Origin of the sequence: Granulicella mallensis, assembly GCF_014203225.1 — a bacterium.
In the GTDB taxonomy this organism is placed as follows: domain Bacteria; phylum Acidobacteriota; class Terriglobia; order Terriglobales; family Acidobacteriaceae; genus Granulicella; species Granulicella mallensis_A.
Window position 1 is genome coordinate 1 of sequence record NZ_JACHIO010000006.1, and the last position, 57,671, is coordinate 57,671.

At 60.5% G+C, this 57,671-nt stretch carries 47 protein-coding genes and 1 other RNA gene (1 of these 48 running past the window's edge); 22 read left to right on the forward strand and 26 right to left on the reverse strand.

Going from position 1 to position 57,671, the window contains the following annotated elements:
- Positions 1-267 (forward strand): hypothetical protein (locus HDF15_RS07910; protein ID WP_184254416.1); only part of this gene is annotated, 267 nt, incomplete at its 5' end.
- A gap of 195 nt (positions 268-462) precedes the next feature.
- Here HDF15_RS07910 and HDF15_RS07915 read toward each other — a convergent pair.
- Positions 463-1,476 (reverse strand): thioredoxin domain-containing protein, encoded by a 1,014-nt coding sequence (locus HDF15_RS07915; protein ID WP_184254418.1) that lies wholly within the window; start codon positions 1,474-1,476, stop codon positions 463-465.
- Between the two features lie 180 nt (positions 1,477-1,656).
- The gene (locus HDF15_RS07920; RefSeq protein WP_184254420.1) at positions 1,657-4,329 is read right to left on the reverse strand and encodes an LPS-assembly protein LptD; all 2,673 of its coding nucleotides are present in this window, start codon (positions 4,327-4,329) and stop codon (positions 1,657-1,659) included.
- Positions 4,330-4,617: 288 nt separating this feature from the next.
- Here HDF15_RS07920 and HDF15_RS07925 point away from each other — a divergent pair, with 288 nt between their 5' ends.
- Positions 4,618-5,967, forward strand: coding sequence for an RDD family protein (locus HDF15_RS07925; RefSeq protein WP_260330956.1), 1,350 nt, complete (start codon positions 4,618-4,620; stop codon positions 5,965-5,967).
- Positions 5,968-6,355: 388 nt separating this feature from the next.
- On the opposite strand, the gene HDF15_RS07930 is transcribed toward HDF15_RS07925, so the two are convergent.
- Both HDF15_RS07930 and HDF15_RS07935 read right to left on the reverse strand, forming a co-directional pair.
- A complete protein-coding gene (locus HDF15_RS07930; RefSeq protein ID WP_184254424.1) occupies positions 6,356-6,790 on the reverse strand; it encodes a c-type cytochrome domain-containing protein in 435 nt (144 codons plus the stop codon).
- A 309-nt stretch (positions 6,791-7,099) separates the two neighbouring features.
- Complete coding sequence (locus HDF15_RS07935; RefSeq protein WP_184254426.1) at positions 7,100-7,288, reverse strand: hypothetical protein; 189 nt, start codon at positions 7,286-7,288, stop codon at positions 7,100-7,102.
- A 67-nt stretch (positions 7,289-7,355) separates the two neighbouring features.
- Here HDF15_RS07935 and HDF15_RS07940 point away from each other — a divergent pair, with 67 nt between their 5' ends.
- On the forward strand, positions 7,356-8,456 hold the full coding sequence (locus tag HDF15_RS07940) for a DUF5715 family protein (protein WP_184254428.1): 1,101 nt from the start codon (positions 7,356-7,358) through the stop codon (positions 8,454-8,456).
- Between the two features lie 113 nt (positions 8,457-8,569).
- Here the strand turns inward: HDF15_RS07940 and HDF15_RS07945 are convergent, their stop codons facing one another.
- The 3 genes from HDF15_RS07945 to gatB form a co-directional block, all read right to left on the reverse strand.
- Complete coding sequence (locus HDF15_RS07945; protein ID WP_184254430.1) at positions 8,570-8,887, reverse strand: DUF6496 domain-containing protein; 318 nt, start codon at positions 8,885-8,887, stop codon at positions 8,570-8,572.
- 302 nt (positions 8,888-9,189) lie between these two features.
- The gene (locus HDF15_RS07950) at positions 9,190-10,692 is read right to left on the reverse strand and encodes a hypothetical protein (protein ID WP_184254432.1); all 1,503 of its coding nucleotides are present in this window, start codon (positions 10,690-10,692) and stop codon (positions 9,190-9,192) included.
- A 234-nt stretch (positions 10,693-10,926) separates the two neighbouring features.
- Positions 10,927-12,423, reverse strand: coding sequence for an Asp-tRNA(Asn)/Glu-tRNA(Gln) amidotransferase subunit GatB (gene gatB, locus HDF15_RS07955; protein WP_184254434.1), 1,497 nt, complete (start codon positions 12,421-12,423; stop codon positions 10,927-10,929).
- A 601-nt stretch (positions 12,424-13,024) separates the two neighbouring features.
- Between gatB and mfd the strand changes: the two genes are divergently transcribed.
- The 12 genes from mfd to lipA all read left to right on the forward strand — a co-directional run bounded on the left by mfd (position 13,025) and on the right by lipA (position 29,684).
- Positions 13,025-16,930 carry a transcription-repair coupling factor gene (gene mfd, locus HDF15_RS07960; RefSeq protein WP_184254436.1) on the forward strand — a complete coding sequence of 1,302 codons (3,906 nt, stop codon included), beginning with the start codon at positions 13,025-13,027 and terminating at the stop codon, positions 16,928-16,930.
- A 489-nt stretch (positions 16,931-17,419) separates the two neighbouring features.
- Positions 17,420-18,682, forward strand: coding sequence for a condensation domain-containing protein (locus tag HDF15_RS07965; RefSeq protein WP_184254438.1), 1,263 nt, complete (start codon positions 17,420-17,422; stop codon positions 18,680-18,682).
- Positions 18,683-18,982: 300 nt separating this feature from the next.
- Positions 18,983-20,755, forward strand: coding sequence for a DUF885 domain-containing protein (locus HDF15_RS07970; protein ID WP_184254440.1), 1,773 nt, complete (start codon positions 18,983-18,985; stop codon positions 20,753-20,755).
- A gap of 319 nt (positions 20,756-21,074) precedes the next feature.
- Entirely contained in the window at positions 21,075-21,953 is an 879-nt protein-coding gene (gene galU / locus HDF15_RS07975; protein ID WP_184254442.1) for a UTP--glucose-1-phosphate uridylyltransferase GalU, read from the forward strand.
- Positions 21,954-22,544: 591 nt separating this feature from the next.
- A complete protein-coding gene (locus HDF15_RS07980; RefSeq protein WP_184254444.1) occupies positions 22,545-22,931 on the forward strand; it encodes a hypothetical protein in 387 nt (128 codons plus the stop codon).
- Positions 22,932-22,935: 4 nt separating this feature from the next.
- A complete protein-coding gene (locus tag HDF15_RS07985) occupies positions 22,936-24,123 on the forward strand; it encodes a glutathionylspermidine synthase family protein (RefSeq protein WP_184254446.1) in 1,188 nt (395 codons plus the stop codon).
- A gap of 40 nt (positions 24,124-24,163) precedes the next feature.
- Positions 24,164-24,793 (forward strand): hypothetical protein, encoded by a 630-nt coding sequence (locus HDF15_RS07990; protein ID WP_184254448.1) that lies wholly within the window; start codon positions 24,164-24,166, stop codon positions 24,791-24,793.
- A gap of 88 nt (positions 24,794-24,881) precedes the next feature.
- Entirely contained in the window at positions 24,882-26,504 is a 1,623-nt protein-coding gene (gene serA / locus HDF15_RS07995; RefSeq protein ID WP_184254450.1) for a phosphoglycerate dehydrogenase, read from the forward strand.
- Positions 26,505-26,756: 252 nt separating this feature from the next.
- Entirely contained in the window at positions 26,757-27,809 is a 1,053-nt protein-coding gene (locus tag HDF15_RS08000) for a SurA N-terminal domain-containing protein (RefSeq protein WP_184254452.1), read from the forward strand.
- A 35-nt stretch (positions 27,810-27,844) separates the two neighbouring features.
- Positions 27,845-28,225, forward strand: a complete 381-nt coding sequence (locus HDF15_RS08005; RefSeq protein ID WP_311733058.1) for a cytochrome c — start codon at positions 27,845-27,847, stop codon at positions 28,223-28,225.
- A 10-nt stretch (positions 28,226-28,235) separates the two neighbouring features.
- Positions 28,236-28,682 (forward strand): hypothetical protein, encoded by a 447-nt coding sequence (locus HDF15_RS08010; RefSeq protein WP_184254454.1) that lies wholly within the window; start codon positions 28,236-28,238, stop codon positions 28,680-28,682.
- Positions 28,683-28,751: 69 nt separating this feature from the next.
- Complete coding sequence (lipA, locus tag HDF15_RS08015; RefSeq protein WP_184254455.1) at positions 28,752-29,684, forward strand: lipoyl synthase; 933 nt, start codon at positions 28,752-28,754, stop codon at positions 29,682-29,684.
- Between the two features lie 321 nt (positions 29,685-30,005).
- Here lipA and HDF15_RS08020 read toward each other — a convergent pair whose 3' ends face one another.
- From HDF15_RS08020 to HDF15_RS08030, 3 genes are all read right to left on the reverse strand, one after another.
- A complete protein-coding gene (locus HDF15_RS08020; protein ID WP_184254456.1) occupies positions 30,006-32,750 on the reverse strand; it encodes a TonB-dependent receptor in 2,745 nt (914 codons plus the stop codon).
- A gap of 840 nt (positions 32,751-33,590) precedes the next feature.
- Positions 33,591-33,977, reverse strand: coding sequence for an RNA-binding S4 domain-containing protein (locus tag HDF15_RS08025; protein ID WP_184254457.1), 387 nt, complete (start codon positions 33,975-33,977; stop codon positions 33,591-33,593).
- A 209-nt stretch (positions 33,978-34,186) separates the two neighbouring features.
- A complete protein-coding gene (locus HDF15_RS08030; protein ID WP_184254458.1) occupies positions 34,187-35,083 on the reverse strand; it encodes an SDR family oxidoreductase in 897 nt (298 codons plus the stop codon).
- Between the two features lie 550 nt (positions 35,084-35,633).
- Between HDF15_RS08030 and HDF15_RS08035 the strand changes: the two genes are divergently transcribed.
- Entirely contained in the window at positions 35,634-36,104 is a 471-nt protein-coding gene (locus tag HDF15_RS08035; protein WP_184254459.1) for a DUF4440 domain-containing protein, read from the forward strand.
- 28 nt (positions 36,105-36,132) lie between these two features.
- Positions 36,133-36,951 (forward strand): ATP-binding cassette domain-containing protein, encoded by an 819-nt coding sequence (locus HDF15_RS08040; RefSeq protein WP_184254460.1) that lies wholly within the window; start codon positions 36,133-36,135, stop codon positions 36,949-36,951.
- A 311-nt stretch (positions 36,952-37,262) separates the two neighbouring features.
- On the opposite strand, the gene HDF15_RS08045 is transcribed toward HDF15_RS08040, so the two are convergent.
- From HDF15_RS08045 to HDF15_RS08055, 3 genes are all read right to left on the reverse strand, one after another.
- Positions 37,263-37,697 carry a DUF971 domain-containing protein gene (locus HDF15_RS08045; protein ID WP_184254461.1) on the reverse strand — a complete coding sequence of 145 codons (435 nt, stop codon included), beginning with the start codon at positions 37,695-37,697 and terminating at the stop codon, positions 37,263-37,265.
- Between the two features lie 82 nt (positions 37,698-37,779).
- Positions 37,780-38,559, reverse strand: coding sequence for a sulfite exporter TauE/SafE family protein (locus HDF15_RS08050; protein WP_184254462.1), 780 nt, complete (start codon positions 38,557-38,559; stop codon positions 37,780-37,782).
- Positions 38,560-38,998: 439 nt separating this feature from the next.
- Positions 38,999-39,970 carry an alpha/beta fold hydrolase gene (locus HDF15_RS08055; RefSeq protein WP_221314338.1) on the reverse strand — a complete coding sequence of 324 codons (972 nt, stop codon included), beginning with the start codon at positions 39,968-39,970 and terminating at the stop codon, positions 38,999-39,001.
- A 142-nt stretch (positions 39,971-40,112) separates the two neighbouring features.
- Between HDF15_RS08055 and HDF15_RS08060 the strand changes: the two genes are divergently transcribed.
- Complete coding sequence (locus HDF15_RS08060) at positions 40,113-40,721, forward strand: ABATE domain-containing protein (RefSeq protein WP_184254464.1); 609 nt, start codon at positions 40,113-40,115, stop codon at positions 40,719-40,721.
- Positions 40,722-40,724: 3 nt separating this feature from the next.
- Here the strand turns inward: HDF15_RS08060 and add are convergent, their stop codons facing one another.
- From add to HDF15_RS08075, 3 genes are all read right to left on the reverse strand, one after another.
- Positions 40,725-41,774, reverse strand: coding sequence for an adenosine deaminase (add, locus tag HDF15_RS08065; protein WP_184254466.1), 1,050 nt, complete (start codon positions 41,772-41,774; stop codon positions 40,725-40,727).
- 339 nt (positions 41,775-42,113) lie between these two features.
- A complete protein-coding gene (locus HDF15_RS08070) occupies positions 42,114-42,800 on the reverse strand; it encodes a Bax inhibitor-1 family protein (protein WP_184254469.1) in 687 nt (228 codons plus the stop codon).
- Positions 42,801-42,973: 173 nt separating this feature from the next.
- On the reverse strand, positions 42,974-43,699 hold the full coding sequence (locus HDF15_RS08075; protein ID WP_184254471.1) for a YqjF family protein: 726 nt from the start codon (positions 43,697-43,699) through the stop codon (positions 42,974-42,976).
- A gap of 98 nt (positions 43,700-43,797) precedes the next feature.
- Between HDF15_RS08075 and HDF15_RS08080 the strand changes: the two genes are divergently transcribed.
- Positions 43,798-44,862, forward strand: coding sequence for an SDR family oxidoreductase (locus tag HDF15_RS08080; RefSeq protein ID WP_184254473.1), 1,065 nt, complete (start codon positions 43,798-43,800; stop codon positions 44,860-44,862).
- Between the two features lie 276 nt (positions 44,863-45,138).
- Here the strand turns inward: HDF15_RS08080 and HDF15_RS08085 are convergent, their stop codons facing one another.
- The 3 genes from HDF15_RS08085 to HDF15_RS08095 all read right to left on the reverse strand — a co-directional run bounded on the left by HDF15_RS08085 (position 45,139) and on the right by HDF15_RS08095 (position 49,870).
- Entirely contained in the window at positions 45,139-46,674 is a 1,536-nt protein-coding gene (locus tag HDF15_RS08085) for an amino acid permease (RefSeq protein WP_409254873.1), read from the reverse strand.
- A 147-nt stretch (positions 46,675-46,821) separates the two neighbouring features.
- On the reverse strand, positions 46,822-46,977 hold the full coding sequence (locus HDF15_RS08090; RefSeq protein WP_014263649.1) for a hypothetical protein: 156 nt from the start codon (positions 46,975-46,977) through the stop codon (positions 46,822-46,824).
- Positions 46,978-47,050: 73 nt separating this feature from the next.
- Entirely contained in the window at positions 47,051-49,870 is a 2,820-nt protein-coding gene (locus tag HDF15_RS08095; RefSeq protein WP_409254869.1) for an ATP-dependent helicase, read from the reverse strand.
- 338 nt (positions 49,871-50,208) lie between these two features.
- On the opposite strand from HDF15_RS08095, the gene HDF15_RS08100 reads away from it, so the two are divergent.
- Entirely contained in the window at positions 50,209-50,547 is a 339-nt protein-coding gene (locus HDF15_RS08100; protein ID WP_184254475.1) for a hypothetical protein, read from the forward strand.
- 111 nt (positions 50,548-50,658) lie between these two features.
- Here the strand turns inward: HDF15_RS08100 and HDF15_RS08105 are convergent, their stop codons facing one another.
- A complete protein-coding gene (locus HDF15_RS08105; protein ID WP_184254477.1) occupies positions 50,659-51,315 on the reverse strand; it encodes a ribonuclease T2 family protein in 657 nt (218 codons plus the stop codon).
- 71 nt (positions 51,316-51,386) lie between these two features.
- Between HDF15_RS08105 and HDF15_RS08110 the strand changes: the two genes are divergently transcribed.
- Positions 51,387-51,941, forward strand: coding sequence for a TIGR00730 family Rossman fold protein (locus tag HDF15_RS08110; RefSeq protein ID WP_184254479.1), 555 nt, complete (start codon positions 51,387-51,389; stop codon positions 51,939-51,941).
- Between the two features lie 199 nt (positions 51,942-52,140).
- On the forward strand, positions 52,141-53,013 hold the full coding sequence (locus HDF15_RS08115; protein ID WP_184254481.1) for an alpha/beta fold hydrolase: 873 nt from the start codon (positions 52,141-52,143) through the stop codon (positions 53,011-53,013).
- A gap of 192 nt (positions 53,014-53,205) precedes the next feature.
- On the opposite strand, the gene HDF15_RS08120 is transcribed toward HDF15_RS08115, so the two are convergent.
- The 6 genes from HDF15_RS08120 to HDF15_RS08145 form a co-directional block, all read right to left on the reverse strand.
- Positions 53,206-54,321, reverse strand: coding sequence for a VWA domain-containing protein (locus tag HDF15_RS08120; RefSeq protein ID WP_260330932.1), 1,116 nt, complete (start codon positions 54,319-54,321; stop codon positions 53,206-53,208).
- Between the two features lie 13 nt (positions 54,322-54,334).
- Positions 54,335-55,675, reverse strand: a complete 1,341-nt coding sequence (locus HDF15_RS08125) for an RluA family pseudouridine synthase (RefSeq protein ID WP_184254485.1) — start codon at positions 55,673-55,675, stop codon at positions 54,335-54,337.
- Between the two features lie 183 nt (positions 55,676-55,858).
- Entirely contained in the window at positions 55,859-56,677 is an 819-nt protein-coding gene (locus HDF15_RS08130) for a prolipoprotein diacylglyceryl transferase family protein (RefSeq protein WP_184254487.1), read from the reverse strand.
- Between the two features lie 63 nt (positions 56,678-56,740).
- Positions 56,741-56,927, reverse strand: a non-coding RNA gene (gene ssrS, locus HDF15_RS08135) — 6S RNA.
- Positions 56,928-57,028: 101 nt separating this feature from the next.
- The gene (locus HDF15_RS08140; RefSeq protein ID WP_184254489.1) at positions 57,029-57,262 is read right to left on the reverse strand and encodes a hypothetical protein; all 234 of its coding nucleotides are present in this window, start codon (positions 57,260-57,262) and stop codon (positions 57,029-57,031) included.
- Positions 57,263-57,369: 107 nt separating this feature from the next.
- Positions 57,370-57,671 carry the final stretch of a TlpA disulfide reductase family protein gene (locus tag HDF15_RS08145; RefSeq protein WP_184254491.1) on the reverse strand. Its footprint extends 763 nt past the window's final position, so the window shows 302 of its 1,065 coding nt (coding positions 764-1,065); its start codon lies off the right edge, out of view; it ends in the stop codon at positions 57,370-57,372.

A 57,671-nucleotide genomic window follows, 5' to 3' on the forward strand; every position in this document is an offset into this window, starting at 1 on the left:
ACCGCGTTACACCCACAAAAGCAAAGGCTGAAAAACCCTCTTCCTTCATTACAGGAACAAACACGCAGCGGTAACACCCTTTTTCCGCAGCCTGTTCAGCCATGCCGCAAAAGCTGGGCAACCATCCAACACCACTCTGCCGAAGGCTGGAGTGAAGGCGAAGCCATAACGACGAAATTGCCTTCTGTTGAAGAGCCTCTACTGCAAAAAGGAATGGCAACGGATACACCGCCGAGCCGCACCTTCAGTTCCGAGGGCGAATGGTAACCTCTTTGCCGGAACGAAAGAGAGCGATTCAGTCGTTTCGGCTTCGCCTTCACTCCAGCCTTCGGCAGAGTGGTACATGCCTTTAGCTGCCATTTTCGGCACGGTTGAAACCGTGCCCTTCCGATTCTTGTTACCATGTCAGCTATTCATTTCTGAACGCTCGTGATCCCGCCAGAAATACTTATCTAAAGTGCTCTACTTCCCTCCGGCCACAGAAGCGGTCGTCGTGGGAGCCACATACGGCGGGGGCGGCGTCAGCCCTTGAGCACGGAGAGCATCGTCGATGATGCCGAAGATGAACTCGACCGGAAGAGCACCGCTGACCTTGTCCCCGTTGATGAACAAGGTCGGAGCTTCCTCAAGGCCGAGCGAAACACCAACAGCCTTCGAAGCATCGACGGAAGCAGTGTCCTGTTTGGCGAGGCAGGCGTCCAGCTTCACCGCGTCGACCTTCTGCAGCTTGCCCTGTTCGCGAGTCAGCTTATCGAGTTGCGCGGTCGCGTTGGCCAGGGTCTTCTGCGTGTCCTTGGGATCGTCAGAGGTGCCGATATCCGAGGCGTGCGCGTGAATGCCATCCACAAGGTTCCAGTAGCCGACAGGAGACTGTGCGCCGATGCAGTTCACATCGACGGCGGCGTGCTCGGCCCAGGGATGGATCGTGTCCAGCGGAAAGTCCTTATAGACGATGCGAACCTTATCCCCGTAGCGATTGATCATCGCGGGAAAGATGCTCTCATGCAGCCGCGCGCAGAAGGGGCATTCCAGATCATCGAAGCCGACGATCAGAACGGGCGCCGTGACCGGGCCACCGCGAGCGGGACGGCCCTCAGCCGAGACGAGATTCTTCGGATCCGCAGAGATGTCGAACTTGGTGAACTGTGCCAGCGTCTTGCCATCGGCCGAGATCAGAAAGTTGATGGGGCGGGAGCTCTTGCCGTCATTCGAGAAGGTGACGCTGATCAAGCTATAGCCCGGAAACTCCGAAGAGGCCGGCACGCCGACCTGGATGGTCGACCCGGGAGGAAGCGGTGCCTTCTGGCGCAGCAGGACCTCAACGCGACGGGCCAACTCCGGTGAAAGAGGCTTGCCTACGACAGGAGCGGCGATAGCTGGCGAACTGGCGGGACTAGCGGGACTTTGCGCGTGACAGCCGAGCGTAGTCAGGAGTGTGGCGAAGAGGACGGCGGACAGGCGCGAGGGCTTAAACACAATGATTGATTATCTCAGAGCCCGGTTCCCTGCCGCTTCCCCAAAATTTTGGCTAGGGTGCGTCATCAAACTGCAAACGCTGAGTGCGCTGGGTACGCCAAGCTGACGCAAAGGAAACTCTGCGCAAACTTGGCGTCCTTCGCGCACCCGGCGTTTGCAGTTTGGATGAGCAGGCAGCCCCTAGAACAAGCTCTGGTTGCGCCGCAGGTTGCCGGCGCTACCGATATTGGCCAGCGTAAAGCTGAAGCTGGGGGTGCCTTCGTTACGGATGGTGCCGAAGTCGTACTTGCGATACTCCACGCTCAGCCCGCAGCAGTTCCAGTTGTAGCCGGTCTGCACGGTGATGTACTGGGCGCTGCCGAGGTTCAGATCGATTCCTGAACCCACCGCCGCGGAGAGCCCGGGCTTGCTGGGCGTACCGTAACCGAGCAGGACCCGCATCTGCGAGAAGTTCGAGACCGCCGAACTGGTCAATCCCGTAGCGGTATTGGTCGTAGTGTCGATGACCTCGGTGTAGAAGCGGCCCGGCGCATTCAGGCGGGCATAGGAGAATCCGCCAAAGAAACGGCTGGAGTGAACGTCGAGGAAGACATTCTGGCTGGTGAACTTCGTTGCGCCGGTGTCGTAGTCGAAGTCGTACTCAATGTCGGTATGGCCGGAGGTGCGGAAGCGCATGCGCGAGATCAGCGGAGAGGTGCTGCGCGGCTCGGTGAGAAAGGCCACACCGGAGAAGGAGAGGGTGCTGTCGAAGATATTCCGGCGGCGATCGATCACCGCACCGCCAAAGGTCTGATTGAAGAAGTGCTTCTGCTCCAGCCTCCAACTGAACCACTCCTGCTGCGGTGGGTTGGCCGGGGCTGCGTCGGGCGCACAGGGGTCGGGGTGGTGACCATGCGTGCGTAGAGGCACATCGGGCGCGGAGGCCCAGGCGTTAGGAATCCCATTGGCGTCGTTGTTAGCAGCTTGCGGCGTGGGGTTGAAGACATCGGGCAGGTTCGCCCCGCCGTCAGAGTCCCCTGTCGACTGCTCGGTGCCAGCCTCCGGCACAGGACAGCCGGGCTTCGGAGCAGCCTTCTTCGACTTAGGCCGTGGACGGAAGTAGAGATGCTGCGTAACGCCGTACGCGAGCTCGTCGGTATTGCTGGCCAGATCGATGTCGTCGAAGCGGAGGATATTGAGGAAGTTGCTGATCCCTTGCACGTCACGATAGGTAATGTCCGGCTCGATCGTATGACGAACCTTATCGCCCAGGAGCTTCCGGAACCGGGCCGGAACGGTAAAGGTGCGTTCGAGGACAGGGGGACGAATGTCCACGGTGGCTTCGAAATCGCTGCGGTTGACCGTCTGGGTCAGTTCGATGGGAGTTGCATTGGCACCATAGGGAGCCTGGCGCGATCGAGAGTAGAACGTATCGCGCGCACCCAGGCTCGACATCACGTTCCAGCCTTCCAGGTGCAGGGGCAGGGACAGCTCCGGATGGACATCGACGCGTTCGGTCATGCCGGCTGAAGCAAAGTCAGGCTGCGTACGCTTCAGGGCTGCGACCGAGGTATCCAGGTCCCAGAGTAGAGGGGTTCCCTCGATCCGGTGATCGTCCGCCGAAAGATCGATCGAAGGCGCGTGGAAGATCTTTACCTCTTCTCCGGGCGTGGTGCCAATGGGCACCACCTTGAGCCCCTGATAGCGATCGACCCGGCCATCCAGCGCGAATCCGTTGCGCTCGTGCATCAGGTAAAGAGTCGAGGTAATGTCGGAGCTGACAGCCTGGTTGAAGTTCTCTGTAAAGACCTCGCGGTAGATGTAGGAGCTGAGGTACTCGGCGTCGACGACAGCGCGGGTGGTCGTCGTGAGCTGCTTCCGGTAGCCGACGGTGATGTCCTGGCCGCCCTGGTTCTGATAGAGGCCTGCAGCCGAGGTAAAACCACGGTCCTGCAGCGCGGAGAAGTGGGCGGTAAGAAAGTCGTCGCCCGGGCCCCGGTAGCGGAAGGTGCCGTTCTCAGAAAAGCCGCGCAGCGAGTAGTACAGCGTTCCAACCGTCAAATCAGCCGAGCGGCCCAGCGTAAGGTAGGCCTGTTCGCCGATCGTGAATCCCTTCGAGCCGGTGTCCTTACTGGCGCTCGAATAGCCGATCGTCGGAATCAACAGGCCTGATTGGCGCTCGTCGGCATCGACGGGATGCGTCACGTAAGGCAGATAGAACACAGGGATGCCCAGCAGCCTGAAGTTGGAGCTGTAAGCCTTCGCTTTATCGCCATCCATGTTGAAGTGGTTGGCGAAGAGCTGCCAGTCCGGGTTGGGCAGAAGGCACGAGGTTACCGCGCCGTCGTAGACGTCATAGTTCTCCGGCCCGGTCTTGACGACGATGCGCCCTTCAAAGAGGAACGGGTTCGAGTTCTGGTAGCCAGCCGACCGGGGTCCGGTTCTCCCGCCGGTTGCGGAGGTAGAGGTAATGACCGGAGTAACGACCGACTCTTTTGCGTTGGTTTTCCCCAACCCGACCGAGCCGGAGACATCGTAGAAGCGGCCGGTGCCGGTATGCAGGTTGTAGGTTCCATGCGAGGCTTCGATATGCTCGTCGTTTTCTCCACCGATCACCTTCACGTGCCCTGTGGCGTTGACCTCGCCCGTAGACTTGTCATAGGTCACGGAGTCCGCGTAGATGATGTGGTCGCGATAGGTGATGACGACATTGCCAGAGGCTGCATAGAGATCGCCAGTCCTGGTCTGAGGGTTGTCGGATTCGAGCACGGCACGGTCGGGGGCTTTGCCGGGAGAGAACGGCGTGGCGTGAGGAATCTGCGCCAGATCCAGCGGCCCGTCCTGCTGTGGGGTAGGCGCTTCAGGCAGCGCCACTTGGCTCGCGGATGGGCTCGCGGCAACAGGAGGTTCCTCCCTCGCCACCTCCTGAGCCTCTAGATGTTGATGACCCAGGGGCGCGAGAATGGTAGTTATGAACAGAAGCACCAGTTGCATCGCAAGGCAGCGCTGTCGAATTCGTTTGCCGCTGGGGGCTTGAGTGAGACCGTCCACAAGTTTGAGCTTAGACGATTTCATGGTTGCAAGTCGCTGCCATGAACATCAAATGAGTTCAGGTGAGGCGGCGGATTGTACGTTTTAGACCCTGGGAGTTTGAAATTGAGCATGAGCAGTGCGGCGCAGCAAGACGAGATCGCTGAAGGGTTGGACTACCGCGCCACAGGAACGGATAGCGTCAGTGGCCTGAAACAGGTGGTAGCCGAACGGCTGGCCGCGCATCGCAGCCGCAGGGCCCAGGAACTGGCCCTGGAAGCCGAGCGCGAGCGAGCGACAGCCCAGATCCGGAACCAGGCCCGCAGTGGAACGTCGCGCATCCGCGAGGCTGTAGCCGCCCGCTACGAACACAGCGTAAGTTATCGCGAATTTCTCGCCGCCGAGGCCGAACGGGCCTCGCAGCAGGCGCAGGCCGAAGCGGAGATCGCCGCCCGGAACGCCAGGGCCGTCGCCGAAGCCCAGATGAAGTTGATGGAGGAGCTCGACCAGTGGAACCAGTCCGAGGCCGAAGCACAGCTTGAATCCCGGCCAGGACCGCGCGAAGTCGTCTTCGAAGAGCCAAGGATTGAAGCCGTAGCAGAAAGGCCCTCCGGCAGCCTGACGGTACGGATGTACGACGACATTGGAGCAGCCCGTTCCGCAACGGACATGACTCAGTCACAGTCGCGCTCGCATCATGTCCACCCTGCCGACGGCGAGGACGAACTCGACCAGTTGGACCAGGAGATCGAGTTCCGCCGTGCGCCGGAGTTCGAACTGCACCTCATCGAGGCCCAGCCGATCCCCGGCAACCTGATCGAGTTTCCTCGTCAGTTGGTAGCTTCGCGCAAGGCACGCCCCCGGCTGGCCGAAGGGCCGCTGCGTGAGGACGCTCCCGTTGAGCCGCAGCTGCGGATCTTCGAGGTGGAGCCCGAACAGATTTCAATCGAGCCGGAAGCCACAGAGTTTTCGGGCGCACCCGAGTGGCAGGGACTATTTCTGGACCCCAACAAGGTCGCCACCCATGCGCCGCCCGCCGAGGCGCAGCATCACTTCACGCTGCAGCCACAGACCGCGCCGCTGGAGCTTCGGCTCATGGCCGCCAGCATCGACACCGGCTGCATTGGAATCGCATTTCTGGGCTTCGCGGCAGTGGTAGCCAAGGTGGCTGGACCGAACCTCCGCGCCCTGTCACTGCCGCTCCTGGGAGTCACCACAGCAGGAGTATTGCTGGCGCTGTTCGTAATCTTCCAGCTACTGTTTCTCTCGCTCGCGGAAGCGACACCGGGCATGCGCTACGCCCGCATCGCACTCTGCACCTTCGGCGACGCCAACCCCTCGCGCAAGGCCATGCGCCGCCGCGTTCTGGCGATGCTGCTGGCAGCCTGCCCCCTGGGCATCGGGCTCGCATGGGCCTTCCTGGACGATGAGCGGCTAGGTTGGCACGATCGCATGTCGAAGATGTATCAGCGAGCGTATTAAATAGATTTTCCTGAAGAGATAAACAAGCACAACCGGGTGCCCCATTCTCGACGCGCGTTTTTTGCGCGGCAGGGTGGGGTATAGACGCTAAGCGAATCCCACAAATCTTCGAAGCGCGCTCTGCGTCAGGGGTATAGACGCTAAGCGAATCCCACAAATCTTCGAAGCGCGCTCTGCGTCAGGGGTATGGACGCTAAGCGAATCCCACAAATCTTCGAAGCGCGCTCTGCGTCAGGGGTATCGTGCGAAAGCACGACCGCTTTCGGCTTGTAGCAGATATGGTGCCTGTATTGGAGAGTGCGGTCGTTTGCTACCGCAAACGATACCCCACCCTGCCGCGCAAAAAACGCGCGTCGAGGATGGGGCACCCGAATCAGTGGTCTTCCTGCTACTTTGCCGCTTCCGCAGGCATCATCGCTCCCGCCTGGATCCACTGCGTGACCGTGGCGATGTCGGCATCGGAGAGCTTGTCCTTGGGCGGCATCGGCATGGGATCGTTCGCGGGACCGGCGTGGTTGATGAGCTTAATCAGCAGCGATTGATCGGCATGACCCGGAACGATGACAGCACCGTCGTGTCCACCCTTCAGCAGGCCGGCCTTCGTGTCGATCTGTAGCCCACCGCGATGGTTGATGCCGCCGTGGCAGCGATAGCAGTTGGTCTGCAGAATCGGCTGCACCTTCTGGGTGTAGAAGGCCTCTGTATCGGGCGCGGGATCCGCGTGGGCGGAGACCGGGTTCGGACGCCAAAGTGCAGCGCTCCCAACAAGGCCAGCAAAGGCGAGAGTAAGCGCGGTGGCTTGCAAAGTCTTCGAAATCGGCATCGTGCGTAGGTCTCCGGGTAAGTCTCCCTCACTGTATCGCGAAAATATGCGGACACCAAAATTCTTCCTGCTCCAATGAAACCGTCCCGGAGAACCAACAACGCTACTACCGCCGAGGCCCCTCGACCGATAGCCTGAAAGGGCTCCGGCGGCTTCGCGGCCACCTTATGAAAATCGATCGATGACGAACTTACAGCGTTCTCTCGCTGCCCTGACGTGCTCCGCGCATGCAAGGGGTTCCGCGCGTGCAAAGGCGCTGCTGCTCGTCCTCGCCTTTACCGCAGGCACCCTCTCAGCCTTCGCGGCAACTCATACCCCACGTCTGCGCCACTCCACAGCCGTCCAAAGTGCCGGGTCCTCCGCAACGAAGGGCAGGCTCGAATTGCAGAGGTCCGCGGGCAAGCGCTCCGGGAGAACAGCCGGAAAGCGGAGTGGGGCGACCGCGTCGAAGAGCACGGGAAGAAACTCCGACAGAGCCTCGGTTAAATCCAGGGACACCCAAAGACCAGGAACCTCCTCCAGATCTCGCGCTCAGAACAGACGCCGTGGAAAGAGCGAACCGAAGATGGTGGATGATCCCGTCGTGATGTATCGCACGGGATCTCGACAGAGAACGCACAGCAGAACCGCCGTCAGGCCGGAGATCGCGGAGCGGTATCCGGTTGAGACACGCCGCGAACCTGTACGTGTAGCGAATACAGCAGTAAAGCAAGCTCCCGCAGCACCCCACAGAGAACGCAGCAGTGGAAGTGGAACAGATGAGGTAGCGACTGCGTTGCCCTCATCGCATGAAGTCTTCGCGCAGGGCGAGTCGCATCCGGACGACGACGAACGGCTGCCCATGCACAGTGCCCCGATCGAAGCGACGAGGCAGCAGCAGCCCGCACCGATCCTGCGTGTCTTACCCTCTACTCCGCCGATAGAGGTCTCCGCCGACGATTCGGATATTCCTGTAAAGCAGGAGACCCTCGCCGACGCCGAGCGGCCCGGACAGCGTCCGTCGCCCGATGAAGTCATCCGTCCCCTGGCTGTTCCGCTCTACACGCGTGAGGGCAGGCTTATCGTTCCCGCGCCGCTCAAAGGTACGCGCGAGATTCTCGTCCACCAGAACCGCATGGCCGATGCCGCCGGACTCTCGCGAATCCAGGATGACACCGACCTGGACCGCATGCGCGCGCAACATCTGCTCGTAGGCTTTCCGGATACTCCGGGACTAGCCGTCAACGAGGCGCTTCCCTACAATCGCCGCTATGCCCGGCCCTGGACCGTGAAGTTCGTAACCGACACCTCACGCGCTTTCTACGCACGCTTTCATGAGCCGCTGCACTTGAACTCGGCCGTACGCACCGTGGCCTATCAACTTCGTCTGCAACGCGTGAACGGCAATGCCGCCTCCATCGAAGGCGATGTAGCATCGCCACATCTCACGGGGCAGGCCATCGACTTCGGCAAGCACGGCATGAGCCTCGAAGAGATCGCGTGGATGCGCAGTTACCTGCTGCCTCTGATGCAGGCCGGAAAGCTGGACGTGGAAGAAGAGTTCCAACAGGCATGCTTCCACATCAGCGTCTATGGAAGCTATGCGCCACAGATGCGGCTGCCCAGGACCGAGTTTGCCCAACTGCACGGAGTGCGCGCGGTTGCAAGGGATGAAGACGAAAGATAGTCGTTAGAAGTTTTTGCTCATTCAAATCGCCTCCACCTTGTCATCTCTCCACTCCAGCGGCAAAAAGCGCTGCCTCCGGTCGAGATGACAATTTTGAGGTAGTAGACGAAGCGCTACGACTTCTTCGCAGGCACCTTGGCGCCTTTCTTGCGTGCTTCGGAAAGCCCGATGGCAATAGCCTGCTTGCGGCTGGTGACCTTCTTGCCGCTGCGGCCGCTCTTCAGCTTGCCGCGCTTCATCTCGTGCATTTCAGTCTCAACCTGCTTGCCGGCGGCGGGGCTGTACTTGCGGGTGGACTTCTTTGCCGAAGTCTTCTTAGCCGGTGACTTTTTCGCAGCGGTTTTCTTCGCTGGGGCTTTCTTGCTGGCTGCCTTCTTCGTTGAGGTCTTCTTCGCGGAAGTCTTCTTTGCTGCTTTCTTCGTGGTTGCCATTGGGTGAAACCTCCCACTGGGTAGGAGCGTGAGGAATGCTATTGCGTTGCCAAGCCTTTGTCTTTGCCTTTCTGGTTGTCATTCCGAGCGCAGCGAGCGAACCTGCTGTCTCCCGCTTTTCGCCATTGTCGCCACAAGCGCTATCTATTAGCGCAAACCAGCTCGTTTCAGTTCCAGCCCGTGTGTTTTCTGGGTTCCGCAACCAAAGAACGGGAGACAGCAGGTTCGCTCGCTGCGCTCGGAATGACAACCAGAAAGGCAAAAGCGACGACCGGGTGCCTGCTTCTGAACAGCCTACAAATTCAATGCCGGAGTTTGCGGATACCAACAAAAGCTCCGCCAACAAACGCCAGCGCCAGAAGAACCTTTAGCACCAGCCTCCATGTAGAGCCTGTGCGCTCAAGCGTTCCGTCCTGCCATGCCTTGTAGGTCGCATTCAGATCGTCGGCGAGCCCCGGAATCGTAATGGCGTTGAAGGCTTGATCTGGAGATGCCGCAGGCGCTGCCGGCAGAGAACCAAAGATGCGTTCAGGCTCAGGCTCCGCACCGGCGCGGTCCTTCGGTATCGCGGCAATCAGGGCGTTGATCTCGGCATCGCGCGGATCGTTGAAGAGCGAGCTGTCGGCGGTGTTAGGAAAGAGCGTAACGCGGCCCGTCATCTTCTGCTCGATGGCCGAGACGCCGTCCTGACAAACACCGAGAGCATAGTAGCCACCGAAGGGCAGCTCGGGTCGCGTATCGTGCTGGTGCATGTAAGCGACGGTCAGCAACCCAGCGAGCCGCGTGACCTCCACCGCATCGGCACCGCGATACTCATGTGCGTTGCGCTTCAGCACCCAGGGCTGATCGAGCGTATCCATCGTGCGCCACTCGCTCTTGCCGTCGATGCCGAAATAGTAACTGACATCGGCGTTGAGGTGGGGCCCGCGGATGTGCCACTCGTACTCGGCGTGCGAGACGGGGATGAGCAATGGACGGCCGCCGGAGTGGGGTACGACGATCTGTGAGTTCACCCAGAAGGGCATCATCACGTCTTTGCCCTGGTAGTGAAAGTGGCCGAAGTTGGCGAAGTAGCGAGCGTCGCCGACCGTGACCTCGTGGCCGGTCGCTACCAGTGCAGCGATCAGGTCCTGCGGAGAATTTGCGGAGTGGCCCTGCACTTTTGCGGCGAAGAGTGTCGAGCCCGGTAGGAGATTGGCCGAAAGCCGATTCAGCACGTCGGCAAGTCGCTGGCTTTCGGTGTGTTCAGGAGCGAGGTCGTTCGGGCCGTCACCACGTGTGACGCCTGCGCCAAGGGTGGTGACCAGGCCATCGGTCGTAAAGCCTGGCAGGGTGGATGGACGGTCGAGTTCAACGGTCTCGCTTCTGTCGAGATCGTAGGGGCCGAGGTCGAGAAACTGTTTGGCCGCTTCTGTTGTGGCACGTGCGCCGGGATGGACGGCTGCTGTGGCTTCGAGCTTGGGGCTCTTGCCCGCTACGTGGCCGACGACGCGCACGGTCGGGTTGATCTCGCGCATCGTCCAGCCGGGAAAGCGGTCGAGACCTTGCCAGTCCTTGCCGAGGATGCGTTTGCGCAGCTCGTCGATCAGCGCTGGGGTCAGTAGCGCCGGGCCTTTCTTGCCGCCCTTGTCGATCTGGGCGAGAAGAGCGTCGGTGAAGCCGGGTTGCGCGGAGAGCTCGCGCATCATCTGCGAGAGGAGAACGGTGTCCGGCGGCATGGGCTCTTCGGGCACGACGTACGGGTGGCGGCAACCGGTGGCTGTCATAAGAGTGCAGAGGAGCGCGAGCTTGTGCGTGGGACGCATGGAGGGATTAGACGCTAGTTGTTGTCGTCAAATGCGCTCTGTAGCAAACATTGTCGCTATCAAGAGGGCCTTTGCTTTTCTGGGTAGTACGAGCGAAGAGCAGGAGACAGCAGGTTCCTCACTGCGCTCGGAATGACAACCAGAAAAGCAAAGGCAAAAGCAAAAAGCAGATTCCCTGCGGGAATGACAACAAGAAAAGCAAGAACAAAAGCAAAAACACCTTTGCGTTAGCGGTTACGCATCCAGTTTTTTCACCACAAGCTCATTCAGAACTGCCGGGTTCGCCTGGCCCTTCGACAGACGCATTACCTGCCCGACGAAGAACGCGGCTACTGTGCGCTTGCCGCCCTTGAACTGGGCTACCTGCGCGGGGTTCGCGGCGATTACCTCGTCGATCATCGCCTCGATGGCCGAGGTGTCCGAGATCTGCTGGGGCTTGTCGCGCTCGTAGATGTACGCAAAGTCCTTGCCCTCGGCAAAGCAGGCGTCAAGCAGTTGCTTGAGCTGCTTGGACGAGATCTCTCCGGCTTCCGCAAGGTCGGCGGCGAGAACGACGCCGTCGAGCGTGACGGGGGACTGCTCGAACTCGATCTCGGCGGCGCGCAGCCGCATCGTGATCTCGCTGAGCAGGATCGAAGCCACACGCTTGGGCGACTTCGCCGTCTTCGCGGCGACTTCAAAGCGGTCGCCTAGCGAGCGCGTCGTCGTCAGCGTCGCGGCGTCCTGTGCGGACAGGCCATACTCCGCGGACAGGCGGGCGCGGCGGGCTTCGGGCAGCTCGGGCATCGCGGAGAGAATCTGCTTCTGCCACTCCGCTCCAACGACCAGCGGCGGCAGGTCCGGCTCGGGGAAATAACGGTAGTCGTGGGCCTGTTCCTTGGAGCGCATGGAGAACGTGCGGCCCTCGGCGCTGTTCCAGAGGCGCGACTCCTGCACCACGCGGCCGCCCTCTTCGATCACGCCGATCTGGCGCTCGATCTCGTACTCCACGGCGGAGCGGATGTAGCGGAACGAGTTGACGTTCTTGACCTCGGCCTTGGTCCCGTAGGCCGCAGTTCCGCGAGCCTCCCAGTCGGACTTGAGCATCACGCTCACGTTGGCGTCGCAGCGCAGCGAGCCCTCTTCCATGTTGCAGTCGGAGACGGCGGTGTAGAGCAGGATCTCCTTGAGCTTGGTCAGGTACTCGAAGACCTCATCGGCCGTGCGCAGGTCGGGTTCGCTGACGATCTCCACCAGCGGCGTGCCGCAGCGGTTGAGGTCGATGTAGGTGCGCGAGACGGAGTCGGCGAAGCCGTCGTGCAGGCTCTTGCCGGCGTCCTCTTCCATGTGCAGGCGGGTCACGCCGATGCGCTTGGGATTGCCCTGCGCGTCCGGCACGACGATGACGCCGTTCTCCGCGATCGGCTTGTCGAACTGCGAGATCTGGTAGCCCTTGGGCGAGTCCGGGTAGAAGTAGTTCTTGCGCGAGAAGATACTGGTCTCGCGAATCTCGCACCCGATGGCCTTCGCCGCGAGCACCGCGAACTCCACGGCCTGCTTGTTGAGCACAGGCAAAGCGCCGGGCAGGCCGAGGCAGGTGGGACAGGTGTGGGTGTTGGGCTCGCCACCGTACTCGTTGCGGCAGCCGCAGAAGGCTTTGGACTGCGTCAGCAGCTGGACGTGGACCTCGAGTCCGATGACGGGCTGGTACTTGGCGAGGATTTCGGGAGAAAGACCTGTAGCTGCGGGCATAATCACCACGATTCTACCAAGGGTGGGGGATTGTTCCTTCGACTCCCCATAGAAGCGTCATCCTGAGCGAAGCAACTCGCGTACTTTGCGAGTTGCGCAGCCGAAGGACCCCGAGGGATTTTATCTTGCCTCGGCTGTTGGGACCTTTTCCAGCACGAACGTCCGGGCTCGAGCGCCTGAGGTAGAAAAGGTGCGAAGCGTGTGGGTAGGATTGCAACCCTCGGGGTCCTTCGACTTCGCGTCCCCAAAAGCCGGGACGCTTCGCTCAGGATGACGATTCTGTGGGGAATGAACAAAAGGCTATGGACCCCGAGGGAGTTTCTCTCGTCTATGGTGTTGGGACCTTTTCCAGCACGAACGTCCAGGCTCGAACGCCTGAGGTAGAAAAGGTGCGAAGCGTGTGGGTAGGATTGCAACCCTCGGGGTCCTTCGACTGCGCGTCCCTAAAAGCCGGGACGCTTCGCTCAGGATGACGATTCTGTGGGGGGATAAAGAAAGGCTATGAGCCGGAATTCAAGGTTTCGCCCTGGGCTGGAATATGCCGCCCCTTTGGGGCTGGATCCCGGGCCAAAGCAGTATCGGTTGCTAAACTAAATCCTGCATGATTCTTCCCTTCGTCCGCGAGTTGATGGCGGACATGGAGCACTCCGCAGCTTTTGAGCGTGCGCGTCGCCACCTGGCGGGCGGCACGGGCCGGAGACGTGTGTCCGGACTCACCACGACCGCACGAGCGCTCTATCTTCCCTACTTCGTCCGTGCGTCCCAGGCTCCGGCGCTGGTGATCGTCTCCGACAACAAGGCCGCCGAGGCCCTGCACGCCGCGGTGCTCGCGGCCTGCGAGCTGACCGGCGTGCTCGCCGTCGAAGAGGTTCTGCGGCTTCCCGCGCATGACGTACTGCCGTTCGAGAACCTGTCGCCGCACCCCGAGATCCAGGAACAACGCGCCGCGGCGCTGTGGAAGCTGGCCAGCGGAGCCGCGAAGCTGGTGATCGCACCCGTCGAAGCCGTCTGCATGAAGCTCTTTGCCCGGGACTTCTACGCGGCCCTGGCGCTTACCCTGCGCACGGGCGAAGAACACATCCCCGAGATGCTGATCGAGCACCTGGTCTCGGTCGGCTATACCCGCGTGGATGTGGTCGAGATGCCCGGACAGGTAACCGTTCGCGGAGGCATCCTCGATGTCTATGGGCCGGAGATGGAGCGTCCGGTACGCATCGACTTCTTCGGCGATGAGATCGAGTCGATGCGCCGCTTCGACCCCGATACGCAGCGGTCGAGCTCCGCACTCGATGAGATCCTGCTGCTCCCGCTCACCGAAACACCGGTTACCGAAAAACTTCTGACCGCCATCAACGCGCGGCTCACCCGCAGCGGAACAGCCGCCGGGGCGGCGCTCGAGGGCGGCGAGACGCCGAACGAGCTGGTCACCCACGTCGCCACCCGCACCGGAGAGGCCACCATCTTTCCCGGCTGGGAGTTCTATGCGGCCGTTGCGGGCGCCAAGTCTTCTCTTCTTGATTTGATGGGAGCGCCTTCCGCCAACGGACCGCGAGTCTTTATCGAAGAGCCGTCGATGGTGGACAACCAGGGCGAGCGGTGGTGGAACAAGGTCGAGCAGCGCCATGATCGCGCGGGCATCGGCTCGCTGGTGCGGCCCGAAGACCTGTACCTTTCGCCGTGGGAGCTGCAGGACCGCGTTCGCGCGTACTCCGGCTGTGAGCTCGACCAGATCGGTATCGTCGATGTGCTCGACGCGGACCGCAGCGATGCCAGCGAGATCGAGTTCGCGACGCGGCCGACGATGCGCTTCCACGGCTCGATCCCCGCGCTGGTGGACCAGTTGAAGTCGCTGATGGAGAACGAGGCTCGCGTGCTGATCGCCGCCGCGAACCAGGGCGAAGTCGAACGGCTCGCGGGACTGCTGCAGGAGTACGGCGTGCCCTATCGCATCGGCTCGCGGCCCCAACAGGGCGGCTCCACGACGGTGTACTCGGAGTCAAGTTATCTGGCGGGAGACCTGCGCACACCGGTGATCGTGCGCGCGGCGATTGCCAACGGCGTACAGGTTCTCGACCTCGATCGCGCAACAGCGCGGCAGCTCGTGGTCATCGGGGCCAACGATCTCTCCGATGATGCCGATGTCCATGCGCGGCCCGCGGCCCGCAGGTCGAAGACGGCAGCGTTCATCTCGGACTTCCGTGATCTCGCGGTGGGCGACTATGTCGTGCACGTGGAGCACGGCATTGCGCGCTATGAGGGTCTGCGTACGCTCGACCAGCCCGACGCGCCGCCGCTGGAGCTGATGATTCTCAACTTCGCGGATGACGCGAAGCTTTACGTTCCGCTCACGCGGCTCGACCTGATCCAGAAGTATCGCTCGACCGAGACCGGCCCCGCGCCGCAGTTGAACCGGCTCGGCAATCCAGCCTGGGCCAAGACCAAGGCGCGGGTCAAGAAGGCCATGCAGGACATGGCCGAAGAGCTGCTGAAGCTCTACGCGCAGCGCAAGGCCGCGGTGGGCACGGCGTTTTCGCCCGACACCAACATGCAGCACGAGTTCGAAGACGCCTTCGACTTCAACGAGACCGACGACCAGCTGCGGGCCATCGCCGACATCAAGGCGGACATGGAATCGACGCAGCCGATGGATCGCCTGCTCTGCGGCGATGTCGGCTACGGCAAGACCGAGGTCGCCATGCGCGCGGCGTTCAAAGCCGTGCAGGACGGCAAGCAGGTCGCCGTGCTCACGCCGACGACGGTGCTCTGCTTCCAGCACTTCGAGAGCTTCAAGCGGCGGTTCAGCAAGTTCCCTGTCGTCGTCGAGATGATCTCGCGTTTCCGCACCGCGAAGGAGAAGAAGGACGTCCTCGAGCGCACGGCGCAGGGCAAGGTCGACATCCTGATCGGCACGCATGCGATCCTCTCCCAGAGCCTGCAATTCCAGGACCTCGGCCTGCTGGTCGTCGATGAAGAACAGCGCTTCGGCGTGCGCCACAAGGAGCGTCTGAAGCAGATGCGCGCGGCCATCGATGTTCTGTCGATGTCGGCAACGCCGATCCCGCGCACTTTGAATATGTCGCTGGTCGGGCTGCGCGATATGAGCGTGATCGAGACGCCGCCCAAAGACCGCATGGCCATCCAGACGGTCGTCGCGAAGTTCGACGAGAAGCTAATCCGCACTGCGGTCGAGGTGGAGCTGGAGCGGGGCGGGCAGACGTACTTCGTGCATAACCGCGTGGAGACGATCTATGAGCTGGCCTCCATGATCCGCGAGCTGGTGCCGCAGGCGCGCGTCGTCGTAGGCCACGGGCAGATGCCCGAGGCCGAGCTGGAACGCGTGATGCTCGCGTTTATGGACGGCGAGTACGACGTGCTCTGCGCGACGAGCATTATCGAAAACGGCCTCGACATCTCGAAGGCGAACACCATCATCATCAACCGCGCGGACCGGCACGGCTTGAGCGAGCTCTATCAGTTGCGCGGACGAGTCGGGCGCTCCAACCGCCGCGCCTATGCGTACCTGCTGATTCCGCCCGAGCAGCAGCTTACGGAGATCGCACGGCGCAGGCTGGCGGCGCTCAAGGAGTTCTCCGACCTCGGCGCGGGCTTCAAGATTGCGGCGCTGGATCTCGAACTGCGCGGCGCGGGCAACATGCTCGGCGGCGAGCAGAGCGGGCACATCGAGGCCATCGGCTTCGAGATGTATACGACGATGCTCGAAGAGGCCGTGAGCCGTCTGAAGGGCGAGGGACGCGAGGAGCGGCCGCAGGTGACGGTGAACCTCGGCATCTCGCTGCGCATCGACGATGCGTACATCGCGGAGGAGAACCAGCGGCTGCGCATGTACAAGCGCATCGCCGGATCGCAGACCCAGGCGGAGCTGGCCGAGGTTCGCGACGAGCTGCAGGACCGCTACGGAACGCCGCCGGAGAATGTGCTGCATCTGCTCGCTGCGGGAGAGATTCGTCTGACCTGCGAGCGGCTCGGCATTGCACAGATCGAACGCAAGCGCACAGCAATCGAAGAGCCTGCGAAGAAGCCCGCACCGCCGGTAAAACCAGCGGCCCGTCCCGCTTATGGAGCGTGGGCTCCGTCTACGATGGCGCGACCGCCACTCGCGGGCCGTCATGGACAGCCTCCGCAGACGGCCAATCTGCAGTTCTCCAGCCGGGCTGCGCTGAATCGCACGGAGTCCAACGTCGCACGGGCAGTTCGCGAGACGGCGGCGGTGCGTCCGGCGAATGCGCCGCTCGCGCAGGCCGGGAAGATCAAGGCGATGCGCGACATGCTGTACGTCACCTTCAGCGACAAGCTGCATACAGCTCCGGCGCAGGAGGGCAAGGGCGTCAACGTGGGGGCACTGATGAAGCTCGTCTCGCGGAATGCGAAGAACGGGGCGCAACTTACGCCGCAGGGCATCCTGAAGTGGCCGCTGACGAGTGCGCAGGCGGATGTGGTGATCGCGGAGACGCGGGATCTGCTGGCGGCGCTGGATGCGGGGGCATAGCGTTTTTTGTCTTTGCTTTTCTGGTTGTCATTCCGAGCGCAGCGAGTGAATCTGCTGTCTCCCGTTTTTCGCCAGTGTTGCCATAAACGCTATGTGTTAGCTCACTATGCTCCTGTGGTAGATCTCGTATTTTCTGGGTGGTACGAACGAAGAACGGGAGACAGCAGATTCACTCCCCTTCGGCTTCGCTCAGGGTCGGAATGACAAACCAGAAAAGCAAGAACAAAAGCAAAGACGAAGGCACGTTGCAGGCCGAGTCTCCCGCTCTTTGTTCGTACCGCCCAGGGCCGGACGTCTGGCCCGACACAAGATTTCCGACATGTTTTCCGGGAATACTTCTGGGAATAAATAGTTGCTGGTTGTGTCTTAGATACCGAGTGGATATTGCATCTGCAATTCTTTCTTTAAGGTGTCATTCCTTGCGGACACGCACACTTCACTCCGCAGCAGTGAGAGATGCCTCTCTTACTGCAAACCGGAAAGGAATGCATGATGCCTTTGACTTCCCAGGAGATACAACCACTCGATCCTCTAACCAGCGATCTCCTCCGTCCCCTCGGTGCCTTTGAAGAGCTCTACTGCCTCTTCGGCCAGCATTTTCCTGTCAACGGAGCCCTTGCCGCCGAGATCACCGGACACACAACCGTCCAGCAATGGCGCGATGCGCTGGACGCAATCCAACGACGCCACCCATTGCTCTCCGTTTGCATCGACACAGCCTTCAACCGTGTCCCACACTTTCGGCACGTTGCCCACCAGCACATCCCCCTCCGTGTAGTCACATCCACCGATGCCCGCTGGCAGCAGGAGATCGCCAAAGAGATCAATGCGCCTTTCACGCCCGATCAGTCTCCTCTCTTCCGCGCAGCCCTTCTCTATCAGGAGAAACGGAGCATCTTCATCCTCTCCGCCCATCACGCCGTGTGCGATGGTTCGTCCCGCATCTTTCTACTCCGCGACATGCTCCTCTCTCTTAGTGGCCATGACCTCGAAAAGCTGCCATTGATGGCATCCCGCGAGACTCTCTTCGGAGCAAAACAGAGGACATCCACCGAGCCAGGGCTGCCAGCTTTCGTTGCGCAGCGCCCAGCAATGCCCTATGTAGACGGTATTAAATTCACACCGGAACAGACCCTCGCTCTCCAGGACCGCAGCCGCCTGGAAGGGGTTACGATCCATGCCGCCCTCTCCGCGGCTCTCACCCTTGCAGGCAGGTCTCTCGACGAAAGCTGGCGTAATCACCCGCTCCGCATCCTGTCCCCCGCCGAGGTTCGCGATATCCTCGGCCTCGAAGATCAATGCATGATTTCCCTCACCAGTGGTGAGATCTCGATCCCGCCAGAGGGTCCGATGACATTCTGGGATCTCGCGCGGTTCGCGAGAGATGGCCTCTCTACCGTTAAAAACCCAGAGAGTATCTCGATGATGATCGATCGGCAAACTAAAGTGGTATCTACAAACCTCACCGCCAAACAGGCAGATCTGCTCAAGCGAAGTCTGATCAACGCACAGGTGATGTTCACGAATCTCGGCCGTATCCCCTTTGACAGCACCTTCGGCACACTACAACTCACAGACCTCTGGGCGCCCTGTGCTCTACGTGGCATCGACAGAGAGCAGACCCTCGGAGCCGTCACAGTCAACGGCTCACTCCATCTCACGCACACCAGCCCCGAACCTATTCCCGGCCTGCTTGCGGGCATAGAAGAGGTACTTCGCAAAGCCTGCACGTCCGATTCAACTACCCGGTAACAGGAGATTTATCCTAAGCACCCAGAAAGCATGTGGGTTGGAGCTGGGGCCTGGTCGAGCTAACGCGTGATGTTTGTGGCAGTACTGGCGAAGAGCGGGAGGCAGCAGGTTCACTCCCCTTCGCTTCGCTCGAGGGTCGGAATGACAACCAGAAAGGCAAGGACAAAAACAACTACAACAGCAAAAGCAGAAGCAGATTCCCTGCGGGAATGACAAACCGGAAAGGCAAAAAACAGGCAACAACAAAAAACAGACAACAGATAAGTGCAGCGAAGGCTCCGGTTTCGATACACTCCACCCATGCGCACCCTGCTCTCCGCTTCGCTCGCCGGAGCCCTCATGCTGACTGCCCTTCCCGCCTCCGCCCAGCACCTCTCCGCCGACGGCGCGTCGCAGACGTTCAACTACCTCACCGAACAATACTTCGATCAGGTCTACTTCAAGTTCTCGCCGACGGCGGGCACCGGCGCCGGGCTGCATCAGTACGACACCCAGCTGGAGGACTACTCCGCCGCCAACGTGCAGAAGGAGACCGCGGCCCTGCACGACTTCGAGAAGAAGCTGGCGGAGATCGATCCCACGGCCCTCGATGCGGAACCCGCAGCGGACTATCAGATCCTGATGAACAACGTCCACGCTACGCTGCTGCAGCTTGAAGTCATTCGCGGCTGGGAGAAGAATCCCGACAGCTACTCCAGCGGCGTGACCAGCTCGATCTTCAGCATCATGGAACGGCCCTACGCCCCGGTCAACACGCGGCTGCGCGCCGCCGTCGAGCGTGAGCGGCAGATTCCGCAGGCCCTGCTCGAGGCTCGCAAGAACCTCAAGAACCCGCCGCACATCTATACCGAGATCGCCCTCGAACAGATCGACGGCCTCGTCAGCTTCTTCCAGAGCGACGTGCCCGAAGCCTTCAAGGATGCCGACGACGCCAAGGCCAAGGCCGACTTCGCCAAGACCAACGCGGCTGCCATCGACGCGCTCAAGAGCTATGGGGCATGGATGAAGTCCGACCTGCTGCCCCGCTCCAATGGCGACTTCCGCTACGGTGCAGACACCTTCCAGAAGGCGCTCGCCTATAACGAGATGGTCGACATCCCGCTCGACCGCCTGCTGCAGATCGCCATGGACGACCTGCACAAGAACCAGGCCGAGTTTGCGCGGGTCTCGAAGGAGATCGATCCTGCAAAGACGCCGCAGGAGGAGCTTGCCGAGCTGGCGACCATCCACCCCGCGCCCGATCAGTTGCTGGGCGCGTTCCACAGCGAGTTCGATTCGCTGATCGGCTATATCCGCTCACACCACATCATCACGATCCCCAGCGACGTGCAGCCGACGCTCGAAGAGACGCCGCCCTTTATGCGCGCCACAACGCAGGCTTCGATGGACCCTCCGGGAGCGTTCGAGACGCACTCTACCAAGGCTTATTTCAATGTCACGCTGCCGGAGAAGGACTGGACGCCGGAGCGCGTCGCCGAGCACATGGCAGCGTTCAATATCGGCACCATCGTTTCTACGGGCGTGCATGAGGCCTATCCCGGCCACTATGTGCAGTTCCTCTGGCAGCCGCAGTTCCCATCGAAGATCCGCAAGCTGCTGGGGGCGAATACCAATATCGAAGGCTGGGCCCACTACTGCGAGCAGATGATGCTGGACGAAGGCTACGGACAGCCCGGCTTCGGAGCCAAGACGGAGCGCGAAGCGAAGCTGATACGCCTCGGCCAGCTTCAGGATGCGCTACTGCGCGATGCCCGCTTCGTCGTCAGCATCCGCATGCACACCGGCACAGGCGGGGCGATGAGCTTCGACGATGCGGTGAACTTCTTCGTCAAAGAGGGCTACCAGTCGCGCGCCATCGGCACGATGGAGACAAAACGCGGCACCTCGGATGCGCTGTATCTCTACTACACCCTCGGCAAGCTCGAGATCATGAAGCTGCGTGAGGACGTAAAGAAGAAGCAGGGTGCGGCGTTCGACCTGCAGCACTTCCACGACGACTTTATGCGCCAGGGCTTCGCCCCGGTAAAGGTTATCCGGAAGACGATGCTGCACGACGATTCTCCGGTGCTATAGACAATCCGCAGAGCCATGCTGTGAAATAGAAAAAACAACACCTATTTGAAAACGAATCCGGGTGCCGAAAATCGGCCATCCAGAAGGAATCGGGACCGTATTTTTACGGTTTTGTGCATCTTACTTTTTCTGGGGTGCAGCACTGGAGTTTCTGTGTGTCGTGGAGGATATGCCACGGCGCAGAAGGTCATCAGGCCTGTTTCCTTCTTCACCCCGTTCATGCAATGGTTTTGAGGTAGTTCAAACGGCAAGAGCAATTGCTCTTGCTAGGATATTGGCAAGGCTCTATGAGCTTGAAACAAATGGATTTGGAGCGTCGATGGCTTTCTTGAAGGTCCGTAAGGCCGTGATTCCCGCGGCAGGCATGGGTACCCGGTTTCTTCCCGCCACCAAGGCAACTCCCAAGGAGATGCTGCCCCTGGTGGACAAGCCTCTGATTCAGTATGCGGTCGAAGAGGCTGTGGCCGCCGGATGCACGGAGATCATCATCGTCACAGGCCGTAATAAGGCGACGATGGAGGATCACTTCGACAAGTCACCGGAGCTGGAGGCCTCGCTGATCGCGCGCAACCGGCCGGCATTGCTGGAGATCGCTCAATCGGTCACCCGGCTGGCGCGTATCGTCTACACCCGTCAGGCCGAGCCGCTGGGGCTTGGCCATGCTGTACTGCAGGCCAAGGAGCTTATCGGCGATGAGCCCTTCGCCGTCATTCTTCCCGACGATGTCGTGGACTGCACCGTTCCCTGCATGAAGCAGATGGTGGAGGCCTTCGATAGGACGCAATCCTCCATCCTGGCTTCGGAGGTTGTGGATCGCGAGGCGATCTCGCACTACGGCTGCCTGGACTGCACGCCCGACCCTGAGGACAAACGGCTGCTCGACGTTCGGGACATGGTTGAAAAGCCGAAGCCTGAAGAGGCTCCCAGCCTGAACGCCATCATCGGCCGCTACATTCTGACGCCGCGCATCTTCGAGATGATCGAAAATATCAAGCCCGGTGCGGGCGGCGAATTACAGCTTACCGATGCCATCAAGGCGCTGCTGCAGTATGAGAAGGTCTATGGGTTTTGCTACACAGGCAAACGTCATGATGCAGGCGATAAGTTCGGCTTCTTGAAAGCGACCGTTGATTTCGCGCTGAAGCACAATGAGCTGGGACCGAAGTTCCGCGAGTGGTTGAAGTCGCAGCAGTTTTAAGGGCGAGTTGAATACCGCGTTCCGTGACGGTTTAGCGTCGCCTGCCACTTACGCCGCAGCCATAAAGACTATGGAGTAAGCGGCAGGCGAAAGTTGGGCTTCAGGTAGACCCCGGTTTTAGGGTCAAATCAAGCTCGCTGCACCCATAGCTTTGTGTTTTATGTATCCCCACAAAATCGTCATCCTGAGCGTAGCGTCCCAGCTTTTGGGGACGCGCAGCCGAAGGACCCCGAGGGTTGACCTCTTGCCCATACTCCTCGCACCTTTTCAACTTCGAGCGCTCGAGCCTGGACGTTCGTGCTGGAAAAGGTTCCAACCTCATGGGTGAGATCGAGACCTTCGGGGTCCTTCGACTACGCACCTCGCAAAAAACGCGAGGCGCTACGCTCAGGATGACGATTCTGGGGGGACAAAAATATGTGATTCGTGGTTGTCCCCGATTCGTCAGACGCTACCTAGGCCCGGGCTCCCTCCGACTCTCCGATGCTGAAGCATCGGGGAACGCGCTTCGCGCTGTTGTGAATGGGCCATCACCTGTCGCCATCGCGTCCTCATGCGGTACCATGTTTCGAAACCCTAAGGACTCGAAGCATGCGTCGTTCCGCCCACGTCATTGCCCCCTTGCTGGCTGCGTCTGCCATGGCTCTGCTCACCGGTTGCCGCCACACCGAGGTGGAGCGCTGCGTCGATGAGTCCAACCATGTCGTCGACCCCAGCTTCTGCAAGAACCTGCCTCCCGGCGCGCAAAAGCCTGTAGCGGGAAGCCTCTTGAACAATGGCGGCACCTATACCAACGGGATCTTTATTCCGCACTACTACCGCTATTACTACGGCGGCGGGGGAGGCTTCGTCCTGGGCAGTATTGTGGGCGGAGGCAGTTACTCGCCGATCTCAGGCCACAGCTACTCCTTCAGCGGCACCAGCCGTGGAGGTTTTGGCAGCAGTTTTTCTTCGCACGGCGGCAGTGGGGGAGAATAGATCCATGCAGCGCCATACCCTTACCCCTCGCCCCCACTGGCAGCAGACCGTCGAACAGCAGGGCCTCACCTTCCATACTCCCGAGGCCGATCCCTCCGTGCCGAACGCCCGGCCTTACTGGGACGAGAGCACCTGCTACGAGTTCACCTCGGCCGAGGTCGACCGCCTGGAGGCCGCCGGCAACGAGCTGCAGGAGATGTGCCTCGCCGCCGCACAGAACGTCATCGACAACCAGCGCTATGACGAGCTGGAGATCCCCGCCGAAGCCGTGCCGATGATCGAGTGGGCCTGGAACGAGGAGCCTCCGGCACTCTATGGCCGCTTCGACATCCTGTGGAACGGCCAGGGAGCGCCAAAGCTGCTCGAGTACAACGCCGACACCCCGACCTCGCTGCTCGAAGCCGCGGTGATCCAGTGGTATTGGCTGAAAGACGTCTACCCGAATGCCGACCAGTTCAACTCGCTGCACGAGAAGCTGATCGCCAAGTGGAAGGATCTCGACAGCTATCTCGCCAAGCCCGTCTACTTTGCCAGCACCGACTATCCCGAAGACCTGCTCACCGTCGCCTACCTTCGCGATACCGCCGAGCAGGCGGGGCTGCCCACCAGCCAACTCCTCATGGAGGAGATCGGTTGGAACGACCCCCGGCAGTGCTTCGTCGATCTCGCCCCGGAAGAGAATCAGATCGAGTCGATCTTCAAGCTCTATCCGTGGGAGACGATGCTCGAAGAGGCCTTCGCCGCCCAGGGATTGCGCACGTACAAGGACATGCGCTGGATCGAACCCATCTGGAAGATGCTGCTCTCGAACAAGGGCATTCTGCCGGTGCTGTGGGAGCTCTACCCGAACCACGAGCTGCTGCTGGAATCGCACTTCGTGACGGGCTCCAGCAACTGGCAACCGGCTCCCGGCTGGGTGAGAAAGCCCCTGCACTCGCGCGAGGGTTCCAACATCGTGATCACCAGCCTGGAAGGCAAGCAGATCTCTACCGACGGGCCGTACGATAACCGGCTGCAGATCGACCAGCGACTGGGGCCGGCGACGGTCTTTCCCGACGGGCCGAATCCGGGCCGCTGGCCTGTGCTCGGCCTCTGGATGATCGACCAGGAGTGCTGCGGCATGGGCATACGCGAGGACGCGGGGCCTATTACCGGCAACCTCAGCAGCTTCGTCCCGCACTTCTTTCGGTAAACTGCGAACAATCCCCTCGCAACAAGGAGCTGGCTGCAGCATGGACGTCCACGCACCCCACCAACCTGTTCACACCTGGCGCGATTTCTTTACCCACCTGACGATCGTGACCATCGGGCTCTTCATCGCGCTCACCCTGGAGGCCTTCGTCGAGTACCTGCACCATCGCCATCTCGTACATGAGGCCCGGGAGAATATCCGGCACGAGATTGAAACCAATCATGAGGCCGCGCAAAAGGATCTTGTACTTTTGCAGCGGAACGTCGACAGCCAGGTCGCCAATATCAAGGCTATTCACGAGCTCATGGCAGACCCCAAAAACTTCCATGGGTCCATCGACAACTCCATGAACTTCGACTCGCTGAACGATGCAGCCTGGCGTACCGCGCGGGATACCGGGGCCCTAGGCTTCATGCCCTATGACGAAGTGCAACGGTACTCCGATCTCTACATGCTGGAAGACCTCGTTAACAAGAACGTGATCGCCGCGGGAGTGCAGGACTTCGACGCAATCTCGTCCTTTAAGATGGGCTACGATCCCGGAAGTCTCCCCGCCGACGAATATGTCCTCCTGTTGAGAAAAAACGCCTCCATTCAGATCCAGTTCACCACCCTCAAAGAATTTGTCCAGCAGTTCGACGACCACTGCGTAGCCGAACTCAAGCGGTAACCGCTCGCCCTCTTTGCCCCGGCTCCCCCTCAACCTTTGTTCACAGCTACACTAAAAGTGCTGCGCCATTTGCGCCCCGGAGATCCTCTTGAAGATCGTTCTCGCCGAAAAAGTCTCGCCCGCCACGCTTGCCATCTTCCAGAAGGAGCCCGGCTGGAACGTCGTCACCGCTGACAAGATCGCTCCCGGCGGCCTGCCCGCGGAGCTCGCCGATGCCGATGCGCTCGTCGTGCGCTCGGCCGTTCAGGCGGACGCTGCCCTGCTCGCAGCCGCTCCCAAACTGCGCATCATCGGCCGGGCCGGTGTTGGCGTCGACAACATCGATGCCAACGAGGCCACACGCCGCGGCATCGTCGTGATGAATACGCCGGGCGCAAACGCTGTTGCCGTCGCCGAACTCACGCTTGGACTGATGATCTCCATGTGCCGCGCTATCCCCCGCGCGAACGCCGCGCTGCACGCGGGCAAGTGGGAGAAGAAGTCGCTGCAGGGCTCGGAGCTGCGCGGCAAGACGCTCGGCATCGTCGGGCTGGGCCGCATCGGGCTGGAAGTGGCGCGCCGCGCCAAGGCGTTCGGCATGAACCTGCTGGGCTACGATCCCTTTGTCGCTCCGGTGATTGCCCGTGAGAACGGCGTTACGCTGGTTCCCATCGACGAGATCTTCTCCAGCTCCGACTTCCTCTCGCTGCATGTGGGTCTCACGCCGCAGACCGAGGGCCTGATCAACAAGACCTCGCTCGCGATCATGAAGAAGGGCATCCGCATCGTGAACTGCGCGCGCGGCGAGCTCATCGTCGACGAGGCGCTGGCCGAGGCGATCAAGTCCGGCCACGTCGCCGGTGCCGCGCTGGACGTCTTCCGCCAGGAGCCGCTCAAGGATTCGCCGTACTTCGAGCTTGAGAACGTGCTGCTCTCGCCGCATATCGCCGGTTCGACCGACGAAGCGCAGGAGGCCATCGGCATCCAGCTTGCCAACCAGGTCCGCGACTACCTGAAGCTCGGTGTCGTGCAGAATGCCGTCAACGTCGCTTCCCTCTCGGAGGAGGAGTACGCCGAGGTCTCTCCGTACATCGAGATGGCTGCGCGGCTTGGGCAGTTCCTCTCCCACGCGATCGGATCTTCGGAGACGGGCGGCAACATCGAGAGCATCGCGCTGACTTACAACGGCCGGCTCGCGCAGCTCAAGACCGATCTAATCCGCAACGCTGCCATCTCCGGCGTCCTCGCGGGTTCGGACGGCATCAACCGCATCAATGCCGCTTCGGTGGCAACCGATCGGGGCATCCGTCTGCAGGAAGACAAGCGCGAGCATGTCTCCGGCGGCACGGGCGCGGTTCTCCGGCTGGCGCTACACTCGGCCAAGGGCGACTCCACCGCAACGGCGACGGTGCTCCACGGCCACTCGCCCCGCCTGCTCAGCTATGACGGGATCGATGTCGAAGCCGAACTCACCGGGACGCTGGTCGTCATCCGCAACCAGGATGTACCGGGCGTGATCGGGCGCATCGGCACGATCCTTGGCGAAGCGAAGCTGAATATCGCCAACTTTGCCCTGGGCCGCAGCACGCGTCTTCCGGGAAGCCAGGCCCTGGCGGTCGTCCAGCTCGATGTGCCTGCGGAGGCACAACCCGCTCTGCAGCAAGCGCTTGCAGAGCTGCGGAAGGTTGAGTCCATTACCAGCGTGCATATTGTGGAGCTGGGAAAGCTCTAACCTCAGGCAGCAATATCTCAACGACTTAGGGACCGGACGGACACCGCTTGAAGGATGTCCGTCCGGTTCCGGTTTTCCCGTAACATTTGTGACGATGAAACGATCTAACTCATCTGGCGTCATCTTTCATCTCATTTCATTCACGGATTGCCTCGATAGAACCCCGCTAACGCTGCCCATCAGCCTGCTCCTCCTGTAAACTGAACCGGATAGCCGCGCATACCAGGCGCGTGGCCCAGGAACCCTCCCCCAATGCCGAAGACCTTTCGCTCGTCCGCCGTTTTGTTCGCTTCCACGCTCGTCCTCCTCGCCGGTTGCCATAAGGCCCCCCAGGATGGAGTCGTCGCCACCGTCAACGGCCATCCGATTCTGCGCACCGAGGTAGATAAGGCTTACAACGCGCAGCTCGCCAACAATCCGCAGCAGGCGGCACCGTCGGCGGACCAGGCCGATTCGTTGCGCCTCAACATCCTGCACGAACTCATCGTCGAAGAGATCGTCGAGCAGCGCGCCGCCAAGCAGAATCTGATCGCAACCGATTCCGAGGTCGATGCCAAGCAGGCCGAATACAAGGCCCCCTTCACCGAAGAACAGTTTCAGGCACGGCTCAAGGCGCTCAATCTCACGCTTGACGAATTCCGGCGCGATATCCGTCGCAATCTTACCCAGACGAAGCTCTTCAACAAAGAGATCGACTCCAAGATCACCGTCACCGACGGCGACGTGAACAACTACTTCAACGCCCATAAAGACAGCTTCAACCTGATCGAGAACCGGTACCATCTGGCGCAGATCCTGGTGACCAACCAGCCCGCGCAGCAGTCCAGCAACCTGCAGAACTCCAAGGCGACCACCGACGACGAAGCACGCAAGAAGATCCAGGCGCTCAAGAATCGCCTCGATACCGGCGACGACTTCGGCACCATCGCGTCGAACTTCTCCGAGAACCAGGACACCGCTCCTAACGGCGGAGACGTAGGCTTTGTCCCCGAGTCACAGATGAAGGCCGATCCCACCGCCTATGCCGCGATCATGAAGCTCAAGGCCGGGCAGATCACCGACATCCTTCCGGTGCTCGACGGCACCACACACAAGGTCGCCGGTTACTCGATCTACAAGCTCATCAGCAAGGAGCCAGCGGGCCAACGCGATCTGAACGATCCGCGCGTGCAGCAGAACATTCGCCAGCAGCTCCACGAGAGCCGCTCGCAGTTGCTGAAGGCCTCCTACCTGGAGATGCTGCGCGATCAGGCCAAGGTCGAGAACTACCTTGCGGAACAGATCTTCCAAAGCGCAGCCAAGTAAGAAACAGAGTGTAGAGAGTAGAGGATAGAGCGCAAGTGAACAGCGATTCCAATAAGATGCTTCGTCGGGTCCCTGGCCTCTCTATCCTCTGCGCTCTGCCCTTTCTTCTCTGCCTCGCAGGCTGTGACTCTACGCCTCCACCGATACCGCTCACCCAGCTCAACCCGCAGCAGGCCCGGGGTCACCAGGTCTATCAGGCTCACTGCGCGCAGTGCCACTACGATCGAGTCTCCGACCCGCTGCATGGGCCGCCGCTTCGTGGCGTCTTCAAGAAGCAGTACCTGCCGAGCGGCGCACCGGCCAACGATGAGCGTGTAACCGCGACCGTTCTGCACGGACGCAACCTGATGCCCGCGCAGCCCAACACCGACCCCCAGGACCTCGACGACGTGCTGGCCTATCTGCATACGCTGTAAATCGAACACCATGCCCGACACCCCTGAAAATCCGCAGACGACCGGCACCCCCTCTGTACCTCCGGCGCAAGATCCTGGCTTTCGTTCACGACACCTCCCCGGCACTCCTGCGGGAGAGGCCAAGGGCATGCTGCCCGGCATGGCCCTGATCGGCATGTACCTGCTGCTGATGGCGATGCTCAATGCCTTCGCCGCCATGAGCGGCAAGTTCGGCCTGAGCACGGCGAAGTATAGCATCCTCGGCGTCTGCACACTGCTGGTCATCGGCGTCTTCGGCCTGCTGCGCCTGCAGCGCTGGGGATGGGCACTGGTCACGGCCGGCTGCCTGGCAATGGCTGCCGGATACTTCTACGGCTTCCATCGCACGCACATCGCTCCATACGTTATCCAAGGACTCTTCGCGATGCTCTTCTTCCTTTACCTGAGCCGCCCGGAAGTACGCGAGCGCCTGCGGTAAGGCGTTCTTGTCGCTCGATAAACGCCCGCTGCTCGCTCCTTTCTGAAAGGGCTACAATCGAATAAGCTCATGGCCCCGCTGCTCCAGACCGAACCTCTCGTCCAGATCGACCTGACTCCACGCAAGCCCGCTCCCAAGCCCGAGTGGCTCAAGGCGCGCGCGCCGATGGGCGAGACCTTCCACAACCTGAAGAAGCTGGCCCGCGAGCTCAATCTGCACACCGTCTGCGAGTCCGCCCACTGCCCCAACATCGGCGAGTGCTGGAACCACAAGACCGCTACCTTCATGATGCTCGGCAACCTCTGCACGCGGCGCTGCGGCTTCTGCGCCGTGCCCAAGGGCAAGCCTGAGCCGATCGACCACCAGGAGCCCGAGCGCGTGGCTTATGCCGTCGCACAGCTTGGCCTGAAGCATGCCGTCATTACCAGCGTGAATCGCGACGACGACAACCTAGGTGCGGCACGGGCCTTCGTGAACGTCATCCAGGAGATTCGCAAGCAGGCCCCCGGCTGCCAGGTGGAAGTGCTGACTCCCGACTTTCAGGGCGTCGATGAAGCTCGCCGCCTCGTCGTCAACGCGCGGCCCGAGATTTTGAACCACAATATCGAGACCGTGCCACGGCTGTATCGCGTCGCCAAGTCCGGCGGCCGCTACGAGCGCTCGCTGGCCTTCCTGGAAAACGCGAAACGCGAGTCTGCTGAGCATGCAGAGGGTCCGATCGTTACCAAGACCGGCATCATCGTCGGCATGGGCGAAGAGATGCATGAATTGCTCGCGGTCTTCCGCGACCTCGCGGACCGCAAGGTCGATATCCTCACCGTCGGCCAGTACCTGCGTCCCTCGCGCGATCACCTGCCGATGTCGCGCTTCTACACGCCGGATGAGTTCGCCTTCCTCAAGCACGAGGCCTTGCAGATGGGCTTCCGCCACGTAGAGTCCGGGCCGCTGGTGCGTTCCAGCTACCACGCGCATGAGCAGGCACAGAGCACCGGCCTGGCGTAAGAATTTAGACGTTAACGAGAATGTTTAGAGCGGTTTCCCCATAGCGCGAAGCGCTGTGTTCAACAGACCATCCTTCTTTAACGAATTAACAACTAACCACCCTAAGGGCTGTCATCAAATTGCGTTTGGAGTGAAGTGGAACGTTGCAAACAGCTTGTTACGGCACCGTTTCGTTAAGGGCCTGGCTTCAGCCATGCCCTTAACGAAACAGTGCCACCGCAAGCTGTTTGCGGAGTCCGACTTTACCCCAAAAGTAATTTGATGACAGCTCTAGAAGCAGATACGTCGCCTCGTGGGCATTCCAACCAAGTTGACGTCCACTCAGAAGGAGACCCGGGCCCCCAGTTCCAGACGACGCGCGGCTTCTGCGGCAACGCCCTGGGCAAAGTTCGGAGAGGAGACGACTGTGCCGACGGCGGTCACGTTCGTATGGTTGATCAGGTTAGCGCTGCGAACATTGAGCGTGAGCGTGCGATGGCTGTCTTTGCCCCTGTCGAGCGCAAACGCCCGGCTGAGATTGGCATCGATGTGCACGGTAGAGGGCATCGTGCCGAAGTTACGTGGAACATTGCCATTCACGGTATTGGTGCTGAGTAGACCGTAGCGCGTCGCGAAGACGCCGTTGCCGGGAGCCGTGGCGAATGAAGGACGATCGTTGAAGATACCGTCTCCGTTTGAGTCTGTCCCGGTGGTGATATTAAAGGGGGTGCCAGTCTGGGCGTCGATCTCTGTTGAGAACTGAACTTTGCGCGGCAGGTTCAGATTGCCGGTAAGAATGAGGTCATTGGTGTTCTGCCAGTCGGCTCTGGATGCCTCGCCAGCCTCGCTGTAGGTGGATTGCGGCGAGTCGAAGGAGTTGCCGGCATCCGACCTGGTTGTTTCATATATCCAGGCCAGCGAGACGTTGGCATATTTGTAACTCTGCTGGCTGAGACTCGCCTGGAAGACATTGCCGGAAAGGTGACCGGAGTTCTGGAACTGCAGGATATTGAGGTTCGGCTGGAGGGGGCGCGGCGCAAGCAGTGCAGACGTAGGATCGGGCGGAACACCATTGCTGCCGGCAACGAGCGGCGCATTGATATTCCGTATACGGAACCAATTCCATCCCACTCCCGCAAAAAAGCTGACCTCTGCCCTCCATCCATAGGGGAGCGCTTGTTCTCCGCCAAACTGATAGAGATACACGCTGGTCTGCCCCAGGGTGTGGGGTAGGGAACGAATGGTGTTCACCTGCAACGATCCCCCTGTCGGGGTCAACGGTGAGGTAAAGGACGGGGAGTAGACGAGTGCCTGATCCTGAAGGATGCCGTTGAGACGAAAGGCTTCCGTCGAAATCTTAAGCGGGGACGATTGACTAAAAAGACCTATCCGGGCGTGCAGTACGGTCGAGTCGTTCTTGCCAAAGGCCCACGCAAGTCCCGCTCGCGGGCCGAAGTTCAAAGAGTTATCGGGCGAGGTCTGTAATTGATAGCGGAGGCCAGTGGTGAAGGTCAGATGTGACGTCAGTTTGATGACATCCTCGGCAAACATTGAGATCTTCCACTGGGTAAAGGCGACCAATGGGTCTCCAGTCGTAATCTGGAACTCTGTCGGGGTACCGCCTGCGAGGTTTAGATTCGCGCGCCGATACTGTTCGAGCGCAGTAATGTTGGTGGTCTGCGGGAGCGGCTGGTTGTTGGCGTCAAGCACCGGAGCGCTTCCACCACCGAAGATGAATGCTCCGTTGAAGGTATCCGGATCATTGTCGTGAACATAGTAGGCCAACGACCGAACGCCGAACTTCATGGTGTGTTTGCCGTGGTCATAGAACAGATCGTTATTAATCTCAAGATCGCGCTCGCGGTTGTTGAGGGCCTGCGCCGTGGAGCCGCCGCCGGTAAAAAAGCCAGCGACCTGAAGCTGCGGCGCGGTGGAGAGCGGCGTCTGTGCCGTATCTTTCCAGGAGTAACCCATGCGGGTCTGGTCCAGCAGATGCGGGCCAAGAACCAGGGTATTTGCAATACGCAGGTCAAACTCGCTCACATGGCTGTCGAAGCCGGCTTCCGCGAGAGTAAGACCGCCGACTCCCTGATTTCCCAGATTATTTACGTTCGCAGCGAAGGAGACGACAATCGACTCGCTTGGGGTTATCTGCGCGTCTGCTCGTGCCGAAGCGATCCATAGGCGCTGCGGTGCCTGTACCGCCTGCTGAAGCGCCTCCTGATTATTATTGGCATCGAGCGTGATGGCGTTTACGACGTTGAACTCATTGATGTCGCGTTTTTCCAAAGACAGATTGAAGCCGCTCTTCTTCTTGACAATGGGGCCACCGACGCTGAAGCCATAGCGACGCTTGCTCGCCGGAGTCGCGGTGAGCGAAAAAGGATCTGTGGCATTAAAGCTGCCGTCGCTGTCGGTGAAGAACACGGAGCCATGCAGATCGCCTAGTCCCGGCTTGGTCGTGATCTCAATATGACCTCCCTCGAAAGGTGGGAACTCGTATTGGGGCGAAAACAGGTCCGGGTCAAGATTGACAGATGCGATGGTGTCCTTTGGCGGCAAAGCACTGGCATTCTCGAAGCCATCGACCGTGATCGTCGCATTGGCTGCGCCGCCGCCGGCCGTTGCGGCTAGTGCCTGAAGCTCGCGAGTGAGATCATCCGGATCGTCAGCAAGCTGCTCTACCTGTTTTGTATTTAATGTCTGGCTGCCCAGAACGGGAGCGTCCGACCCCGAATCGGCAGCGATGCTTACGTCTGCATCAACCTGGGCGAGGGCAAGCTTGACGGTGAGAGTAGCGCTCCCAGCTCCGGTGTTCTCGGCGTGTACTGACGAAGATGCGAAGCCGCCCGCTTCTACGGTTAGATCGGTTGCGCTCGAAGAGACACATGGCAGTACAAAATAGCCTTTGGCATTGGTCTGAGTACTTGAACCATCGGTCGCTGTGATGTGTGCGCCCTCGATCAGCAGACCATCCGGATCCAGTACGGTACCTTCAACACGAAACCCTGCTGCGCATGATTCTCCGAATGTTGGGATAGAGCAGAAAAAAAGAATAACTATTGTTACGGCAACCCTAAAAGACATGTTCTGTTTACGAAGCCCTTCTTCAATTAGTGGGACAAAGCAGAGAGCTCAAGATGCTTCTATCCAGTTTTCGGAACGACGATGCCTGTGCGAATTCGCGCCGTGAGGTTATCCTCACGAGGCACGCCGCTGGCGAGAGACTATGTTTTATCCGCGAGCGACAACGTCACGCTCTAGAAAATCAGGCGGAGTCTCTCCGAATATTTCGTCTAATGGGAAAACACGGGAAGCTTAAATTTATTCCACCATCGACGGCTGTGTCGGCCTGACTCTCGCGGAGGGAGCAGGATTTGAAAGTCAAGGTCTTTGAGGTCGCGGCGACCGACCTACCGCAAAATTGTTATCTCGACCGGAGGCTCGCAGCCTTATGCGAGGCTTAGGGTGTGTCATCCAATTCGACACTGCTATTGAAATAAAGATTGTCCTACGCACTTCGCGCCTACAGAAATACAAAATGTAGAGGAAATGTTCACGCATCCACGGGCATAAGCCCCGAAGAGGCGTGATATCCCAGCCCAGGGTGGGGACGCAAAGAGCGCCACAAACATTTGCATCGCGCTCTGCGTCAAGGGTGAGGCATCGCAGCGAGTGTTTTATCCTCGCTGCAGTGCCTCACCCTGGGTCAAGTGGCAAAAGGAGATAGAGCGCTGTAAGCGCGGTATATCGTGCAGCCACGATAGGTCGCCCCTACAGGGCTCTACCTTCACTGGGTTTGTACCCAGGGTTCCGGCGACACGGCGAGCAAAAAGCGCTCGCCAGCCGCCTCCACCCTGGGCTGGGATATACCGCCCCTTTGGGGCTCGCATTCACGCAGTACCCCAAACAATTTGATGACACGTATTAAAAACCAATCACCCGACCGCGAAATTTACTAATCGTCCGTCGATCCTTCTTGCTTGGCCGCCCCGTCGGCAGCTCGAACTCCGCCATGGCCTTTCGCTCTTCCTCTGCCTTTGCTCGCGCTACCTTGCTGGCCTCTGTCTCGCGATAGAGCGCCTGTGCTGTCGCAGCCGGGCCACGCACAGAACTCAGCCCAAGCACTTCGACTTCAAATAATCCGCCTTCGTTCTTCACTCGCAGCCGATCGCCGACGCGCACGTCGCGTGCTGCCTTGGCCTGATGATCGTTCGAGGTGATGCGGCCCATCTCACAGCTTTGTGCAGCGAGGGCGCGAGTCTTGAAGAATCGCGCCGCCCACAGCCACTTGTCCATCCGTACGCTATCCATAGCTTCGATTCTCTACGGTTGCAGGATCGAAGTACAACCGGGCATTCCCTCCGTGGCTAAAGCCACACCAGCAGCAGGGTAGAGACGGCGGGACTGAAGTCCCGCCCCTTCAAAGCAAAGGCAATGGCCGGAGGACAAAGGTAATAGCCGGAAGACAACAAAGGCAGTCACAAAGATAAAAGCCCGTGCTACGATCCGTCAGACAATACTTATCCCACCTCGAGCCCACCAGTCGCGCCGTAGACTTCGCCGGTCACATAGCTGGACTCCTGGCTCGCCAGCAACACATACAACGGAGCCATCTCCACCGGTTGTCCCGGCCGCTTCATCGGCGTCTCCGAACCGAACGCCGGAATCTTCTTGTCCGGCTGGCCGCCGCTGGTCTGCAGGGGAGTCCATACCGGCCCAGGCGCCACGCAGTTCACACGAATGCCGTCTCCCGCTACCTGTCGCGCCAGCGCACGTGTAAACGCAAGAATCGCGGCCTTCGTTGGCGCGTAGTCCAGCAGGCTCGGGCTGGGGTGCGTGGCTTGAATCGAGGCTGTCGTGATGATCGAGCCACCCGGAGGCATCAAGGCCAACGCTTCCTGGCAGATCCAGAACAGGGCAAAGACATTCACGCGGTAGGTTTCTTCGAGCTGCTTCGTCGACACGTCGGCGATCTTGTCCACGGCATGCTGCTTGCCCGCGACACATGCCAGCACATCGAGGCCGCCCAGCTTCCTGTGTACGTCCTTCACCAGCTTGCGTGCGAACTTCTCGTTGCTGATGTCGCCTGGAAACGCAAAGGCCTTGCGGCCTTCGGCTTCGATCAGCGCGATGACTTCCCTGGCGTCGCTCTCTTCGCTCGGCAGGTAGTTGATTGCGACGTCCGCACCCTCGCGCGCAAAGGCAATCGCGGCCGCACGGCCAATACCGCTGTCGCCGCCTGTCACCAGCGCCTTGCGGTTGGGCAGCCGTGCGCTGCCTCGATAGCTCGTCTCGCCGTGGTCGGGCTTCGGCGTCATCTTCGCGGCGAGCCCCGGAACGCGCTGGGGCTGATGCTTGAACTTCGGCAAGGGATATTGCTTCGTCGGGTCTTGCAGCGTGTAGAGATCTTTGGCCATACATCCTCCAGCACCCGCGTTGCGGGTCTGCAAGTTTGAGATGCAGACTATGGGGCAGGGAATGTCTGAGGGCGTCGGAGACCCGGTTTAGAGTGAAATCAAGCTCGCCGCGCCCATAGCTTTTGTTTTATGTATCCCCACAAAATCGTCATCCTGAGCGTAGCGTCTCGGCTTTTGGGGACGCGGAGTCGAAGGACCCCGAGGGTCGACCTCTTGCCTAGACTCTTTGGAGTTTTTCTACCTCAAGCACTCGAGCCTGAATGCTTGAGGTAGAAAAGCTCCCAGCACTATGGGTGAGATCAAGTCCTTCGGGGTCCTTCGACTCCGCACCTCGCAAAAACGCGAGGCGCTACGCTCAGGATGACGATTCTGGGGGGGAATAAAGTATGTGATTCGCCGTAAAGCCGGGACCTATCTCAGAAACAACGGCAAAGCGTGATCGTCGCTTCATCAGACATTACCGAACAGGCAGTTACCTCTGCGAGGATCACGAAACAGTACACAGCAGACAAGTTCTACAATTTCATCACTTCATTTACAGGAGTCCGTTATGCGCTTGCTTCGTCTTCTCTCCCTGCCTCTTGCACTTTGCCTGCTCGTTCTGCCTCTTCGTGCACAGACAGCCTCTTCGCACGAAGACGCTGCCATCATTGCTGTGCTGCAGAAATCGGCCGCGGATTGGAATCGCGGAGACCTGGACTCCTTTGCCACGAGCTACAAGAATTCGCCGGATATCCTGTTCATCGGCCGCACGGTGCGCCGCGGCTATGCGCAGATGCTCGAGGCTTATCGCACAGGCTATTCCACGCGCGAGAAGATGGGCACACTCACCTTCTCCAACCTTGAAGTGCAGCCGCTGGATGAGCATTTCGCAACGGCGACAGGGCACTTTCATCTGGAGCGGAGCGCGGCCGTCGGTAATGCGAACGGCTATTTCATGGTCGTCATGGAGAAGACTCCGGCGGGCTGGAAGATCGTGCGCGACGATTCAACGAGCACCGATGCCGCTCCCTCGAAGTAGCTGACCTCGTATCATCATTCATGACGGCATGAGTCTTCAGTCAAACGATCTCCACGAAGCCGCACCTCTTATCGAGGCCCGGGACCTCATCAAGGACTACGGCAGCGCACGCGTCGTCGACCACGTGTCTCTGCAGATCTTTCGCGGGGAGACGCTGGGCCTGGTCGGCGAATCGGGCTCCGGCAAGAGCACCGTCGCGCGCATGCTGCTGCGGCTGATCGAACCCGGCGCCGGACAGATCCTCTACAACGCGACAGAGGCTGACGGGCAGCAGCGCACGCTCGACCTGATGCACATTACTCCACGCGAGATGCGCCGTCTGCGACGCAGGCTCGCTATCGTCTTCCAGGACCCCTACGCGGCGCTTGATCCGCGCATGACGGTGCAGCAGACACTGGCGGAGCCGTTCGCCATCCACGGAGAGCGGCCGCCGCAAGGGCTGGAGGCGCGGCTCGACGAGTTGCTAAGTGAAGTAGGCCTCGAACGCTCCGCGCTGCGACGCTATCCCCATGAGTTCTCCGGCGGCCAGCGGCAGCGCATCAACATCGCCCGCGCCCTGGCGCTACGGCCCGATCTGCTGGTGCTCGACGAGCCGGTGAGCGCGCTCGACGTGTCGGTGGGCGCGCAGGTCATCAACCTGCTGCGGGATTTGCAGCAGCGCTACGGGCTCACGTGTCTGTTCATCTCGCACTCGATGCCATTGGTGCGTTATCTCTGCCATCGTGTCGCGGTGATGCAGCGCGGACGCCTTGTCGAGACAGGGACGTGGAGCGAGGTATGCGAGACGCCGCGTGAGGCTTATACGCAGCAGTTGCTGGCGGCGACGCCGGAGCTGCCGGTGGCTTGAAATGTTTTATCTCGCCATAGAGATGTCATCCTGAGCGTAGCGTCCCGGCCTTTGGGGACGCGGAGTCGAAGGACCCCGAGAGTTGCAATCTTGCCGATGTCCTTTGTCCCTTTTCCACCTCAAGCGCTCGAGCCTGGGCCTTTGTGGTGGAGAAGGTCCGGAGATCGTGGGTGGGATCAAGTCCCTCGGGGTCCTTCGACTGCGCACCTCGCAAAAAGCGCGAGGCGCTTCGCTCAGGATGACGATCCTGTGGGGAGTTGAACAAGAACACATGGGATATTACGGAATTCGCAAATCCAATTCGAACGATCTCAGAGATGCTGCGACTGCTTTCGCGCTTCGACATCGCACACGTTCCGCAGGTAGTCCCACGAGTACAACCCGGCCTCATGGCCATCGTTCCACTTGAAGCGCAGCGCGTACTTGCCCACCGGCGTCACATCGACGGGCCGCGGCGGAGCTTCGAACATCGGCAGCAACGACGCGGGTTTTGGCTTCGCGATACCGGGAGCGCGATCGGCGGCGTTGCGCTCTTCATGACAGGTTGCGCAGGGGCAGGCCGCGCGCAGCCAGGCGAAGTTCCATGAGCTCGTGTGTCCGTCGCGCCACTCGATCGTCATGCCCGTGCCGCCGCTCTTGTCCACACGCACCTTCGCGGGAGAGATCGCATCTCCCGTCAGCTTCGGTGTGGCTTCTTCTCTCATTGCTTCTTCCGCACTAACGATACGGATTCCTTCATGACTCATACAAATATCCTCATCCCTAAGGGCAAAACCCCTATCGCGGCGCTCCTCCGGGCTGGGCCGGACCAGTTTCGTTGTCCTTTTCTTATGCCTGCTTCCAGAAAAAATAAGCCGCAATCGTGCATCCGGTCACGACGATCACGGCTCGCAACACATTGGGATTGGTGCGTTTCGCCCAACGCGCTCCGACGTAGCCGCCAGCAGCCGCGAAGACCATGGAGATAACGCAATAGTGCCACACCACGGCACCCTTCAAGATAAACGTAACGATCGCCACCAGGTTGGATAGCAGTGCCGCGACCACTTTCATCGCGTTCAATTCGTGCACGTTCTCCACGCCGAAGAGCGCAAGGACCGTCATCGCCAGGAAGCCGCCGCCCGCGCCGAAGTAGCCGATGTAAAAGCACACCGGAAACAACGCAGCCGCCAGACCAAGCTTAGGGATCGAGTGCGGCGCATGAGGATGGGTTGCGCGCGACCGCAGCCAGCGCGAGATAGGCCCGCTGATGCCAAAGAGCACCGTTCCGCCCAGCAGTAACCACGGGACCAGCCTGAAGAAGGTGCTCTGCGGCGTGTTCAGTAGCACTTCGGCGCCGGCCACTCCACCGACGAGGCAGGTCAGCGCGACCGTCGGCAACAGGTCGCGCCGGACATCGTCTCGCAGCGCTGCAACCGAGGTAAGCTGTCCCGGCCAGAGGGCGACGGTATTCGTCGCGTTGGCCTGCACCGGCGCAACTCCCACGCCCAGCATTGCCGGAAAAGAAATAAAAGACCCTCCGCCAGCCATCGCATTCATTACACCGGCGATTGTGGATGCGACTACCAGCCAGATGTAGTGAAGATGAGGGATGTGCGCGAGCGTCATGCTTTATTTATTGTAAGCGCGGGAGATGGCTGGAGGAGTTGGACGCAGAGCGTGAGACTAATGTTGGCGCGCGCTCTGCGTCATTCCCTCAGCGGCTAAACAGGCTGCGGAAGAGTCCGTATTTGATGTTTAGGGCCAAGAGCCCGTCTCATACCAGCCTGGGGTGGAGCGAACCCGAGCCGGCATGCGACAGCGTGGTGGCTCGGGAAGCGTAGCCCCAGGTCAGGTGCAGTAGAAGAAGTTGAGGGCTGTAAGCCCGACCTATCTCCTGTGCAGAATCCTATGAATCGGGCTTACAGCCCTCTGCTTTCTTGTTGGCTCCTCACCTGGGGCTACGCTTGCAGCGAGCTAGAAACGCTCGCTGCTGCACTTCACCCCAGGCTGGTATGAAACGGGCCTTTGGCCCTAAAGATCAGGACTCTCTTGTTCAGCGTCTTCGTCAGCCTACGCTGGTCTTGGCGAGAAGCTGCCGCATGGCTTCGGCGATCTCTTCCACGTGGGTCTCCAGCGCAAAGTGGCCCGTGTCCAGAAGCTGGACCGTTGCATTGGGGTTGTCGCGGCGGAAGGCCTCTGCCCCTGGGGGAATGAAGAACAGATCGTTCTTGCCCCAGATCGCCAGTAGCGGCGGCTTCGACTTTCGGAAGTACTCCTGGAATGCCGGGTAGAGTTTTACGTTGTTGGCATAGTCGAGGAACAGGTCGAGCTGGATCTCCATGTTGCCCGGTCGCGCGATCATCGCCGCATCCAGCGTGTAGCCCTCGGGAGCGATCCTCTCGGGGTGCGGCACACCGTCGACGTACTGCGAACGCAAGCCCTCCGGGCTCAGAGCTCCGCGAAGCACCTCGCGGTTCTCAGGCGTCGGCTCTCTCCAGTAGCGCTGAATGGGCGCCCAGGCGTCGCCGAGACCCTCCTCGTACGCATTGCCGTTCTGCGACACGATGGCCGTTACCCGTTCCGGGTGCGCCATCGCGAGGCGGAGTCCTGTAGGCGCGCCGTAGTCGAAGACGTACAGCGCATAGTGCTTCAGATTCAGAGCCTCGGTAAATGCCAGGATCGTCTTCGCCAGCGCATCGAACGTGTACTTGTACTGTCGTCCCTCAGGGACCTCCGTAAATCCAAACCCCGGCAGATCGGGCGCGATCACCCGGTACTTGTCGGCGAGGCGAGGAATCAACTCGCGGTATTGAAACGACGAGGCCGGAAAGCCATGCAGCAGCAGAACCACCGGCGCGTCCGGAGCACCGGCCTCACGGTAGAACACCGTAACCCCATCCGCTTCGACCCTGCGAATCGACGTCAGCGGAACAAGTGCCTTCGTCTTTGCTACCGACGGTTTTTCCGCAGCAGCAGAAGCTGCACCTGCCGCAGCCACCAGGCTGCCGCCCTGTACGACAAAGTCTCTACGTGTCATTTCATTCTCTCCTTGGTACTCGAATACTCGCCGGATCAAGACACCACCTATCCCGCACTTCAATGGTTACACCTCGCATAGGTAACCTGTCAATAACATATTTAGGGGTTACAATAAATAAAGCGAGGAGGAGGCCGCCAGAATGTCGGAGAAAGTAACCGTTTTGCACGAAGTAACCGGATTGCAAGACCTGCCCAACAGGTTCACCGAGCATCCCGCGATTCAGATGCTCAACACCGTCTCGGCTGTCGATGGAGAGCTGGTGGACGCGTTGCAGAGTGACAGTGACGTACGGCAGTGGCTGGCCCAGGCGGGCTGGCCCGTTGAGAAGGGGCTCTCCAGCCTCAAACCCGCTTCCCTGCTCCACGCCGCACGTACGCTGCGTGAAGCGATTCGCACGCTGATCGAGAGGCGCAAGGCAGAGAAGCGTCTGGAGCTGTCCACACTCAACGAGTTTCTCTCGGAGTCGCGAAGCCATCTTGAACTCATCCCGGAGAAGGCCGGCCTACGCCTGGTGCGGCGCTGGAAGCAGCGCACAGCGGAGGAGGTTCTCGCGCCCCTCGCCGAAGCGGCCGCGGAGTTTCTTACTACCGCCAACTTTGAGCTGGTCCGGCGCTGTGAGAACGAAGAGTGTGTTCTCTGGTTCTACGATCAGACGAAGTCGCACCGCCGCAGATGGTGCAGCATGGCGACCTGCGGCAATCGCCACAAGGTAGCTGCCTTTAGAAGGCGCCGGCAGAACGCGGAGTAGCGGCTACCAGCCGTAGCGTTCGATCTCGCCGAGCAGAGCGAGCTTGCGCTCCGGCTTGAGGAAGCTGGCCTCGATGGAGTTGGCCGCGACCTCGCGAAGCTGGTCGAGCGTGAACTCGAACTGGGTGTGGGAGAGCAGGTACTCGTCGAGCAGGTTGGCACCGAAGAACGGCGGGTCGTCGGAGTTGAGCGTGACCATCAGGCCTTCGTCGAAGTAGCGGCGCACGGGGTGCTCCAGCAGGGCCGGGCAGCAGCCGGTGCGGAGATTGCTCGTGATGTTGAGTTCGAGCGGAATCTGGCGCTGGGCCAGCACTTCGATGAGGTCAGGGTCCTGTTCCGCCGTGAGGGCGTGGCCGATGCGTTCGGCTCCGATATTCAAAGCTGCCCAGATGCTCTGCGGGCCGGTCGATTCGCCCGCGTGGCAGGTCAGGTGCAGGCCTGCGGCCTTGGCCTCGGCGTAGAGGTCGCGGAACTCGTGGGCAGGCCCACGGGCCTCATCGCCACCGATTCCGATTCCGACGACGCTGGGGTACTGATGCTGCAGTTCGGCGGCCTTGCGGAAGACGCGTTCGCACTCTTCGAGACCGAAGTGGCGCACGGCGTCGATGATCCACAGCAGCGAGACGCCGAAGTCCTTTTCACCGCGCACGCGGCCGCGCTCGATGGCGGCCATGACCTCGTCCACATCCAGCCGCGCGAAGCGGTAGAGGATGCCGATGGAGATATAGGCCTCGGCGTGACGCACGCCCTGCACGGCGAGATCGCGCAGCATGGCGTAGGTGATGGTCTCGTAGTCGGTGTGCGTGTGCAGCCGCTCGGTGACGGACTTGAAGCTCATCAGGAAGCTGGGGAAGTCGGTGTAGCTGTAGACCTGTTTCGCCGCTTCGAGAGACAGGGGCGCGGCATCGTTGGTGCGCGAGAGCTCTACGAGGGTCTCAGGGGTGATCGAGCCTTCGAGGTGCAGATGCAGCTCGGCTTTGGGCAAGCCACGAAGCCAGGTGAGCGGATCGAGTTGAGCCAGCGAATCTTGCGCAGAGTTGGTGCGGCGTGCCATTCAAGTAGTGTAGTCAACTCTCGTGCTCGCCACATGAGGATCGGTGAACCGTAGCGCTTCGCGCTTTTGGGAGGTGCGCAGTCGAAGGTTTTTGTCGTTTTCTTGTTGTTGCTTTTCTGGTTGTCATTCCGAGCGTAGCGAGCGAACCTGCTGTCTCCCGTTTTTTGATAGTGCCACCAAAAACGTTGTGCGTTAGGGCAAGCCACGTCCCGTTCCAGGTCACGTATTTTCTGGGCGGTACGAACGAAGAGCGGGAGACAGCAGGTTCGCTCGCTACGCTCGGAATGACAACCAGAAAGACAAAGGCAACAACAGCAAGAACAACAACTATCTTCCGGCTTAGCTCCAGCGGTTATCGCGCCGTCCGCCGCCGTTGCCAAAGATCTGCAGCAGGAAGATGAAGATGTTGAGGGCGTCGAGATAGATGCTGAGGGCCAGCATCACAGGCGTGGTGCCTGCGGGGCTGTCGCGGAGCCGCATGAAGTCCACCAGCAGCAGGACGCTGAAGATCACCAGGCCCAGCCAGGCATAGACGCCGGGGCTGATGAAGTGCAGGAACGCCGAGAGGAAGCCGATGATGACCAGCCCGATCAGGGCGGCGAAGGCAAACGAGGCGAGCTTGCGGTAGTCGAAGCGGGCGATCTGCGCGATCATGGCCATGACCGCCATGCCCATCGCGGTGGTCAGCGCGGCTTCGAAGACGACGGTCTGGCCGCCGGCCATATGCAGATAGGCCTTGAGCAGCGGGCCGATCTCCACACCCATCAGCACGGTAAAGAGGTAGAACAGTGCCAGGCCAAGCCCCGTGGAGCGGCGCGTGGCGGCCCTGATTCCGAAGATCAGGCCGAAGTTGATCAGAACGACCGCGAAGAAGCCCATGCCGGGCAGAACGTCGGGAGCGATGTAGGCTCCGAAGGCGGTAAAGAGAAATCCGGCAGTGGTGATCCAGAGCACCTTGCTGAGAAGGCTTGCGGTGGTACGGCTGTCGAGGATGCGAATGCCCTGTGAGGCGTCGATGGTTCTCATGATGACAATCTTAAACCTCCACAGGATTAGACGCTGGGAAAGCGCCGGGGTCGCAAGAGGGTGGTGAGCGAGCATTCCCTCTGCGGCTAAAGCCGCTTTAGAGGTTGTCCCAACGGCGGGGCTGAAGCCCCGCCCCTTCAAAACAAAAGCTGCCGCTTACGAAATAGCTACCTCTAGGCGATGATTTCGCCACTCCCCGACAGCACGCTCACCGGGGAACCCTCGGCCAGCAGCACGCTGGCCGGTTCCTGGCTATTGAGCATCGCAAAGGCCTCGCCGTAGAGCGCACCGAAATCGACGTCAAGAGCGTGGAGGAGGACGGGATAAGTCTCCCAGCGTGGATGCTGGACCTCGTAGGCCGACGTGCTGCCATTCCCGCGACGGGTATAGCCCCAGTAGTGCTCGGTGATGAACTCCTCTTCGCTTCCAGCGGCGATGGGCTGGGCGGCCGGCGAGGCCTCCACTCCGAGGCTGTGCCATCTGCCGCGATGCTTCCAGGAGTACTGCACGTCGAGTGACTGCTGGCTCTTCACGATGCTGGAGAGCGTCGGCAGGGTGGAGTAGGGCTCTTCGTAGAAGGTGTTGGCGACGAACGTAATCGCCGCTCGGGGCACGAACTCGCGGATGAAGACGACGCCACGCCTGCGTGTGCCATCCGGCGCGGTGTGCACAACGTAGAAGCGCAGGTTCACCTCTTCGAAACGGGTGTGGAAAGGGATCGGCAGGCCCTTGAGCCGGACGCGGTCGAAGAGAAACCCGACGAGCGAAACGTAGCATCGGCCCTGGTAGAGATCGAGCTCCAGACCGCGTGGAAGCCACGGGGCGAGCGTCTCCGGTGCGATTTCGTACTGCGCCATGATGAGCTTGCGCCACTCGGCTGTGAGGAAGGTTTTCGGCATTCTCCTTTATTGGACGCAGTTATGGGCTGTCGCGAACTCCTGATGCTTCCAGCCCGGCCGAGCATCTATAGCAGAGGTGCTTGCGAGCAGGAGGATGGATGCAGAAGCGAACGGCTTTGGTGGTGGGATCGACAGGGGTGGTAGGACAGAACCTGGCGAAGAGATTGATCGGTAACGGCTGGGAGGTGCTGGGGCTCTCTCGCGGAGCGCAGGTAGTGGACGGCGTGCGCGGACTCGCAGCCGACCTTCGCGATGCCGAAGCCGTGCGCAAGGCCCTGCAGGGCGTAGACGTTACGGACGTCTTCATCAGTGCCTGGGTGCGCCACGACACCGAAGCCGAGAACGTGAAGGTCAATGGCGCAATCGTCGAGAACGTCTTCGCCGGCCTGGAAGGCGCGAAGAGCCTGCAGCACGCAGCCCTGGTGACCGGGACGAAGCAGTACCTGGGGCCGTTCGAGTCCTATGGGCAGACGGCAGCAGAAACACCGTTCCGCGAGGATACGCCGCGCCTGCCGGGTCTGAACTTCTACTACACCCAGGAAGATGTGATGTACGCCGCGGCGGAGCGCAGAGGCTTCGGGTGGAGTGTGCATCGTCCGCATACGATCGTCGGCTTTGCGGTGGGCAATGCGATGAACATGGGATCGACACTCGCGGTGTACGCGACGCTGTGCCGCGAGAGTGGCGAGAAGTTCATCTTCCCCGGATCGGTAGAGCAGTGGAACGCGCTGACCGATGTGACCGATGCGCGCCTGCTGGCGGAGCATCTGGAGTGGGCAGCAACGACTCCGGCGGCGCGGAATGAAGCGTTCAACGTCGTCAACGGCGATGTGTTCCGCTGGCGCTGGCTGTGGCCGCAGTTGGCCGCGTACTTTGGCGTCGAGGCCGGTGGGCCACCTGAGGGCGGCGCTCCGCTCGAAGGAAAGATGTCCGGCGCGCCTGAGGCGTGGAAGGCCATTGCGGCGAAGTATGGGCTGGTGGAGAGCGATGTCAATCGGCTGGCCTCGTGGTGGCATACGGATGGCGACCTGGGACGGAAGATCGAGTGCGTCAACGATATGAGCAAGAGCCGGAAGCTGGGGTTCCTGGCGCATCAGGACACGCCGAAGTCGTTCTTTGATCTGTTCGAGCGGATGAAGGCGGAGCAGTTGATTCCGGCGTGATGTAATCACCTCAAAACTGTCATCTCGACCGAAGGCGCGCTTTGCTTTTCTGGTTGTCATTCCGAGCGGAGCGAGCGAACCTGCTGTCTCCCGTTTTTTGATAGTGCCACCATAAACGTTGTGCGTTAGGGCAAACTTCGTCCCGTTCTGGGTCACGTATTTTCTGGGCGGTACGAACGAAGAACGGGAGACAGCAGGTTCCTCGCTCCGCTCGGAATGACAACCAAAAAAGCAAAAGCATGCCTTCGGTCGAGATGACAATGTTTGGGTGGTTTATTAGCCCTTGTAGAACTCACTGCGCTTGCGGCTATAGAAGAAGTAAACCACCAGCCCAATCACCAGCCAGATAAAAAAGCGCTCCCAGGTCCGAACAGGCAGCCCTGCCATCAGCAGCACACAGAAGATCACGCTCAGCACCGGGAAGATCGGGCCGCCGGGGACGCGGAAGCCGCGACGCCGTTCAGGCTGTTTGTGGCGCAGTACCAGCACTCCAATCGATACCAGCACAAACGCGAACAGTGTGCCGATGTTCGAGAGCTCGGCCAGCGTGCCCACATCGAATAACCCTGCAGGGATCGCGACGAGGATGCCCGCGAACCACGTCGCAAAGGCCGGAGTACGGAACTTGGGATGCAGCTTTGAAAAGATGTCCGGCAGCAGACGGTCGCGCGACATCGCAAACCACACGCGCGCCTGGCCAAGCTGGAAGACCAGGATCGAGCTGACCATGCCGATGATCGCGCCCAGCAGGACAATGAGGCGCGTCCAGTGCAGCAGGGGGCTGCCGGTCTGGAGCGTCAGCCGTTTGAGCGCGTTGACCACCGGCGCGGCATCGCCGATGACGGTCTGCCACGGCACAATGCCCGTCAACACCAGGGCCACGCCAATGTAGAGGATCGTGCAGACGATCAGTGTCGCGATGATACCGATCGGCACATCGCGCTGCGGATTGCAGCACTCTTCGCTGGCTGTCGAGACGGAGTCAAAGCCGATGTACGTGAAGAAGATGATGCTTCCGCCCGCGAGCACGCCGCTCCAGCCGTTCGGCGAGAAGGGGACGTAGTTTGCAGGGTGGATGAAGTGCAGGCCCACGAAGATGAACACGAGGATCGCGACCATCTTTACCAACACCATGATGTTGTTGGTGCGGGCCGATTCACGGATGCCGCGCACCAGGATCATCGTCAGCAGGATGACGATCAGGAACGCCGGAATGTTGAAGCCGAAGTGCCAGCCGGGCGCGTAGATGTCCTTGCCCGCGAGGTCCTGCAGGCCCAGCGGAAGATAGGCCGGCGAGAGCCATTTAGGGCTCAGTCGAAAGCCCAGCCAGTCGAGCAGGTCGACAAAGTGCGCGGCAAAGCCCACCGATACGCTCATGTTCGAGAACGCATATTCGAGGATCAGGTCCCAGCCGATGATCCAGGCGATCAGTTCGCCGAGCGTCGCGTAGGTATAGGTGTAGGCCGAACCGGCGATGGGGATCATGCTCGCCAGCTCCGCGTAGCAGAGACCGGTGAAGCAACAGACGATCGCCACCAGAACCAGCGAGAGAGCGAGGGCCGGACCTGCGCCGGGGCGTCCGGCGATGTGCCCGTGGTGCAGAACCAGGTCGATGACCGGAGATTCTTTCCAGTTGGCCAGCGCCGCAGGATTGCCGCCAATGGCCGTGCCGATGACCGTGAAGATACCCGAACCAATGACCGCGCCGACCCCCAGCGCCGTAAGCGAGATGGGGCCAAGCGTCTTCTTGAGCGCGCTCCCAGGGAGCTCCGACTCGCGAATCAGCTTGTCGATGGACTTCGTGGCGAAGATTTGGCGGGCCAGGTGCTCGTTCCTCGTCGGCAGGAAATTATGAACGTAGTGTGATTTTATGCGGAACAGGACAGGTGCGCGGAATTTCCGCAAGAGAAACGGCGGGCAGAGCCGAAGCTCCGTCCGCCGTGATTGATTTCTCTGCCGTTAGCGCTTGGAGGCGCCGCGTGCTGCCTTCTTGACCTTGGCCTTGTTCTCGCCGCGTGCTCCGGTACGTGGGGCCTTGGGAGCGGCTTTCTTGCGAGCGGTGCGCTTTACGGCCTTGCGCTCTTCTTTGTTGGTGATGGACTTGGTGTTTGCCATGAATTGTCTTCTTCTCTCTGAACTTTCTGGAATCTTTGCCGGCGCGGGCGCTCGATACAGGAGGTCCTGTTTTTTACAATCGCTCGAGCTGGGCGAACTTCTCGACCAGCTTTTTCATACCGTGGCTACTAAATTGTACTGTAAGCTTGGCATCTTCCCCATCGCCTTCGCGGGCAAAGATGACACCCTCCCCATACTTGGGGTGGCGTACGCGGGCTCCTTTGCCCATTCCGGTGCGTCCAACGGGGGCATCGGACCCGGGTTTGGGGCGTAATCCGAACTGTAATCCACTCGGTTTAAAGCCCGCTCCACCCTTGCCGAAGAAGGCTGCGGTGTTGTCCAGCGGGCCACTGCCGGTGCCTCGTTTTGCGCCGCCAAAGCGTTCGGAGGCATAGGATTTTGCCGACGAACCGCCGCGTCCGCCCGACTGATCTTCATCTTCGTAGCTGTAGTGCTGCTCGCCGCCAAAATCGTCGTCCCCTGCCCCAAAGCGTTTACCACGCTGGGGATAGGGCGTTGCATAGGCCCCGCCATAGGCCGCCGGAGAGAGGTCTTCGACCAGCTTCGAGGGCACTTCTTCCAGGAAGCGCGAAGGCATCGAGGCTTCCGGAGAGTCGTTGCCGTAGCGGCGGCGATAGCGTGCCCGCGTCATGACGAGCGTGTCCATCGCGCGGGTCATGCCCACGTAGCAGAGCCGGCGCTCCTCTTCCATCTGCGTCGGGTCGACGACCGAACGCGAGTGCGGAAAGAGCCCCTCCTCCATGCCTGTGAGAAAAACCAGCGGAAACTCCAGGCCCTTGGCCGCATGCAGCGTCATCAGCGTCACGCGAGCCTCGGCGGAGTACTGGTCGGCGTCCGACACCAGCGCGGCGTGGTCCAGGAACTCTGCCAGCGTCTCGCCGCGAGATGTTGCATCCTGCGCAGCGTTGGCGAGTTCCTTCAGGTTCTCGATGCGCGAGAAGCTCTCGGGAGTGGCCTCGTCTTCGAGGGCGCGGATGTAGCCTGAACGCTCGTTGAGGAACTTGATGAGCTCGGGCAGTGTGGCCGGATCGCCAAGCTTGCGGAAGGGCGCGGGTGCATCCTCGGCCTGCGGGGCCTCGGCATTCTGCTGGCGCAGACGTTCCTTGATGGTGTCGCTCGCGGAGAGCTTGAGCGGGACCGGTGCAAACGGATTGAAGTCGGCAGCGTTCTCCGGCGCAACTGTGCTGATCTCTTCGCTGGGACCAAAGTCGAAGTCGAAGTTGAAGCTCGTATCGAAGCTGGTGTTTGCGTCGTTGGCTGCGACAGTGGGCGGAGTTTCCTCTTCAGAAGCAAAGCCGAAGTCGAAGTTGGTATCGCTGTCAGCAGACGCGGTTGCGGCTGGATCGAAGCTCGTGTCTTCCTCCAGTTGCGCGGCATCTGTCGCGAGCTCTGAGCCTGCGGCATCTGCGGTGAGAGCTGCAGCAAAGTCCGGGCCGAGCATCGCCCTGGCGTCTTCAATCAGCTTGCGGAAGCTATTGAGAGCCGTCAGCGCTCGTGCCGGCAAAAACTTCTCTTCGGAGGCTCGCGCGATGGCATCCCAACTGCTCATGCCCACCGTCAGCGCCATGCGCTCGAGCGTGTCCATCGTGGTCTTGCCGATGCCGCGCGGCGGCGAGTTCACCACACGCCCCAGAGCCACCGAGTCGTGAGGATTCTGCACCAGCTTCAGGTAGCTGAGGATGTCCTTTACTTCAGAGCGGTCATAGAAGCTGAAGCCTCCGACCATGTGGTACTGAATCTGGTAGCGGCGCAACGCCTCTTCCACCAGTCGCGACTGCGAGTTGGTGCGATACAGCACCGCGCAGCGAGGCTGCTCTTCGCTCTCTCCGGCTTCTTTGAGGTACTTTTTGATGCGGTCGGCGATGAACAGCGCTTCGTTCTCGCCGTCGGGGGCCTCGTAGTAGCCGATCATCGAGCCGCCCTCGCGGGCCGTCCAGAGATTCTTACCCTTGCGCTGCGTGTTCTGTGCAACAACCGCGCTCGCGCCTTCGAGGATGACCTGGGTAGAGCGATAGTTCTGCTCCAGCCGGATGGTCCGGACGTCAGGAAAATCTTTTTCGAACTCGAGGATGTTGCGAATGTCCGCGCCACGCCATGAGTAGATCGACTGGTCTTCATCACCGACGACACACACGTTGCCGTGGCGGCCGAGCAGCTTCATCAGCTCATACTGCGGGCGGTTGGTGTCCTGGTACTCGTCGATCAGCAGGTACTTGTACTTGCGGTTGTAGCGCTCGCGCACCTCGCTCGACGACTTGAGCAGACGCACTGTTTCAAGCAGCAGATCGTCGAAGTCGAGAGCGTTGGCCTTGGCGAGTTCCTTCTTGTAGATCTCGAAGATGTGCGCAATCTTCTCCTCCATCGGATTGGTGGAGGCCAGGAAGTACTCCTGCGGGTCGATCATGTGGTTCTTGGCCCAGGAGATGCGGCCCAGCGCTACGCGCGGCTTCAGGGACTTGTCGTCGATGCCGAGGCGTTTGAGCGCCTGCTTCACCACGGCCTGCTGATCGTTCTCGTCATAGATGGCGAAGGAGCGCGTAAGGCCAACGTTGCCCACGCGCAGCGCTTCGATGTCGCGGCGCAGCACGCGCACGCAGAAGCTGTGGAACGTTGCGAGGGTCGGTGAGGCCAGCGTGGAGTGGCCGAGAATCTTCTCGACGCGCTCGGCCATCTCTTTGGCGGCCTTGTTGGTGAAGGTGACGGCAAGAATGCTGTCGGGCGCGGCTCCGCGCTCCTTGATTAAGTAGGCAATGCGGTGAGTGATAACCCTCGTCTTACCCGAACCTGCGCCTGCGAGCAGCAGTACCGGGCCATCGACCGAGGTGATCCCTTCGCGCTGTTGCGGATTCATATTGGCGAGAAGATCGGACACAATCTCTATTTTATCTGGCTGGGAGTTTGAGTTTTGCAGGGGGGTACCGGATTGTCGCTCAAATCAAGACCATCTATCGAGTCGTTTCGTTGAAGGCACAGCTTTAAGGTCTCTCCCTTTAGGGATTCGTTAGGCTGCAATATTTTATTTCGCACAAAAGCGGAATATTTTCCGTTACCAAACGTTATTTGTTAGGGACGAGGGACAGCATCGCAAAAGATGATCTTTTATCTGAAAAACCCGGAACCATTCCTGGAACCGCTGCGTACTGACCTTTGCGACCGGTTCCCTGAACAAGAGAATGCGGTCCAATCTCAAAGTGTTTTGAAGGAGCAGTTATGAATCGTCGTTCTGTATTTGGAGTTATGTTGATGGCGGCCTCGCTGGTATCCGCGCAGGCTGTGTATGCCGCACCCACTGCAATTCACACGCCCGTGAACGCGATCTTCGCGAAGGTCAAGCTCGTGAAGTTCACGCTGCGCAACGATACCGCCGCCCCGCTGAAGCTGAAGGCTGGCGACAATGAGATGACCCTGATGCCCGGCAAGACCCTGGATTTGAAGCTCGCGTCAGGCCAGCAGATCGTTGCCGTCGAAGCCTCGGCCAGCTATGCTGCCGGTGCTGTGATCACCACGGTCTCGGACCAGTTGGACGGTTCCACGCTCGCCCTTCGCTAGACTGAGCCTTGCGGTACTGTCTCATCCTGTCGCTGCAAGAGCGTGCGCCGTTTGGCGCCGCTCTTCGAGGGGCCGGGAGCCTGTCTACTCTCGTGTTTTAGCTCCCGGCGGTTATTGCGCTGTAGCTCCCGGCGGCGTGATCTTGACTGAGTTTGCATGACAGGTGCGAAGCCCCTGGCACACAATCGGCTTCAGGTCTTTACTGAAGCAGGCTTCGATAGCCGTCAGATGATTACGCCCACAGCTTAATAGAATGCTGCCTTGCGGATACGCGGGGTTGGCGCCATAAAACAATCCAAGAATCTTGTCGGGCGTCATGCTGATCTCCTGATCGACATGGACAAACTCGGCCGGAATCTTCAACGAGTGATAAGCCTCGCGTTCCATCGCGAAGAAACGCTGCGGGCCAACGGCAGAACAGGTGCCGTGCTTGGCCCACTCGTGATCGAGCAGCGAGGGGTCGGGCGTAAGGTCGAGATTCTCCGACGGCTTTGCGGGCCCGTGCTCTTCGCTGCAGAAGACGGGATAGCTGCCGTCATTGTTCTGCGCCCACAGGCCGTGCAGAATGAAGCCGGGCTTCGCCGCACACTGCGGGGAAACGCCCTGTATCGAGCAGAACTCGGGCGACCATGAGAGGTTCATGAGATAGAAGTCGAACTTGCCCGGCTCGCCTTTGTTCTGCGCTGCGGCGCTGGTTGCGGCCAGCAGAGCGGCGAAGGAGAACAGCATCACAACACAAGACGAAAAACGAGAGAAGCAGGTACGCATCGTCTGACTCCAGTCTCGCCGCAGGGCGAGAAGGCCATGATACTCGACGGCAAAAACGGTATTCTGTCTCGATGACGGAGTCTGTTTCGAAGAAAAATATTGCGGTATTCTGTGCGGCGGCTGAAGGCGCGCGGCCCGAGTATCGTGCGGTTGCGGAAGAACTGGGCCGGGCGCTGGCAGCGCACAATCTGGGGTTGATCTATGGCGGAGCCAAGGTCGGCCTGATGGGCGCGGTCGCCGATGCCACGCTGGCTGCGGGAGGCCACGTGATTGGCGTGATCCCGCATGTCCTGGTTGATCTCGAGGTTGCGCATGAAGGCATCTCGGAGCTGCACGTCGTCGACACCATGCACACCCGCAAGGCGCTCATGGGCGAGAAGGCGAGTGCCTTCCTCGTGCTGCCGGGCGGCTTCGGCACATTTGAAGAGCTGTTCGAAGTGCTTGCCTGGCAGACGCTGAAGCTGCACGAGAAGCCTATCGTTCTGCTGAACGTCGCGGGCTTCTATGACACGATGCTGCAGTTTCTCGATGTGTGCGAGCGCGAAGGCATGCTACGGGGCAATCTCAAGAGGTTGCTGGTGGCTACGACGGTGGATGAGGCGCTGGCGCTGACCGGGCTTGTCTAATACGGCACGTGTATAAGCCCCGCAGGGGTGACGCCATACCAACCCAGGACGTAGCCCTGAGTTGGTATGGCGTCTATTGAACGACCTCCAGCTTTAACATGAATCCTGACAAGTTAGCTTCTCGTGTAGTGACCTCATAGACTCCGGCCACCAAAGTGGCTGACACTCTGCAATGTAAAGTGTTCTTAGAGCTACTCCGATGAAAACCAAAGTGATCCTCCTTCTCCTCAGCCTCTCCCTTCCCTTGGTCACCAGGGCGCAGGTGCCACCGCAGACAAGTTATCTTCCCAATGCCGCCGCCAGCGGTACGTTTACCCATGACGGCGTTCGCCTCTATTACGAGATCTATGGTGCTGGCGAACCGCTTCTCCTCGTCCATGGCAACGGCGGCAGCATCGCCGACTTTAAAGCGCAGATCGCCTTCTTCCGCACCCGGTACAAGGTCATCGCGATGGACAGCCGCGATCAGGGACGCTCTACCGATAGTCCCGGCCCCATCAACTACGAAAAGATGACCTCTGATCTCGTCGCCCTTCTTGACTACCTGCACATCGGTCCCGTCAACGTTCTCGGCTGGAGCGATGGCGCTATTGAGGCTCTCGAACTCGGAATGAACTACCCGGCGAAGGTGAAGATGATCGCGGCCATGGCCGCAAACCTCGACCCGGACGGAGCTGTTCCCGAGATCGTAGCCCTGGTCAAACAGTCCATCGCCTCAACACCCGCCTCTGTAAAGGCGACCGCCAAGGGCAAACGGGAGCTTAAGCTCGACCAGATGCTCCTTAATGAACCACATATCCCTGCTGCCTCGCTTGAAAAGATCACCGCGCCGACCCTCATCCTCGCCAGCGATCACGACGTCATCCGCGATGAGCACACTCTGGACATCTACCATCACATCCCTAACAGCCAGCTGGTCATCTTTCCCAATGCGACTCACCTCGTGCCATACGACGATCCGGCTCTCTTCAACGCCACGGTAGATCGCTTCTTTACCACTCCATTCGTCAAGAAGGACCGCATTCAGGACACCATGAAGTCCGTCCAGGCTATGCGGGTCTCCGAACGCTAAGGCAACAAAAGCAGGGGGGTAGAACAGGTAGCCGTGCCCTCTGGCGTTGCCCCGCAAAATATCGGTGGTGTGCCGACAGACAGCAGATTCCCTGCGGGAATGACAACAAGAAAAGCAACGGCAAGAAAAACAGCAAGAAAACGAAAAGGCTGAGCTCCGAAGGGGCTCAGCCTTTTTGCAGGTGCCGCGGCACTACTCGTGCGGAGAGAAGTAGCCCTTCTTCGCACGGACTCCGTAGCGCGGGTCGAGCGAATGCAGGTAGATGGTGCGGAACGAACCGTCGCGTTTGAAGTCCGCCGGCTCATAGACCAGCAGATACTGGCTGCGCAGCTCTTCTTCGATGTTGCGGAAGCCAATTGCCACATCGTCGATGCGCTGGGGATAGAACGTCTGTCCCCCGGTGGCGTCGGAGATCTGCTGCAGCACATCATCGCCCTTGTCCCGGCTCGGGCCGACGTTGGTGCTGATGGTGTAGACGATCGTCTCCGCACGCTGGCACATCTTGATCGCTTCGGTCTCGAGCACGCGACTGTAATCGTCATCGCCGTCCGACACCAGCACAATCGCCTTGCGCACTTCGGAGTCCTGTTGCAGCGTCAGCATCTGGTCCTTGCAGGTCCGGTAGAGCGAATCGAAGAGTGCCGTGCCGCCACCTGGCCGGAGCCGGCGGATGCCGGTGTCCAGCATGTCGATGCGGTTGGTGAAGTCCTGTGCCACGTTGATCTGCACGTCAAAGCCTTCGACGAAGGCGCGATCAGCCGGATGCAGCACCTGCAGCAGGAAGTCGGTCGCTGCCTGCTGCTCGAACTCAAAGCGCTGGCGGATCGAGCTGCTGGTGTCGAGCATGATGCCGACGCGCAGGGGAAGGTTCGTCTGCTGCGTGAAACGAAGCACATGCTGCGGCGGTCTGCCATCGTCGAGCAGGCCGAAGTTCTGCTGCTGCAGGTTGGCGACGAAGTGGCCGTCTTTGCCCATCACCGTGAAGATCAGATCGACTTCGTTGACGCCCCTGTGGAGGGTGAACGTGGTGCCGTCCTGAGGGTCCTGATCGGCGCGCGGCTGCAGAACCGGCGTGGAGCTCTGCGGGGCAGCCGTGGAACCTGTAGGGCTTGTGGAATTTGGCTGTGCGGGCGATGCAGACTGCGGAGCCGTCGCTGGCGGCGTGGTCGCCGGCTGTTGAGGCGCCGTGGAAGGCGTGACGGGGGGAGCCGCGGGCGGCGGGGTGGTCGTCTGTGAGATTGCGGCCTGCGGACCTGTGACGCACGCCAGGGCAAGAAGGACCCAGCGAGCTCTGCTGCTTATGTTCATGCCAACCATCGTATCAACTCGCGCCTCTTACACGCTCTAATACCTGCACCAGTTCCTCGGGAAGTGCCGCATCCAGGGCCAGCTTCTCCCCCGTGCGAGGGTGGACGAACTCCAGTTCGGCCGCGTGGAGGAAGTTACGCTCCAGGCCGAATCCTTCGACTTCGGCCTGCGGGCCCCCAATCGGGTTGATCCGGTGCGGCGCTCCATAAAGGAAATCGCCGACGACCGGATGTCCGATGGCCTGCATATGAACGCGAATCTGGTGCGTACGGCCAGTCTCGATGCGCACCTCGACCAGGCTGAACTTGCCGTAGGGTCCGGAGATCTTCTCCAGCACACGCCAGTGCGAGACCGCGCTGCGTCCGCCCGTGCGCCGCGTCGTCATGCGAATGCGGCGGACGAGGTCACGGCTGATCGGCAACTGGATCGTGCCCGAGTCCTGCGCTCCGGTGGCGGGTGCGATCCATCCATGCACCAGCGTCAGGTATACCTTGCGCAGCCGCCGCTCGCTGAACATCTCGCTGAGCTTGCGGTGCGTCGAATCGTTCTTGGCGACGACGATCAACCCGCTGGTCTGCTTGTCCAGACGATGCACGATGCCCGGCCGCAGATCTCCGCTGACCTGCGACAGTGACTTGCCCATGTGGAACAGCAGCGCATTGACCAGCGTTCCGCGATTGCGCTCGGAATCGCCCGCACCCGCATGGACCATCATGCCCGCGGCCTTATCGACCACGGCCAGGTCGTCGTCTTCGTAGACGATGGTCAGCGGAATATCTTCCGGCTGGGCGTGCAACGGCTCGGGGCGCGGCTCGCCTTCGATCTCGATCATCTCGCCGCCCTTGAGCTTCTGCTTGCCCTTGCCGGGATTGCCGTCGACGGTCACCTGGCCTTTTTCGATCAGCAGCACCACGCGGGCGCGGCTGATGTCGGGAATGGCCTTCGCCAGATAGGCGTCGAGGCGCATGTCCCTGGCTGCGGACTCGACGGTGAAGCTGCGCACACCATCCTCAGCCTCCAGGTCGTCGAGCACCTGGATCTCGGGGGCTTCGTCCTCGAACACATAGGGTGCGGGATAGCGCCGGGGAGACTGCTCTTCCTGCGGATGCTTGCCTCCGCTCGGCCCGCTCGTCACCAGCCCGGGTACGTTGGCAAAGGGAGAAGTGTGCAGGGGGGACGAACTGGGCAAGTTGAAGTCAGCCGTATCGTACGTCTCGCGCACGATCTCCTCGTCGAGTTCACCGGCGGCGCGCAGGGCGGCCTCGCGCTCCTGGGACAGGGTGCGTTGTGCTCGGTACTCGTGTTTTACAGTGCGCCGTCTCTGCCCCTTGGGCAGCATGTTCTTCGATGGCATGGAGGCCAACTCCTTCTGTTGTGTCCCTGCTTCCAGGTGAGCTTCTAAACGAAGCCACTGGATGTTTCAGGGCCAACGGCCCGGCTCATACCAGCCTGGGGCAACGCCCCAGGAAGAACGGCCGGGAAGATCTGTAAGGGCTGAAAGCCCGACTCATCGATTGTTTCACCGATATTGGAACCTTTAGCCTTCGGACGTTGTGGCGATCCGCGATTCAGCAGCTAGAACGAACTTCTCTTGCAATGCAGGCGATTTCACCGTGAAGATCATTGCGCCCAAAACGATCGCCCCCAGCGCAATCCACTGTCCCGGATCGAGCCAACCGTCTCCAAGACTTTCCACCGGCTGCGTCAGCATATCGAGCAAAAACGCGATAGCCCCGCCTACGAGAAGACCGATGCCGGCAACTTTACCCGCGTAACGCCTGCGCGACAACACTCTCAGCAGCACCACGCACAACACCAGTGCTATGGCCATTGCATAAAGCTGCACCGGATGCACGTGCCCCAGCACGGTATCGCCCGGCGTGATGACGCCCCAGGGCAGCCGGGTCGGCATTCCGGCCTCCGTGCCTTCGACGAAGTGTCCCAGGCTGAGCACCGCCGCCAGCAGCGCGGCGCAGGGAGCCCACGCGTCCAGCACATCGCCTAGCGGCAGACTCTTCCAGCGCAGATAGCCCAGGACCAGCACTCCCGTCAGCATCATGCCGCCGTAGGTCAGAGAAGGCAGCGCCAATACCAGCAGCGGATACTTCAGGAACGCGTGCGGGTCCATCGCCACCAGCAGGGCTCGCGAGGCGATAAACGACGCGACGATCCCGAAGAGGCCCGCGTCCCACAGCTTTTCCGCAGGAATTCCTACCCGCCGGGCGGTGCGCTGGCTCAAGGCCAGGGCCGCGACCAGCCCTGCCGCGGCAAAGAGACCATAGACCGGCAGGTGCAGCCGCCCGAGACGCAGAAATCCCGGCACGAACATCGCCGTCGCATGGAGCAGAAAATTCATCACTCTTGAGGATACGCGCCCACAACGGTCGATTGGCGTTAGGAGGGCTGGAAGTAAAGCAAAGACCGACCCACGGGGCCGTACATCGAAGCGCAGGTGAACCCGTCTAAGACGGTGGGACCCGGCCGTGGCTCTTTAGGCTTTCCGGACTGGCGGACCTAGCACACCGAGCCATGTATACGAGCTGGACCCCTGTTCAATGATTATTGGTTCAACCTGCGTTGTTCGTGTACCTGCTTTGCAGGCCGGTCTCTCTGATGGATGCTAAAGGTCGGCGCGGCAATGTGCAACTGCGCCGGCCGGTTGATTTTTATCGTTATTTATGAAGGAAGGCGTGTTTCAAACTTCGTTTCAGGCTTGGCGGCGTTTTGTTTTGAAGGGGCGGGGCTTCAGCCCCGCCGTTGAAACAACATCTAAAGCGGCTTCAGCCGCAGAGGGAACGATGTCTATCCATTCAACAACTCTGTCCTTTGAAATAGCTTCGGTCGGCAGATTGAAGCCTGCCTTCTTCAAACACAGAGAGACCATCGCAGGTGTCAGCAAGACTCTCGCATGCGGGAGAGCGCACGCTTGCTCCGGAATCATTCCCTCCGTGGCTAAAGCCACTGCACTTGGAGGGTTCTAACGGCGGGGCTGAAGCCCCGCCCCTTCAAAGCCCAGACCTTCAAAATCAAAGACCTGAGATCTAACGCCTACTCGGCCGCCGGCTTTGGAAGCAGCGTACGCGCGTCCGCGGGCACGGCTGGAGCCGTCGCCAGCAGCTTGCGCACGGTGCCCCGCAGATCGCCCTCAATGCCCACAGCACGCTCTCGCACGATACCGTCGCCGTCGAAGATTACGTACGTGGGATAGCCGCTCACATGAAACAGCGACCGCAGCTCTTTGCTGTCGTCGCGCGTCTGCACGCCATGCAGGCGTTCGTCTTCCACGTAATGCTTCCATGCCGCTTCGCTCTCGTCCACGTTTACCTCCAGCAGCACAAAGCGGCCGTCGT

Coding starts and splice junctions, on each gene's coding strand:
- HDF15_RS07990 (WP_184254448.1), top strand. CDS start 24,164: ATGGACGTCCACGCACCCCACCAACCTGTTCACACCTGGCGCGATTTC.
- add (WP_184254466.1), bottom strand. CDS start 41,774: ATGGCACGCCGCACCAACTCTGCGCAAGATTCGCTGGCTCAACTCGAT.
- HDF15_RS08130 (WP_184254487.1), bottom strand. CDS start 56,677: ATGAATTTTCTGCTCCATGCGACGGCGATGTTCGTGCCGGGATTTCTG.
- HDF15_RS08020 (WP_184254456.1), bottom strand. CDS start 32,750: ATGTCTTTTAGGGTTGCCGTAACAATAGTTATTCTTTTTTTCTGCTCT.
- HDF15_RS08090 (WP_014263649.1), bottom strand. CDS start 46,977: ATGGCAAACACCAAGTCCATCACCAACAAAGAAGAGCGCAAGGCCGTA.
- HDF15_RS08140 (WP_184254489.1), bottom strand. CDS start 57,262: ATGATTCCGGAGCAAGCGTGCGCTCTCCCGCATGCGAGAGTCTTGCTG.
- HDF15_RS08105 (WP_184254477.1), bottom strand. CDS start 51,315: ATGCGTACCTGCTTCTCTCGTTTTTCGTCTTGTGTTGTGATGCTGTTC.
- HDF15_RS08035 (WP_184254459.1), top strand. CDS start 35,634: ATGCGCTTGCTTCGTCTTCTCTCCCTGCCTCTTGCACTTTGCCTGCTC.
- HDF15_RS08070 (WP_184254469.1), bottom strand. CDS start 42,800: ATGAGAACCATCGACGCCTCACAGGGCATTCGCATCCTCGACAGCCGT.
- galU (WP_184254442.1), top strand. CDS start 21,075: ATGGCTTTCTTGAAGGTCCGTAAGGCCGTGATTCCCGCGGCAGGCATG.
- HDF15_RS08010 (WP_184254454.1), top strand. CDS start 28,236: ATGCCCGACACCCCTGAAAATCCGCAGACGACCGGCACCCCCTCTGTA.
- HDF15_RS08030 (WP_184254458.1), bottom strand. CDS start 35,083: ATGGCCAAAGATCTCTACACGCTGCAAGACCCGACGAAGCAATATCCC.
- HDF15_RS07985 (WP_184254446.1), top strand. CDS start 22,936: ATGCAGCGCCATACCCTTACCCCTCGCCCCCACTGGCAGCAGACCGTC.
- mfd (WP_184254436.1), top strand. CDS start 13,025: ATGATTCTTCCCTTCGTCCGCGAGTTGATGGCGGACATGGAGCACTCC.
- HDF15_RS07965 (WP_184254438.1), top strand. CDS start 17,420: ATGATGCCTTTGACTTCCCAGGAGATACAACCACTCGATCCTCTAACC.
- HDF15_RS08120 (WP_260330932.1), bottom strand. CDS start 54,321: ATGAACATAAGCAGCAGAGCTCGCTGGGTCCTTCTTGCCCTGGCGTGC.
- HDF15_RS08125 (WP_184254485.1), bottom strand. CDS start 55,675: ATGCCATCGAAGAACATGCTGCCCAAGGGGCAGAGACGGCGCACTGTA.
- HDF15_RS08075 (WP_184254471.1), bottom strand. CDS start 43,699: ATGCCGAAAACCTTCCTCACAGCCGAGTGGCGCAAGCTCATCATGGCG.
- HDF15_RS07945 (WP_184254430.1), bottom strand. CDS start 8,887: ATGGCAACCACGAAGAAAGCAGCAAAGAAGACTTCCGCGAAGAAGACC.
- HDF15_RS08045 (WP_184254461.1), bottom strand. CDS start 37,697: ATGAGTCATGAAGGAATCCGTATCGTTAGTGCGGAAGAAGCAATGAGA.
- HDF15_RS07925 (WP_260330956.1), top strand. CDS start 4,618: ATGAGCAGTGCGGCGCAGCAAGACGAGATCGCTGAAGGGTTGGACTAC.
- HDF15_RS07950 (WP_184254432.1), bottom strand. CDS start 10,692: ATGCGTCCCACGCACAAGCTCGCGCTCCTCTGCACTCTTATGACAGCC.
- HDF15_RS07940 (WP_184254428.1), top strand. CDS start 7,356: ATGGTGGATGATCCCGTCGTGATGTATCGCACGGGATCTCGACAGAGA.
- HDF15_RS08050 (WP_184254462.1), bottom strand. CDS start 38,559: ATGACGCTCGCGCACATCCCTCATCTTCACTACATCTGGCTGGTAGTC.
- HDF15_RS08055 (WP_221314338.1), bottom strand. CDS start 39,970: ATGACACGTAGAGACTTTGTCGTACAGGGCGGCAGCCTGGTGGCTGCG.
- HDF15_RS07930 (WP_184254424.1), bottom strand. CDS start 6,790: ATGCCGATTTCGAAGACTTTGCAAGCCACCGCGCTTACTCTCGCCTTT.
- HDF15_RS07970 (WP_184254440.1), top strand. CDS start 18,983: ATGCGCACCCTGCTCTCCGCTTCGCTCGCCGGAGCCCTCATGCTGACT.
- HDF15_RS07980 (WP_184254444.1), top strand. CDS start 22,545: ATGCGTCGTTCCGCCCACGTCATTGCCCCCTTGCTGGCTGCGTCTGCC.
- HDF15_RS08110 (WP_184254479.1), top strand. CDS start 51,387: ATGACGGAGTCTGTTTCGAAGAAAAATATTGCGGTATTCTGTGCGGCG.
- gatB (WP_184254434.1), bottom strand. CDS start 12,423: ATGCCCGCAGCTACAGGTCTTTCTCCCGAAATCCTCGCCAAGTACCAG.
- HDF15_RS08080 (WP_184254473.1), top strand. CDS start 43,798: ATGCAGAAGCGAACGGCTTTGGTGGTGGGATCGACAGGGGTGGTAGGA.
- HDF15_RS08000 (WP_184254452.1), top strand. CDS start 26,757: ATGCCGAAGACCTTTCGCTCGTCCGCCGTTTTGTTCGCTTCCACGCTC.
- lipA (WP_184254455.1), top strand. CDS start 28,752: ATGGCCCCGCTGCTCCAGACCGAACCTCTCGTCCAGATCGACCTGACT.
- HDF15_RS08025 (WP_184254457.1), bottom strand. CDS start 33,977: ATGGATAGCGTACGGATGGACAAGTGGCTGTGGGCGGCGCGATTCTTC.
- HDF15_RS08040 (WP_184254460.1), top strand. CDS start 36,133: ATGAGTCTTCAGTCAAACGATCTCCACGAAGCCGCACCTCTTATCGAG.
- HDF15_RS08115 (WP_184254481.1), top strand. CDS start 52,141: ATGAAAACCAAAGTGATCCTCCTTCTCCTCAGCCTCTCCCTTCCCTTG.
- HDF15_RS08060 (WP_184254464.1), top strand. CDS start 40,113: ATGTCGGAGAAAGTAACCGTTTTGCACGAAGTAACCGGATTGCAAGAC.
- HDF15_RS08100 (WP_184254475.1), top strand. CDS start 50,209: ATGAATCGTCGTTCTGTATTTGGAGTTATGTTGATGGCGGCCTCGCTG.